The 48,971-nt window shown below is 48.4% G+C and carries 37 protein-coding genes, 1 pseudogene and 1 riboswitch (1 of these 39 running past the window's edge); of the genes and pseudogenes, 13 read left to right on the top strand and 25 right to left on the bottom strand.

The window, feature by feature from the left end:
- Both LOZ80_RS34295 and LOZ80_RS34290 read right to left on the bottom strand, forming a co-directional pair.
- Positions 1-288, bottom strand: the 5' portion of a protein-coding gene (locus tag LOZ80_RS34295) for an NCS2 family permease (protein WP_238168711.1). It extends 1,116 nt beyond the left edge of the window; only the first 288 of its 1,404 coding nucleotides appear in the window; the start codon lies at positions 286-288; its stop codon lies beyond the left edge, outside the window.
- 138 nt (positions 289-426) lie between these two features.
- A riboswitch (purine riboswitch) is annotated at positions 427-527 on the bottom strand.
- Between the two features lie 89 nt (positions 528-616).
- Positions 617-706 (bottom strand): annotated as a pseudogene (locus tag LOZ80_RS34290) (GMP synthase (glutamine-hydrolyzing)); the annotation flags it as partial.
- A gap of 188 nt (positions 707-894) precedes the next feature.
- Here LOZ80_RS34290 and LOZ80_RS34285 point away from each other — a divergent pair.
- The gene (locus tag LOZ80_RS34285) at positions 895-1,215 is read left to right on the top strand and encodes a hypothetical protein (RefSeq protein ID WP_238168710.1); all 321 of its coding nucleotides are present in this window, start codon (positions 895-897) and stop codon (positions 1,213-1,215) included.
- 679 nt (positions 1,216-1,894) lie between these two features.
- On the opposite strand, the gene guaA is transcribed toward LOZ80_RS34285, so the two are convergent.
- The 5 genes from guaA to LOZ80_RS34260 form a co-directional block, all read right to left on the bottom strand.
- Entirely contained in the window at positions 1,895-3,433 is a 1,539-nt protein-coding gene (guaA, locus tag LOZ80_RS34280) for a glutamine-hydrolyzing GMP synthase (protein ID WP_079410698.1), read from the bottom strand.
- 98 nt (positions 3,434-3,531) lie between these two features.
- Complete coding sequence (locus LOZ80_RS34275) at positions 3,532-5,850, bottom strand: transglutaminase-like domain-containing protein (RefSeq protein ID WP_238168709.1); 2,319 nt, start codon at positions 5,848-5,850, stop codon at positions 3,532-3,534.
- Positions 5,837-7,051: a DUF58 domain-containing protein gene (locus LOZ80_RS34270; protein ID WP_238168708.1), complete on the bottom strand. Its 1,215-nt coding sequence runs from the start codon at positions 7,049-7,051 to the stop codon at positions 5,837-5,839. Before LOZ80_RS34270 ends, LOZ80_RS34275 begins: the two co-directional genes overlap by 14 nt.
- Positions 7,052-7,062: 11 nt before the next feature.
- Positions 7,063-8,040 carry an AAA family ATPase gene (locus LOZ80_RS34265; protein ID WP_238168707.1) on the bottom strand — a complete coding sequence of 326 codons (978 nt, stop codon included), beginning with the start codon at positions 8,038-8,040 and terminating at the stop codon, positions 7,063-7,065.
- A gap of 63 nt (positions 8,041-8,103) precedes the next feature.
- Positions 8,104-9,540 carry a polysaccharide deacetylase family protein gene (locus LOZ80_RS34260; RefSeq protein WP_238168706.1) on the bottom strand — a complete coding sequence of 479 codons (1,437 nt, stop codon included), beginning with the start codon at positions 9,538-9,540 and terminating at the stop codon, positions 8,104-8,106.
- A 174-nt stretch (positions 9,541-9,714) separates the two neighbouring features.
- Between LOZ80_RS34260 and LOZ80_RS34255 the strand changes: the two genes are divergently transcribed.
- The gene (locus LOZ80_RS34255) at positions 9,715-11,229 is read left to right on the top strand and encodes a methyl-accepting chemotaxis protein (protein ID WP_238168705.1); all 1,515 of its coding nucleotides are present in this window, start codon (positions 9,715-9,717) and stop codon (positions 11,227-11,229) included.
- A gap of 80 nt (positions 11,230-11,309) precedes the next feature.
- On the opposite strand, the gene bcp is transcribed toward LOZ80_RS34255, so the two are convergent.
- A complete protein-coding gene (gene bcp / locus LOZ80_RS34250) occupies positions 11,310-11,789 on the bottom strand; it encodes a thioredoxin-dependent thiol peroxidase (protein ID WP_238168704.1) in 480 nt (159 codons plus the stop codon).
- A gap of 33 nt (positions 11,790-11,822) precedes the next feature.
- Entirely contained in the window at positions 11,823-12,029 is a 207-nt protein-coding gene (locus tag LOZ80_RS34245) for a hypothetical protein (protein ID WP_238168703.1), read from the bottom strand.
- Positions 12,030-12,218: 189 nt separating this feature from the next.
- On the opposite strand from LOZ80_RS34245, the gene LOZ80_RS34240 reads away from it, so the two are divergent.
- Positions 12,219-13,469 (top strand): S-layer homology domain-containing protein, encoded by a 1,251-nt coding sequence (locus LOZ80_RS34240; protein ID WP_238168702.1) that lies wholly within the window; start codon positions 12,219-12,221, stop codon positions 13,467-13,469.
- 49 nt (positions 13,470-13,518) lie between these two features.
- Here the strand turns inward: LOZ80_RS34240 and LOZ80_RS34235 are convergent, their stop codons facing one another.
- Complete coding sequence (locus tag LOZ80_RS34235; RefSeq protein WP_238168701.1) at positions 13,519-14,535, bottom strand: YobA family protein; 1,017 nt, start codon at positions 14,533-14,535, stop codon at positions 13,519-13,521.
- 142 nt (positions 14,536-14,677) lie between these two features.
- Between LOZ80_RS34235 and LOZ80_RS34230 the strand changes: the two genes are divergently transcribed.
- From LOZ80_RS34230 to LOZ80_RS34215, 4 genes are all read left to right on the top strand, one after another.
- Complete coding sequence (locus LOZ80_RS34230; RefSeq protein WP_238168700.1) at positions 14,678-15,373, top strand: response regulator transcription factor; 696 nt, start codon at positions 14,678-14,680, stop codon at positions 15,371-15,373.
- Complete coding sequence (locus LOZ80_RS34225) at positions 15,366-16,376, top strand: sensor histidine kinase (protein ID WP_238168699.1); 1,011 nt, start codon at positions 15,366-15,368, stop codon at positions 16,374-16,376. The genes LOZ80_RS34230 and LOZ80_RS34225 overlap by 8 nt, the downstream gene beginning before the upstream one ends.
- 98 nt (positions 16,377-16,474) lie before the next feature.
- On the top strand, positions 16,475-17,236 hold the full coding sequence (locus LOZ80_RS34220) for an ABC transporter ATP-binding protein (protein WP_189015685.1): 762 nt from the start codon (positions 16,475-16,477) through the stop codon (positions 17,234-17,236).
- Positions 17,226-19,175 carry an FtsX-like permease family protein gene (locus tag LOZ80_RS34215; RefSeq protein WP_238168698.1) on the top strand — a complete coding sequence of 650 codons (1,950 nt, stop codon included), beginning with the start codon at positions 17,226-17,228 and terminating at the stop codon, positions 19,173-19,175. Before LOZ80_RS34220 ends, LOZ80_RS34215 begins: the two co-directional genes overlap by 11 nt.
- A 76-nt stretch (positions 19,176-19,251) precedes the next feature.
- Here the strand turns inward: LOZ80_RS34215 and LOZ80_RS34210 are convergent, their stop codons facing one another.
- From LOZ80_RS34210 to LOZ80_RS34200, 3 genes are read right to left on the bottom strand one after another with little or no spacing between them, the layout of a single operon-like run.
- On the bottom strand, positions 19,252-20,037 hold the full coding sequence (locus tag LOZ80_RS34210; RefSeq protein WP_238168697.1) for an ABC transporter permease: 786 nt from the start codon (positions 20,035-20,037) through the stop codon (positions 19,252-19,254).
- 4 nt (positions 20,038-20,041) lie between these two features.
- Entirely contained in the window at positions 20,042-20,836 is a 795-nt protein-coding gene (locus LOZ80_RS34205) for an ABC transporter permease (RefSeq protein WP_238168696.1), read from the bottom strand.
- Positions 20,829-21,884 carry an ABC transporter ATP-binding protein gene (locus tag LOZ80_RS34200; protein ID WP_238168695.1) on the bottom strand — a complete coding sequence of 352 codons (1,056 nt, stop codon included), beginning with the start codon at positions 21,882-21,884 and terminating at the stop codon, positions 20,829-20,831. Before LOZ80_RS34200 ends, LOZ80_RS34205 begins: the two co-directional genes overlap by 8 nt.
- A gap of 206 nt (positions 21,885-22,090) precedes the next feature.
- Between LOZ80_RS34200 and LOZ80_RS34195 the strand changes: the two genes are divergently transcribed.
- The 3 genes from LOZ80_RS34195 to LOZ80_RS34185 all read left to right on the top strand — a co-directional run bounded on the left by LOZ80_RS34195 (position 22,091) and on the right by LOZ80_RS34185 (position 30,239).
- Positions 22,091-23,131, top strand: a complete 1,041-nt coding sequence (locus LOZ80_RS34195; RefSeq protein ID WP_238168694.1) for an LCP family protein — start codon at positions 22,091-22,093, stop codon at positions 23,129-23,131.
- 135 nt (positions 23,132-23,266) lie between these two features.
- On the top strand, positions 23,267-24,613 hold the full coding sequence (locus tag LOZ80_RS34190; protein WP_238168693.1) for a glutamate-1-semialdehyde 2,1-aminomutase: 1,347 nt from the start codon (positions 23,267-23,269) through the stop codon (positions 24,611-24,613).
- A gap of 1,075 nt (positions 24,614-25,688) precedes the next feature.
- The gene (locus tag LOZ80_RS34185) at positions 25,689-30,239 is read left to right on the top strand and encodes a glutamate synthase-related protein (RefSeq protein WP_238168692.1); all 4,551 of its coding nucleotides are present in this window, start codon (positions 25,689-25,691) and stop codon (positions 30,237-30,239) included.
- 800 nt (positions 30,240-31,039) lie between these two features.
- Here the strand turns inward: LOZ80_RS34185 and helD are convergent.
- From helD to LOZ80_RS34140, 9 genes are all read right to left on the bottom strand, one after another.
- Positions 31,040-33,400, bottom strand: a complete 2,361-nt coding sequence (gene helD, locus LOZ80_RS34180) for an RNA polymerase recycling motor HelD (protein ID WP_238168691.1) — start codon at positions 33,398-33,400, stop codon at positions 31,040-31,042.
- A 194-nt stretch (positions 33,401-33,594) separates the two neighbouring features.
- Positions 33,595-34,461 (bottom strand): DinB family protein, encoded by an 867-nt coding sequence (locus LOZ80_RS34175; RefSeq protein WP_238168690.1) that lies wholly within the window; start codon positions 34,459-34,461, stop codon positions 33,595-33,597.
- Positions 34,462-34,504: 43 nt separating this feature from the next.
- On the bottom strand, positions 34,505-35,167 hold the full coding sequence (locus tag LOZ80_RS34170) for a bifunctional 2-keto-4-hydroxyglutarate aldolase/2-keto-3-deoxy-6-phosphogluconate aldolase (protein ID WP_189015703.1): 663 nt from the start codon (positions 35,165-35,167) through the stop codon (positions 34,505-34,507).
- A 36-nt stretch (positions 35,168-35,203) separates the two neighbouring features.
- Entirely contained in the window at positions 35,204-36,181 is a 978-nt protein-coding gene (locus tag LOZ80_RS34165) for a sugar kinase (protein WP_238168689.1), read from the bottom strand.
- A 196-nt stretch (positions 36,182-36,377) separates the two neighbouring features.
- Positions 36,378-37,238, bottom strand: coding sequence for an inositol monophosphatase family protein (locus tag LOZ80_RS34160; protein WP_238168688.1), 861 nt, complete (start codon positions 37,236-37,238; stop codon positions 36,378-36,380).
- A 173-nt stretch (positions 37,239-37,411) separates the two neighbouring features.
- Positions 37,412-38,182, bottom strand: a complete 771-nt coding sequence (fabI, locus tag LOZ80_RS34155; RefSeq protein WP_238168687.1) for an enoyl-ACP reductase FabI — start codon at positions 38,180-38,182, stop codon at positions 37,412-37,414.
- Between the two features lie 98 nt (positions 38,183-38,280).
- On the bottom strand, positions 38,281-39,237 hold the full coding sequence (uvsE, locus tag LOZ80_RS34150; protein ID WP_238168686.1) for a UV DNA damage repair endonuclease UvsE: 957 nt from the start codon (positions 39,235-39,237) through the stop codon (positions 38,281-38,283).
- 98 nt (positions 39,238-39,335) lie between these two features.
- Positions 39,336-39,653 (bottom strand): hypothetical protein, encoded by a 318-nt coding sequence (locus tag LOZ80_RS34145; RefSeq protein ID WP_238168685.1) that lies wholly within the window; start codon positions 39,651-39,653, stop codon positions 39,336-39,338.
- A gap of 94 nt (positions 39,654-39,747) precedes the next feature.
- Positions 39,748-40,329 carry a TetR/AcrR family transcriptional regulator gene (locus tag LOZ80_RS34140; RefSeq protein ID WP_238168684.1) on the bottom strand — a complete coding sequence of 194 codons (582 nt, stop codon included), beginning with the start codon at positions 40,327-40,329 and terminating at the stop codon, positions 39,748-39,750.
- Between the two features lie 173 nt (positions 40,330-40,502).
- Here LOZ80_RS34140 and LOZ80_RS34135 point away from each other — a divergent pair, with 173 nt between their 5' ends.
- Entirely contained in the window at positions 40,503-41,705 is a 1,203-nt protein-coding gene (locus LOZ80_RS34135; protein ID WP_238168683.1) for an MFS transporter, read from the top strand.
- A 59-nt stretch (positions 41,706-41,764) separates the two neighbouring features.
- Here LOZ80_RS34135 and LOZ80_RS34130 read toward each other — a convergent pair whose 3' ends face one another.
- Genes LOZ80_RS34130 through LOZ80_RS34120 form a run of 3 tightly spaced genes read right to left on the bottom strand, consistent with a single transcriptional unit; the run spans position 41,765 to position 44,295 of the window.
- Complete coding sequence (locus tag LOZ80_RS34130; protein ID WP_238168682.1) at positions 41,765-42,082, bottom strand: hypothetical protein; 318 nt, start codon at positions 42,080-42,082, stop codon at positions 41,765-41,767.
- A gap of 6 nt (positions 42,083-42,088) precedes the next feature.
- Complete coding sequence (locus tag LOZ80_RS34125; protein WP_238168681.1) at positions 42,089-43,234, bottom strand: D-alanine--D-alanine ligase; 1,146 nt, start codon at positions 43,232-43,234, stop codon at positions 42,089-42,091.
- 41 nt (positions 43,235-43,275) lie between these two features.
- The gene (locus LOZ80_RS34120) at positions 43,276-44,295 is read right to left on the bottom strand and encodes an amidase domain-containing protein (protein ID WP_238168680.1); all 1,020 of its coding nucleotides are present in this window, start codon (positions 44,293-44,295) and stop codon (positions 43,276-43,278) included.
- A 508-nt stretch (positions 44,296-44,803) separates the two neighbouring features.
- Here LOZ80_RS34120 and acnA point away from each other — a divergent pair.
- Positions 44,804-47,521 (top strand): aconitate hydratase AcnA, encoded by a 2,718-nt coding sequence (gene acnA / locus LOZ80_RS34115; protein WP_238168679.1) that lies wholly within the window; start codon positions 44,804-44,806, stop codon positions 47,519-47,521.
- A gap of 259 nt (positions 47,522-47,780) precedes the next feature.
- Complete coding sequence (gene sleB, locus LOZ80_RS34110) at positions 47,781-48,440, top strand: spore cortex-lytic enzyme (protein WP_238168678.1); 660 nt, start codon at positions 47,781-47,783, stop codon at positions 48,438-48,440.
- The last annotated feature ends 531 nt before the right edge of the window (positions 48,441-48,971 follow it).

Genomic DNA, 48,971 nt, shown 5'->3' with positions numbered 1-48,971 from the left:
CGAAGTTAAAATAATCGTTGCGAAATAAGCATTGAGGCCCATTCCCGGAGCTAACGCTACAGGAAAATTAACGAACAATCCCATCGCAATGGTCATTACACCCGCCGCAATCGCTGTAGCCAAGAAAATCGAAGTCCAGTCACCGCCGGTAGCCCCCGATTTAAAAGCACTAAGCACGTCCGGGTTTACTGCTAGGATGTAAGCCATCGTCATGAACGTAGTAATCCCCGCCATGATTTCTGTTCTTACGGTCGTACCGTTTTGTTTCAGTTTAAAAAAGCGATCCATCTTCCTACTCCTCCTAAACGTATGGTGGGGAACAGCAAAAAACCCGGAATCGTAATGCTGATTCCGGGTACGAAAAAGGAGCTTCTATATGAGAGCTGCCTTCGATGCTAGGTGCAAAGTGTAGTAGTAACTCATACAGATACCGTTCCTTTTTTTCGTAGCCAGATCATTTGCGGTGATCTCGTAGAAACTCTCGGGCCAATCCCCAAGATTATACGAAAAACTGTTATCCATTTCACATTTTAGTAGGGAACTAAGCTGCTGTCAATAAAAAAGACGAACATTCCAAGGGTATTTTTTCCCATAACGTTCGTCTTTTCTGACTATCCTATTCCCACTCAATCGTAGCAGACGGCTTCGACGTAATGTCGTACACAATACGGTTTACATTCTCAACTTCGTTCACGATACGAACGGAGAACGTCTAAATGAATTCAAACAAATTTCTACATGTTTTAGGTTTATTATTTGAAACGCAAGAGGTATCATTGTTAATTAGTGAAATTATTTCATAAATTTGTATAAATCAAATATGTTCATCTCACTAAGGTAACTGAGAACCTTACTGGTGCTTTATTGGGATCCACAAATTAAGGAGTTGCATTAATGATCTATTTTGAAGATATGGATAGCAGTCTTCTAAAACAAAAAACTAAAACTGAGTATTTTCAATATGTAGATACTCACTTTTCAGCTGTTCCACCCACAAATGAAATTGAAGATAAATTATCCCCATTACCAGAATATTATATCGCTCCATATATATTTAAAACAACGGAAATCTGTATCATCATAACACTGACAGATTATATAAATCTAAATGAAGAAAAGATCAGAAAACTACTTTGTCATTTTCTAAATGTGCGTATCGTAACATCGAAGAGTATCACGGAGTATCTATTTCATCCGGTAATATTAGGTATGTAAAATTAAGCCGCAAATTTGAGGCGCCTATTTATGAAGATTTGGTAACCCAAAATCATATTCAGGAATTCGGTGAAATATGGAATCATATAAAAGGAATGTATTCTGATAAGAAATATGTGCAACTTTATCCTAATTGGTTATTCTCTAACCAATTACTAAATTCAAACGTCTTGAAGTATTTCTCCAAAGCCTGCAATGAAGTTTATTTGTGTGTAGATAATACAACTTTACGCGTTAATGAGTTAATCCTTTCTAAGGATGAAAAATAACTGTTTTCTTTTCCACGATCAGTTCTTTGATTTTGGTCATAAGAAATATGGCTTCGCCGCTCTGCTCGATCAGCCTCTTCTTAGCGGCAAAACCTAGTAAGGGAACTAGGGGACGCTAATTAGGCAAAAAGTAGGGATGCGAGGGGTATAGCGGAACTACAGGGTCTTATTTCCACAAAAAGAGTAAAAATCCCCACAAAACAACAAAATAACGTACTGTAGTTCCCTCAACTTCCCGATACTGACACTTTTGGCTAGAATAGCGGACCGTAGTTCCCTTACGTCCTCACGAGGCAGCTGGAGGAACTCCGCGTTCACTCCAAAACATATAAACTCTTATATAAAAACTCCCTTCTATTTGCTAAACAACGCAAATAAAAGGGAGTATTTTGGCATTCTATTGTTGCAGCCTATTCCCACTCAATCGTAGCAGGCGGCTTCGACGTAATGTCGTACACAATACGGTTTACATTCTCAACTTCGTTCACGATACGAACCGAGATTTTCTCCAGCACATCCCACGGAATACGCGCCCAGTCGGCTGTCATTCCGTCGATGGAAGTTACGGCGCGAATGCCTACGGTGTAGGAGTATGTTCTGGCATCGCCCATAACGCCGACGCTTTTCATGCCAGGAAGGGCTGTGAAGTACTGCCAGATCTCACGGTCCAAGCCAGCTTTGGCGATTTCATCGCGCAGGATGGCATCGGATTCGCGGACGATTTTCAGCTTGTCCTCGGTTACTTCGCCAAGCACACGAATCGCTAGACCCGGACCTGGGAAAGGTTGTCTCCAGACGATCGCGGAAGGAAGACCGCACTCTTCGCCGACTTTGCGCACTTCGTCTTTGAACAAAGTTTTGAGCGGCTCGATCAGCTTGAACTTCATATCTTTCGGCAGGCCGCCGACATTATGATGGGATTTGATCGTTTGAGCCGTCGCTGTACCGCTCTCTACGATATCCGTGTAAAGCGTGCCTTGCGCCAAGAACGTGAAGTCGTCGAATTGAGCGGACTCTTCTTCGAATACACGGATGAACTCCGTGCCGATGATTTTACGCTTTTGTTCCGGATCGTCCACACCGGCAAGCTTGCCGAGGAAACGGTCACGCGCATCGATTTTAACCACTTTCATATCGAATTTACCGACAAATGTGTCCATAACGCTCTCTGCCTCGCCTTGACGCAGCAAGCCATGATCAATGAACATACACGTCAGTTGGGCACCAATAGCTTTATGCAGCAAAATAGCTACAACGGATGAATCTACGCCGCCGCTAAGTGCGCATAGCACTTTCTTGTCGCCAACCTCTTGACGAAGCTCTTTGATCATATCTTCCACGAAAGAGGACATCGTCCAGTCGCCTTCGCAACCGCAAACGCCATAGATGAAGTTATGGATCATTTCGTTCCCTTGCAGGGAGTGACGAACTTCCGGGTGGAATTGAACTGCGTGAATGTTGCGCTCACGGTTGCTCATAGCCGCAATCGGCAGGGAATCCGTGCTCGCTTCGATCACGAAGCCATCCGGAAGAACGGAAACGTGGTCACCGTGACTCATCCAGACCGTTTGCTTCGCATCCAGACCTTTAACCAGCGGGCTTTCGTTCGAAAAGGAAAGATCTGCTTTGCCGTATTCACGCGTATGCGCGCGTTCTACTTTACCGTTCAGTTGGTGAGCAATCAGCTGCATGCCGTAGCAAATCCCCAAAATCGGAATGCCCAAATCGAAAATGGCTGAATCTACAGCTGGAGCTCCTTCTCCGTATACACTTGCCGGACCGCCTGAGAACACAATCCCCTTAGGCTGAAGCTCACGAATTTTGTCAACCGTGGTATTATGCGGCAGCAATTCGCTGTATACGCCCAAATCACGAATCCGTCTGGCAATCAGTTGGTTATATTGGCCTCCAAAATCTAAAACGACGATCATTTCACTCGGTTTACTCATTATCCGTTCCTCCTAATTTCATAGCGAGTGGGCTTGTCCCTTAATCGCTATTTATAGGTACTAATTTTAAACATTAGGTACCTAGGATGTAAAGGGGTTTAATGTGTCTTTTGAATGGCTTTCCAAATTGCCGTGATTTCCCGCTTCGAATAGGGCAGCGAATGAGCGGAATCATAACGCACGCTTTCGTAGATCTGGGCAAACGACAATAAGGCTTGCTGCTGGGCAGGACGAAGGGATTTCAAGGCTCCGATATACTCACGGATCGTTTGATCTTTGGATTTCAGGCCATACTTGCGAAACAATTGCATCCATAATCGATCCATATAAGGGATCAAGGGATGGGAATCAGATGGCCTGTTTATGTAAAAGGGAACATGGAGCCGTCCAGCATACAGATAACCTTTTCGCCTGAGCAGTAGAACAAGACCCGCAAATAAGAAGCAGCAGCCGATGAGGATCATGAATACTTGCTGATACCTATTGGCGATATGAATAAGTGTCTCCTTCGTTGTTTGAAGCCATTCACGCGGATTTGCTGTAAATCGGTTCGGTTTCGTGATGTTGGCCAGAGAGGCTGTCATTTCAGATCGAGCCATGGCCTCCGTCGTCAAAATCTCTTGTGGATTATCCGAAGACATCCCTGAGAAACCCGGCGTAGGTTCAAAAGGCACCCACCCAGCGGAGGGAAAGTACACCTCTACCCACGAGTGCGCATCCTGATTGCCGACCGCCACTTCCTTGAGCTGTTCATCCTCGCTTCCCTTCAGCAGCGTACCGGGCGCAAATCCTTTGACCCAACGGGCCGAAACACCTACGGAACGAAGCATGACGACCATTGAAGTTGAAAAATGATCACAATACCCCGTTTGATCAACGAATAGGAAGTGGCTGACGAAATCCTCATTGCGGCTGGGATGCGTCGATTTTCCCAAACTATAGGGATAGGTGTGGCTCAAATACTGTTCAATCGCTACGGCTTTGGCAAATGGCGTCGGACTGCTCGCTGTCACCTGCTCAGCCAAACTGCGTACGGTCCGCGGCAAGGAAGCCGGAAGTTGTAGATACTCACTTGCAAGTCCAGCCGGATAGCTGGTTGTATCTGTACTTAGCAGAATCGGATCAACTTGCACGGGTTGGACGGTGACTTTGTAATACGATAAGGAATCCATGATCTCCGGAAGAGATATTTTGCCTGAAGCGGCGGACACCAGCAAGAAATCCGGTGACAGCGGTTTTCCTTTCTCGGTTAAGAGCATGTCGATGCCCTGCAGTTTCCCACCAAGGAATAGTTGTTTACTCGGCGATTTGTCGCTCCATAATACTTCCTGTGTAATCACCCGGTTCGTACCCGCTGCCTCATTCGATCTGAGCGGTTCCGGTGTAACACTGGTTTGGGTCCAACCTTTGCCGTCGTAAACGTTTTTGGATTCTCCCCGCCAGTACGTTAATTCGGAGGTTTTGGCTGTAAATACGGTTGTCGTGTCCACCTGGAGTGGACCTCCGAGGGAGGAATCGTCCTGCCCGTACCCAGATTTGGCTATTGCCGTGCTAGCTGCCATATCACCATTGTATAACTCGAACATACGATCATATAGATAACCCCAACTAACTGGTTTCATTAAATGAGTTGGCTCCGCCTGTTTCGCGGAGAACCAACCCGCACCAGCAAGTGCAGCAACAAAGACGAAACTCACAGCAAGCCATTGAAAGAAGCTGCCTGGGCGTACAGATGCAAACCCATAGGTTTGTTCAATTCGCGAGAGGTTGAGCAGGGCCAGAAGAAATAAGCCATAGCCGATGGTGCGCATAATCCCCGGTACCGTATCCGCACCTAACATTAATTGCAGCAGCACCAAATAGATAAGGGTTGTCCCGACAAACCACAGGCTGTGTTGCCTTTGCAGCATAAGCGCCTGCACTACGGAAATCAACAGCGACCAGCCGAGCAGAAACAACAACGTGCGCAACTGACCGCTGATGAGGTCAAAATGAGCTCGCGCAAGGTGTCCGATATCCTGAGAAAGCATGCTCACCAAATCGATGACCCATGCTCCGCTCAGAAACCCGTTGCGATCAAACATAAATCCTATGAAAAGCACGATGACCACGACTTTGGACATCCATGCCCAGACCAGTGGAACTTTGCAGCAATCTATCGCGATGCAAATCCCGAACACGACTAGAATCGGGCCGGTCTGGATGTCAGCGTCTGCCATCCAAGCCAATGGGCGAAGCCATTCCGAGATGAGCAGAAAAAGCAGCAGTGAGATAAGGCAGTCGCGGAAGAACGTGCTTGGTGTGGTTAGAGATGCTTGCGGAATCGCGCTTGCCCGGAAGATTGGACGTGATGGGATGGCGGCGGGGCGGGAAGCGTGTGAAGGAGCGCCTGCGCGGCGCGGTTCAAGCGGTTGCATCCGCAACACCCCCTTGCTTGGGCCACTGGCTCAGCGGATGCGGCACTTCCGTGAAGCTGCAGCCTGCGGCCTGCAGCTGAGAAGCCCCTTCTCTCTCGGCGACCGAGAGAGAGGGCCGCGCGTGCACGTAGATCACGTGCACGGACCGGCGCTTGGTGCCGCTATCTGCGATCGCGCGCACCAGCGCCAAATCCAGCGTCGATGTGATGCACAGCATCGACGTATCCAGCGGCAAGGCCGCCGCTTCTTTCCTGACGAGGTCAGGAAAGCTCAGGGCGGGCTTGCCGCCCACGCTCGCGAGTACTTCGTACGCGAGCGGCAGATCAGGGCGAATCGTCGGAGCGATTCGCCGGCTGTTCGAGCTGCTGGCGAAGCCGCAGCTCTCGCGCCCGCCCGCCGCGGCTTCGAAGAAGCCCGCCGCAAGGGCAACGCCCTTCTCCAGCAGCGGCTGCGCCGCCTCCGCTGGACCCGCCGCAGGCGCGGCATCGAGCAGCAGCATCCGCTTCGCGGATGAGGCTTGCTCGGGGTCTTTGACCATCAGCCGGCTTAGCCGGGCTGTGGACTTCCAGTGGATGCGGTGATAGGGATCACCGCTGACATACTCACGCACGCCGCTGACCAGCGGCGTCTCGGATTTGGGGCCGCGGGCAGCAGGCACCTCGCCATCCTCGGCCTGGAACATCATGACCGATCGGTCCAAGCTAGCGGGCCGCGGATAAACCAAACACCGATGCAGATCATCGCGATGAACTTTGCGAATAGCAAAACCAAACAAATCACCGGATACGGCCTCAAAACCCGCGAAACGATACACGCCGCGCATCAGACCGGTTATTTTGTAATGCAGCACTAATTCAGATTGAAACCACGGGAACAGCAGCTTGCTGTAACTCAATTTCGCTCCGCTTCCTTCATGGACCCAATTCTCCCGCATGACAATCCAAGGCAAGGGCATGCGCGCCCGATACTTGACGCCTAATCGAACCTTTACTTCCTCCCCCGAAAGGAGTACTTCACTGGACAGGTGTCTGCTGACCGTCAATCCTTGCAGCGCAAACACGTAAAATAGGCCAGCTTGCAGCCAAATCAGCAGCAAACAAATTCCCAAATACCAAGCGGCGAATCCGCCCTGCCAATAGGCCAAACAAACAGCGAGCACACACCCAACCATGAGCAGCAATGATTTACCCCAGCTTTTCATAGACAGGCCCCCTACTTCGAAGAAACATAACGAAGAACAGGAGTTTGCAACGCTGCAATCAAACCGGACAAAATCGTATCAGCCGATTTGCCGGTCATACGAGCTTCTGAGGTCAGTAGAAGTCGATGCGCCCAGACAGGAAGCACTAGATTTTTAATATCGTCGGGCACTACAAAACTTCTGCCCTTCATGTAAGCGGATGTTTGGGAAGCGCGCATCAGCGCATAGGAAGCTCTTGGACTTGCGCCCAAGTACAAATCAGCATGAGCTCTCGTCGCTACGGCAAGACGGACAATGAATTCTTTTAACGTGTTATCGACATGAACCGTTGCGGCTTCTTTTTGCAGCTGAACGAACTCATCCTGTACGATTACCGGCTTCAGATGATCCAAGGGCTGGCGATCCTGAAACCGATCCAGCATCAGAATTTCCTGCTCCGCAGTTGGATAGCCAAGCGTCAGCCTCATCATGAAACGATCCATCTGCGCTTCCGGCAGCGCGTAAGTCCCTTCGTAATCGACCGGATTTTGCGTTGCCAGCAGAACGAAGGGTTTGGGCAACTCATAACTAATCCCGTCAATCGTTACCCGCTTCTCCTCCATCGCCTCCAAGAAAGCCGATTGCGTCTTAGGAGAGGTGCGGTTGCATTCATCTGCCAATACAATTGGCGTCATTAAAGGACCAGGACGAAATTCAAAATCCCCTGATTTCGCATTAAACACGGACACCCCTGTCACATCCGAAGGCAATAAATCCGGGGTACACTGAATTCTCTTAAACTCGCAACCAATCGTCTTAGCCAAAGCGCGCACGAGCATCGTTTTGCCCACACCCGGCACGTCCTCCAGCAAGAGGTGGCCGCCGCTCAGCATGGCAATGAAAGCCTGTTCAATCGTTTCTCTTTTGCCAACAATAACTTTCTCTACGTTCATGATCATCCGTTCCACAAGAGGCTGTGGCTGATCGAATATCCGGGTTTCTGACGCCATAGACAAGAAGCCTCCTTTATAAGGTATGCTTCTAGTTTTTCCATCCCTCTACTATTTTAGACATTATCCCCCCATGGCAAAGAGAGAGTTTTTTACAAGACTGCTAGTCTCTTTGAATAAATAGAACTGGCGGAAAGTCATTGACACTTCGCGTCTGCTTGGTTCAATGACAGAATCTGTAATTCGACCGCCTAACAAATCTATCGTTTTGCGCAACGGCACAATAATTTTCCCTTCCAGCAGTTCCATGTCCGCCAAAGAATAGGAAGCAGAAAGCGTCCCCAACGTATATAGCCTGATGCTTCGAGCCGATAAATCATATTCCAGATCATAGACCCCATAATGCGCGTTAGCCGTCTTCGTCTCTGCCTGCCACTGGACATCCCCCCCTATTTTCTCAATGAGAAAACGCAGCGGCAATTCAATCCGATTCGCGCACAACTGATACTCTGTCGGCTCCAAAGTGAAGCTGCTGCCTCCCGAGATATGGACCTCCAGAGGTATAGCCGATTGTGCGGATAAGATTCGCGCCGTTTCTTCCCTCGCCACCTTGGTCTGTTGGATAAGCTGCTGCTCCGCTTCTAGCTGGCTTGAATCGGGCTGAGGCAGATGAGCTACAGCATACTGCTGCGTTTCCTTCAGGAGCGCTTGAAAGTGCGACAGGCTCATGTTCCTTGACCACTTCGGTTTCCCGAGTGAGAATTGCTTAGGCTTCACTTGCGTCGTAAGCGGAGCGAAGGCGTAGCCTAACTTTTTATAATAAGCGATGACTTGCGGCAATACCTCTACTGTCGATTCATGCCCGGTGCCATCATGGAATAAAACGGTGATCTCATGCTCAAGCGGCGAATTTTTCACGGTTTGCCAAATTTCATTAACGGGGACATGCGCTCTTTTGGAATCGCCGCTATCTACATTCCAATCCACGGTTGTGTAACCTGCTTGTTCCAGGAAGTAGTAGTAATAGGCATCGAAATTCGTATAGGTCCCCCCTGGAGCACGAACCAGTTGCGGCCGCACATCCGCGATATCTGCGAATACCTCTTCGCTGCGCTGCACTTGATCCCAAAACGTTTGAAAATCGCTATAGAGCTCTTTATATACATGATTATAGGAATGATTGCCTAGGGTATGTCCTTCTTTCACAATTCTTTTGACCAAATCCGGATGCGCTTTCGCCTGTTCGCCAAGTGCGAAAAACGTAGCTTTCACATCCTCTTTCTCCAAAATATCCAATACTTGCGAGGTCAGCTTGCTCGGACCATCATCAAACGTCAAATATACGGTTGGCTGCTCCGGTGTTTCATACGTCTTCTCATTCTTCTCATCCGCAAGTCGCTTGCCTGTTTGCAGTTTGTGATAAAGATCTTGCCCCTCATTCGCATCGTCGGCAGCTTGCACTGGGATCACATAGGAAAAGAGAGAGACTAGTAATAGAACTACTAACGTAATTTGAATTCGTTTCTGCCAAATGGCTGCACGTTGTACCTGAAAGCGCATCCGATGATCCCTCCGCTTATTCTATCATTTTGCTTTGCTGATAGAGTATATGGAAGAATGGCCCAGAGTATGTCACTTCCATGGAACGAAATGAAGAGGAATTCCGGCGGGCTGCGCAGAATGAACTTAACATAGATGAAGACGACAATTTTCGACAGAAAGCAGGGGGTTGCGGTGAGTTTTTCGACAAGCCTATTCGGGCAAAATCAAACTAACAATTCACAGGTATCACTGAGAGACAAGGATGTAATTCGAAGAAATTTTGTTGTGTTTTTAGCGATTGCTGCCACTACATTGATGATTTACATGAGCATTTTCACTTTAGGCGCAAGCACAATGGACATGAAAATGAAATTTACCATTATCTTTGAAACTGCGATTTTAGTGATTTATGGTTATTTGCATTTCAGCAGAAAACTCATCCACTATTTATGTTATTTCGCCATTGTCGCTAGCGGTGTCAGCACGACGGTTCAGCTCATGGCCAATGCCGATATCACCAATATATTCTCCATTTACTATCTGATGATTATGGCGCTTATTTTCATGCGAATGATTCCGTGGCTGATCAGCGCTGCCTGGGGACTTTTCCTTATTTGTTATATGTTTGTAGCCCAAAAAGATGCCCTTCACTTGGATCCCAAGGTTGCCCCGACCTATATCATTTATTTCATCTTAATTAGCGTCTTAATGTTCGCTGCTCTGAAAGTGTCCGGCTATATGAACAAGAGCATGTTCGAGGCTAGGTCACAAGCGGAGCAATTCCTTGCCCTGCAGCAAGAACAGCGGGAGAAGGCATTGAAGCAAGTCACCTTGGTTACTGAGCATTTGCAATCCATTACCAAGTCCGGTGAAGAAGACGGGTCCTCTTTTGATGAAATGAATAATGCTTTCCAAGATATCGCGACAGGCGCAGGCGACCAAGTGGATTCGACCATTTCAATTAATGATTCCGTAAACCACATGAACGGTCTTATCAAAGAGATGTCCAACTCGATTCATACGCTGCTTGGCAAAACAAGTGAAGCCGCCTCCCTATCTGATCAAGGAAGAGGCCGGATGGAGCTGCTTTCTGATACTTTCGCGATCTTTACTAAGGACATTGAAGCTGTCTCGCAAGATACGGTGTCCCTCATTGAACGCTTAGACGAAACCAGTCAATTTAGTGAAACGATCCAAGATATCGCGAATCAAACGAATTTGCTTTCCCTCAATGCCAGCATTGAGGCAGCCAGAGCCGGTGAGCATGGGAAAGGGTTCGCTGTCGTAGCGAATGAAATTAGAAAGCTAGCCGATATGACGGCTAAATCCGCGATTCGCATCTCGGAGCAGCTGCAGGAGTTCACCTCATTGTCCAATCAAACCCGCTCCCGTATGGACCAAGTTTCCCAACGCATGCATCAAAGCAATGAGATCACGGGCCAAACGAAGCAAGCCTTCGAATCGATCACGGATTCCGTTACGATGCTGAAAGAGCTCTCGACGAGCTACGGTGATTTAATGGACCGCATCAGCAACTCATCGGTTACGATTAGCGATTCCACGAACAATCTTGCTGCTATTAGCCAAGAAGCTTCAGCAACACTCGAGGAGTTGTCAGCCACGCTGCAATCCTTGTTGATTAATAATCGTAAGAACCTGGATCGGATTAAAGAAGCTGAGATGGGCTTGCGGTTGGTTACAGAGTAAGAGAAAAGGAGTTAAGCGGCAGGTTCGCTTAACTCCTTTTTTTGGTGTCGAAGTCTTGGCAGTAACTGCCCTACTTCCCCTCAGTCCCCCAGAACCGCGTCCAGAACAGACTGCACGTGATTCTTAATCCTCACCTTCGTCCATTCCTTCACCATGTATCCCTCTTCATCAATGAGAAACGTGGAACGAACAATCCCCATGTATTCGCGTCCATATAACTTTTTGAGCGCCCATACGCCGAATTGCTCGGCCACCTGATGCTCAGGGTCTGAGAGCAGCAAGAAAGGCAATTCAAACTTGGCGATGAATTTATGATGGGCAATCAGCTCATCAGGGCTGATCCCAATTACCTCTACTCCAAGTTCTGCAAACTTGCCATTATAGTCCCGGAAATCACAGGACTGCTGTGTACAGGTAGGGGTATTGTCTTGGGGGTAGAAATAGATAACCAACTTCTTCCCTCTATAGTCCCGCAAGGATACGTTGTTTCCATTCGATGCAGGAAGTGTAAAATCAGGAGCAAGACGTCGGATGGTCTCACTTTCTTTTTTCTTAGCCATCAATAGGTTCTCTCCTCTATCTCTAGTCGTTGCTTATTCTGTTATTTTCTTCAAATCACTTATTTGCAGCGAAGCCTCACGATTCGTATCATGAAAGACAACCCTAACTTCTAACTCGTAATCAGGATTCAAATCAAACGAAAGTATGGTGCATAATCTACCACGATTCTTCGTTTTCCTAGGATTATCCGGAGCAACAACATAGGAGCCCCCAATGGCAAGATTAACGGTTTCATTCACTGTATCTGCAACCCTCTCATGTTGTATTTTGGCAACACTTAGTTACTTTACTATAATCGTTCTATCATCTTACTTCCAAAAGACCTTTCTAGCAATTAACTAGCCCTATTTGTCAAAACTAGCTTTACATAAGAAATATATGGTAATTTAAATAGAGTTCTATCACATTTGAAGGAGAGAAATGTCGCCATGATACCTATCAAACGCACGTCCTTACTCGCCATCCTGGGATTAACGCTAGCCGTCCCTTCCCTAACTGTCTCTGCCGCAACACCTGCGGACAGCTCGATGATGACACGCGGACAATTTATTAAACAAATTGCCGACGAGCTCAAGCTGGCACCTGCGAGCAACCAAACCTTGCTCCCGTCTGATGTAGGAGCACAGTCGCCTTATGCCGATGTTGCCCGCGTAATGCGCGAACGCCAAATCCTGCAAGGCTATTCGGACGGAACGTTCCGACTCGATCAAGCCGTAAGCAAAGAGGAAGCCGCATTTATCCTGGGTCGCTTCCTTGGCCTGTCAGACAGCAAAGCTGCCGCCAAATTAAAGAGCGATCTCGCTGTCGATTTCGGCTCTAACGCTGGAATTAACCAAGAGATTGGCGGAGCCGCAATTAAGAAAGCCTTGGCTACGGATTCAACTGTCGCTACCTGGTTAGCAGCAGATCCCAGCTCCCCCACAGAACTAAAAACCTTCCGAGCTCATATGGACATGGCCATGGACATTTTCTTCAAGCCAAGTGCTGAGTTCCCGGGAGACAGCCTTCAAACTGAGGCTAATTCGGAATTGGTATTCAGCGCTAATCAAGGTATTCATCAAACTATAACAACTACTGCTCCTGGTCCTGACATGAAGCCTAGAACGGTTAAGATGGAGCAATATACGGTTAGCCAAGGCACCTATATGAATATGCCAAATGCAACGAACGACGGCTTTGAATGGTATGATTTATCCAAGCAAATGCCTTTTACGTTCGACCAGTTGATGGAGTTGCAAAAGAAAAGTCTTGAAATGAACAAAACCTTAGTCACTCCTTATTTCTTCTACAAGGACCTCGGCACTACAGAGAAGGATGGGAAGAAACAGCGCAAGGTTTCAATTCAAGGCAAATTGACGAATTCAGCCGATATCTTGAAAACATTGAGCGGCCTTGGCGGGGGTCAAGATGCGTTCAAGGATATACTGAACTCCCCCGCTATTACTGGAATGAGTGTAGCCTTATCCGCAGTAATGACCGTAGATGAGCAAACCAAGCTGCCAGTCAGCATGGATGCCGACTATGTCATCATTTATGGCGAAGATCCTAATATTCCGATTGATCACATGGACATGACCATGTCGATGACCTATCACGATGTGAATCAGCCGCAAGATATCAAATTACCGGCAGAAGCTAAAGCTGCCAAACCTTTTCCAACACCCGTCATGACACCTTAACAGGAAAAAGAGCTGCCACAAGTCGCAAGACTTCGTGTGCAGCTTTTTCTCATTGGATGCCAGGCAGAAGGTTAGGCATGCTGGTTCTGGCTTTTGCAATGAGATCGTCATTGAACTCTTTCGTTTGCAAATTTTGCTTATATCGTAGTCCATTAAAATCTAAAGAGCTGCCATATTTAAACTTCTCATCTCCGATACTGATCTCCATCATATACAGAAAGCCATAGTAAGTTCTCTGATCTCTGGATGGCACAAGCTCAATCTTTTGCAACTTAGCTGAAATGTCAGCAAGCCACTCGCTGTCCGTGATCTCAAGCTTCTTGCCATCGCCAAAACGGATATCGATTTTATCCATTTGTTTCAGGTCTGTTTTCATTAGCGTTGTCAGCGCAATCGGTGTTTCATCCAGTGGCTCGGCAATCTCCACCTCCAGCGCGACCATTCGACCAGGATAGCTTAGTTCGGCTGCCCCTGTTGTCCATACATGGAGCCAATCCCCGACCTTCAGATCCTCAAACTTCAATGGTCCACTCCCGCTTCTAATAACCGTATCCTCTTCAAACTTCATATAGTATGCCTCCGGTTCGAACTGACAAGGACCTTCCACACAGCCCTCACGATTGATGATGAGCACTGTGCGCTCCGTCTCATTGATTTCAGTAACGGCACCAACCGCCTCGGCCTCCAATGGGATCACTTTCGTTGTGATTTCAAGAGAAAACCGCTTGCCGATAACTTTGTAGATAGCCTCTTTGATCGAGGTATTTTCCTGCATAGTCAATCCTTCACGCGGTTTACCGAGCTTACGGAGCTGCAGATTTACTGTTTCTCGCGGTTGTCCTTTCAAAGAAATATCCATACTCAATGGCTTCACTGAAAATTGTTTGTACACCGCATCCAATTTATAACTTTGCGTCTGAAGCTCATCGGACAATGCATTTGGGCTATTGAGCGTGGGCAGTTCATATACCGCTTCTTCCCGCTGTGCGGCATGCAATAACTCATACGGCACTCCCGAATCGGTCATACCTAACGCAACTAACAGGAACAATAAGATTGAATTCATGCGCGCGTTCTCCTTTTCGCAAATTGGGTTATATTAATATAGACGCCTATTTTTCCCAAATGTTTCAAACCGAACATTCGCACATACTGCAATTATCCATTACAATGAAGGGGAGAAATTTAGCTCAAGCAGGTGATTCCTATTGTTTAAAATCTTACTCATTGAAGATGATGTTACCCTTTTCACGGAAGTGAAGGAGCGATTGGACCAATGGTCGTACGATGTCCACGGTATAGCCGATTTTAGCAAGGTGTTTGAAGAGTTTGTCACGCTGAAACCGGACCTCGTCCTGATTGATATCCAGCTGCCCAAATTCGATGGGTTCCATTGGTGCCGTATGCTGCGAACGCATTCCAATGTCCCGATCGTCTTCCTGTCTTCGCGCGACCACCCGACGGATATGGTGATGTCGATGCAGCTTGGCGCCGACGATTTTATTCAGAAGCCCTTTCATTTCGACGTGCTCATCGCCAAGATTCACGCGATTCTTAGACGCGTTTATAATTACAATACAGAGCCCATCAAGCTCAAAACCTGGTGCGGAGCAACCATAGACTATGAGAAAAATACGGTCACGCATCCAGTCGGAACCATAGAGTTAACGAAGAATGAAATTTACATTCTCAAGCTGCTTATTGAACATAAAAACAATATCGTGAGTCGCGAACATATCATCAGCAGCTTGTGGGATGACGAGCGATTTGTCAGCGACAATACCTTGACGGTGAATGTCAATCGCCTGCGAAAAAGGTTGGACGAGCTTGATCTGGGCCGCTTTATTGAAACCAAAGTTGGTCAGGGCTACATAGCGCTAGAAGAGGCACATTACCATGATTAAAAGATATTTGGCAGAGCGATTCAGCTGGATTCTCCTTTTTTTAAGCGGGCAAGCCCTCCTGCTGTTGGTTGCTTCTTTGGATTATGCGATTCCGTTCTGGCCTATTCTCTATATTGTTTTCCTGACTACAACCCTATTCGTTATCTTCCTGATCATCCGTTACAACAAAGAAACGAGATTCTACAAGCATCTGGAAGAAAGAGACAGCCAACTCGATCTCTCGGGCATTTCGGCTGCGGACAGCCCCTTCGAGTACATCGTTGAGAACAGCATGACGAATCTGACAGAACGGCTAAGCCACACGGCTTCTCGGCATCAAATCGCTCTGGAGCAAGAGAAGGATGAGTTATTATCTTGGATTCATGAAGTGAAAACACCGCTTACGGCGATGCGCTTGATGATTGACCGGATGGGCGATGAGACAATGAAAGCCGCGCTCACCTATGAATGGCTGCGCATCCATCTCCTGCTTGACCAACAACTGCATCAGAAACGGCTGCCCTCCATGGAAAACGATCTGTATATTGAACAGATCAATGTAGAATCATTAACTTATACAGAAATTAAAACACTGAAATCTTGGTGCATACAAAAAGGAATTGGCTTTGAGCTCATCTTCGAGATCACGGAAGTGTTAAGCGATGCCAAATGGCTGGCTTTCATCCTGCGTCAGCTCCTGACGAATGCTGTGAAATACAGCGGAAGCCATGCCCCGGATATCGCCATTAGGTGCTTTCAGAAGCAGGAGCACACGGTGCTGGAGGTGACCGATCATGGTCGCGGCATAGATCCCAGAGATTTGCCGCGCATCTTTGACAGAGGCTTCACCTCCACGACTTGGCATCAAGACAGCGCCTCAACGGGGATGGGACTGTATCTGGCCAAGAAAGCCGCGGAATCCTTGCATATCCTTCTCACTGTAGATTCAGAAGTTAATGCGGGGAGCACATTCACACTCACCTTCCCGCTGCCGAATGAAGCGGTCCAAATGACGGGCATGTGACAACTTTGTCACATGCCTCTCTTCTTTGTTCGTTGAATCGAAGGAAAAACGAAGCGCAGCTTTCTATAATGAAGCTAACGAATAAAGGAGTGTGTATGATGACCATTTTGGAAGCAAACAAAATTCATAAAAGCTATGGCAACAAGTTCAACAAGCAAGAAGTGCTTAAGGGCCTGGACCTCAGCATTGCAAAAGGGGAATTCGTCAGCATCATGGGCGCATCAGGCTCAGGCAAGACCACTTTGCTGAATGTCCTTTCTTCGATTGATCGCGTGAGCCAAGGCTCCATTCAAATTGAAGGCAAGGAAATTACCAACCTGAAAGAGAAGCAGTTGGCTGAGTTCCGGAAGCATCATCTGGGCTTTATTTTTCAAGATTACAATCTGCTCGATACGTTGACGGTGAAGGAAAACATCCTCCTTCCACTATCCATCACCAAAGCCTCACGGCAAGAGGCTGATCAGAAATTCCAGGCGGTCGCCACCGAACTCGGGATTTACGAGCTCAAGGATAAATATCCGAATGAAATTTCCGGCGGTCAGAAACAGCGGACCTCAGCAGCCAGAGCTTTCGTCCATGAGCCAGGCATTATTTTCGCTGACGAGCCGACAGGCGCGCTCGACTCGAAGTCCGCTTCCGACTTGCTTCACAAGTTAAGCGATATGAATCAGAAACGAACAGCGACCATCGTCATGGTCACTCATGATTCTGTCGCCGCGAGCTATGGAAGCCGCGTTATTTTCATCAAAGACGGTCAGATCTATACACAGCTCTACAAGGGGCAAGAAACCAGGCAAGCTTTCTTTCAAGATATTATGAAGACGCAAGGTGTGCTGGGCGGGGTGCAGCATGAGCATTAATCAACTGATTTTGCAAAACTTGAAGTCAAATATCAAACATTACTACTTATATGTGTTTGCCTTAATGTTCAGCGTTGCGCTTTACTTTGCTTTCGTCACTCTGCAGTATGATCCCGCCCTGGACCAAGCCAAAGGCTCGATTAAAGGCGCAGCGGCGATTCGTGCCGCCTCTATTTTACTAGTCGCTATCGTAGCCATCTTCAACTTATATGCGAATAACATTTTTGTAAAAAGACGCAGCAAAGAAATTGGCTTGCTGCAATTAATCGGCATGACCAAATCCGCCATTTTCCGGATTCTCAGCACGGAGAACTTCATTCTATACTTCGGTTCCTTGCTTGTCGGATCATTGATCGGATTCTCGGTGTCGAAGCTCATCCTAATGATTTTATTCCGGATAACGGGTGTAGAAGCCGTAGCTACGCTGCATTTTTCTACTAAAGCATTCATTCAGACTTTTATCGTATTTGGCGCGATCTACGTATTTATTATGCTAGTCAACTATGTATTCATTAAAAGACAGACGATCCTTTCACTGTTCAGGGTCTCCTCATCTACGGAAATCAAGGTAAAAAAAATGTCCCTCACGGAAGCGATTCTAGGCATATTGGGACTCATACTCATCCTACTCGGCTACTATGTGTCCTCGAAGCTGTTCAGCGGAGATTTCACGACGATGTTCGAGCTTTTCGCAGCGATGATCTTCATTCTGGCCGCTGTCATTATCGGGACCTACCTCTTCTACAAAGGGTCTGTCCAGTTAATCCTGAACAGCATCCGCCAGAGGAAGAACGGCTATTTGAACGTACGCGAAGTCCTTTCACTCTCCTCGATCATGTTTCGCATGAAATCCAATGCCTTGCTCTTAACCGTGATCACGACGGTGTCCGCTCTTGCGATCGGCTTGCTGTCTTTGAGTTACATTTCTTACTACTCTGCGGAAAAATCGGCGAAAAATAACGTGCCAGCCCATTTCACCATGACCCGTATCGCCGAAGCCGACAAGTTTAAAGCCGCGTTAGATGCTCGCCAAATCAAACACACGGATACAAGCATTGAGATCGTTCAGGTAAAAGCTAATTTGGAAGATATTTTTAAATCCAAAATGAAGGGAATTGTTCCTGATCGGAGCGATTTAATCATCCCAGTGATCAGTGAAAAGGATGCCAAAATCGTTGATCTAAGCCCTGATGAAGCGATTTTTACGGGCATGGACGATCTATTGCAGAAATTCCTGGGTCTCAAAAATTCCGGCCAAATCGAGCTTAAAGGGCAGCAGACGGAGATTAAGCAAAAGTATTTAGGTTCCAAAAAGCAGTCCGTGATATCTTGGTATTTTGCCAGCGGCGGCCTGCCGGTTGTTGTTGTAGATGAAACGGTGTTCAGCCGCTTGAAGCAAGATAAGGATCCTTCTATTCAAAAGGAATCCTCGCTTTATTTGGGGATAGATATCGCGAATGACAAAGAAATTCAAACAGCCAATCAGATCTTCCAAGAGCTTGGCTTAGACAGCAATTCATCTCACAACGATTCCCGCCTCATCATGGCGAACGAACAGAAGAATAAGATGGGGCTCATCATGTTCATCGTCGGATTCTTGGGTCTCACTTTCCTGATCACATCCGGCTGTATTCTCTATTTCAAACAGATGGATGAGAGCGAAGATGAGCGACCGACCTATACCATTCTAAGAAAGCTTGGCTACACGCAAGAAGACCTGCTGAAAGGCATTCAGCTCAAACAGTTATTTAACTTCGGAATCCCTTTGATCGTCGGACTTTTCCACAGCTACTTCGCCGTGCAGTCCGGTTGGTTCCTCTTCGGCGCAGAGCTATGGACACCCATGATGATCGTCATGGTGCTGTATACGGCTTTGTATTCGATCTTCGGAATCTTATCCGTGCAGCATTATAAGAAAGTCATCCGCAGGGCGCTTTGATTCTACAAATAAAAAGGGACTGCTCCTCAGACCATTTCTGGCCTGTGGAGTCAGTCCCTTTTTTAAATAACATTCCTTAAGATCCCGCACCGCGGTAACGTCGAACGCCGATATTCCAAATGCTGATGCCAATAATACTGAAGACAATACCCATGACAGGCGTCAACAGCGCAAACCACTTCCAGTTATCCGGGTCAATGAAATACGCGGCTGGATAGAAGCCAACGAACGCAAACGGCAAGATCCACGTTAAAATACTGCGAAGCAGCTTGTTATATATCGTTGCCGGATACCGGCCATAGTTTTGAATATTCCAAATCAGCGGCAGGATCCCGGTCGGCGCATCAGAGAAGAAGGCCAGCGCTGTCAGCGAAATGTATACTCCTGCATAAATAAGAATGGACCCAATGACCATCAAGATGAAAATCAACGGATCATGCCAATGGAACGGAATGCCCAGCTTAATCCACGAGTAAATCATCACGACTATACCAGCTACGGCGCTAAACAGAGAAGCCGGATCCATATTTTCGAGCATCAGCTGCCACAGATTGTAAGCAGGACGCGTCAGAATGCGGTCCATTTCCCCTTTGACAATATAGCGCTCACTAAAGCCCCATAGATTAAAAAAGGAAATAAATATGCCATACGGTATCATAAAATAACCATAGATGAACAAAATCTGTTCTTGATTCCAGCCACCCAGTGATTGCGTTTGGAGAAATACGACAAGAATGAAGAATAAATTCAGTCCATTGAACAACAAATCGGAAACAACTTCAATCCAGAAATCCGATCGGTAGGTGAGACGCGTTTTCATGTAATTTTTGAGATAGTCGGCTACAAGGGAGATATAGAACATCGCGTTACCCTCCCTGAACGAACAGACGTGTTTTGGATTTTACCCAGAGGGCGTAAATCGGAATAATCAGCAGCAAGAACCACAAAGCCTGTATACCAAGGCTCGAAACAATCTCAGTTCCTGAAATTTTCCCGGTAAACGTTGCGCTTGGCAAATAAGTAATCGCTTGAAATGGCAGCCACTTCAGCATGGATCCGAACCAGCCTGGGAAAAAAGTAACTGGAATAATCAATCCGGAGAACAGGTCGACAGCAATGCGTTTCATGCGCATCAAACCTTCATTATTTTCCAAAAAGAAGGCAAACAGGCCGGTAATGATATTTAATTGGGTATTAATAAGAAAGCTGAAAAATAACATGACGAAATAAATCGCCCATAAACCTGGGTCCGTCGGAAATTCAATCGGCAAAAGCAGCCAAATGAAGATCATGCCAGGCGTCGTGAAGAGCAGTAATCGAAATACGCCTTCACCGAGTCCCTGCATCATTTTCACGAATACATAATTATAAGGACGAATGAACTGAATCGCTACACTGCCGTCGCGAATCTCACTGGCGATCTCACGGTCCAAGTTGTTGAAGTAAAAGGCGCGGCCCATCCAAGAAACGGCGACATACGTCGTCATCTGCCCCAGCGTTAAGCCGCCCAGCATCTCTTGCCCGCCATAAATCGCTTTGTAGACGAAGTAATAAGAACCAATATTAAGCGCGTAAATCAAAATGCCGCTGTAGTAGTTCACACGGTAGGCCAGCATCATGAGAAACCGCATGCGGACAACTTCTAGATAAGCACTAAGCATGGGAAATGGCTCCCTCTGGCTGTTCCGTTTCATCGGGACGTTTCACATCGGCTGAGCCGGATTTGTAAATTTCACGGACGATATCATCGGTATTCGTTTCATTGATTTTAATATCTTGAATTTGCAAAACGCCGACGACACGGCTGAGAACTTCGGAAACATTGGCGCGTTCATGCGGTATGAACACTTTTGCTGACAGTTCATTTTCGAGCTGCCAGGCTACGTCTAAGCCAAGAGTAAGCTCCTGGAGACGGCCCAGTGTAACTGGATTCTCAAACTGGAGCACGACTTCCTTGCCTTTCCCCCACTTCACTTTAAGTTCTTCGAGTCCGCCATCATAAATAATACGGCCATCATCGAGCATAATAACGCGGGAGCAAAGCGCTTCAATATCTTGCAAATCGTGCGTAGTCAGCAAAATCGTCGTTTCATACCGCTGATTCAGCGATTTGAGGAACTCACGAATTTCAGTTTTGACAACGATATCCAAACCAATCGTAGGCTCATCCAAGAACAGGATAGCAGGATTGTGAAGGAGAGAGGCCGCTAATTCACAGCGCATCCGCTGCCCCAAGCTTAGCTTGCGAACAGGTCGTGACAACAAATCGGATAGCTGTAAGCGATCGACGAGTTCATCCAGACGCTTTTTGTAGTCGGCCTCTGACACGCGATACACTTTCTTCAATAATTGAAAGGATTCAACAACGCCAATGTCCCACCATAGCTGACTGCGTTGACCGAACACAACACCGATGCCGGCAACGAACTTCTCACGCTCCTTGAATGGAACGAAACCGTTCACTTTGATATGTCCGGAGGTTGGGGCAAGAATCCCCGTAAGCATTTTGATCGTCGTGGACTTGCCGGCGCCATTTTCACCGATATATCCACATATTTCGCCCTTTGGTATTTGAAAGCTGATATCTTTCACAGCGGTGATCTGCTTGTATTCTCGATGAAATAAATCTTGAAAGGCACCCTTTAAGCCACCACGGCTTTGCTGAACCTGAAATTCCTTGCGAAGTAAATCTACATCTATGGCTAACATGAACTTCCCCCTGTCTGTATAGACTCGGCTACATATTGTGGCAAAAATCGCCGTAACTTGCTATCGAAGTTTCGTAGCATCTATAATATGGATCATAACGATGATTTGTACAACAAGTTCTACAAACTCACCAAACTCATGATACATTAAATCTGTAAGAAAAAAAAGTACAGATAATCTCTACCTATGAAAGGAGCGCACATAATTTGAGAATTTTAAAACGAACCTTGCTCCTGATAGCCTTGCTGCTTATCGTCGCAGCCGGTTATTACACCTATTCCTTCTACCAGTTCGCTAATAATATTTCCCACAAAGCGGAGACTCCCAGAGGCGGAGGCACAACCATTGCCCAGAGCATTAAAGATAAAGGGGACAAATACACCCCGCCCAAATGGGAAGGCAAACAACGCGTGAATATTCTGCTTCTGGGTGGAGATTCCCGCGGTATGAAGAAGAATGAACTCCCTCGTTCTGACAGTATTATGCTTGCCTCCATTGACCCAGTAACGAAGAAAGCGCACCTGTTCTCCATTCTGCGCGACACTTACGTGAAAATCCCGGGCGAAGGCGAAGATCGCATTAATACAGCTATCACATCCGGTGGCCCGAACCTCGCTATGAAAACGGTCAGTGATTTGCTGGGGATTCCGGTGCAATACTATGTTTATACTGATTTCAAAGGATTTATTGCTCTCATTGATGCCGTTGGCGGCATCGATATTGATGTCGAGAAGGATATGAAATATACAGACTCCGAAGACGATCATGTGTACGATATTAATTTAAAAAAGGGACAACAGCATTTGGATGGCAAAACGGCGTTGCAATATGTGCGATTCCGACATGATGCCTTATCCGACTTCACGCGTACAGAGCGGCAACGCAAATTCCTGACCGCCGTTGTTCAGAAGATGCAAACAACCTCTTCCCTCATTAAAATGCCAAAAATTCTAAATGCGATGGATCCTTACATCGATACTAATCTCAGTGTCAATGACATGGTCAAGCTAGCTACACTCGGCTACGAGTCCAAAGCAGAAGGCATTATCAGTTCCCAATTGCCGCCAACCGAATTGCTGATTGAGAAGAACGTTCGCGGTGCCGACGTCATCACAGCGAACAAAGATAAGCTCCAGCAATATGTGAAGGATCTATTCGCTGGGAAAGCTGATGCAGATTCCGGTCCTACGAAGCCATCACCGTCTCCTACGCCTAAGTCTTCTGTGAAGACGACTACGGCGAAATAACGACTTAACCAACCTGCCAGAGATCATAGCCTCTACTTGTATTGGGCTTAGCGCCCGACAGGATAGAGGCTTTTTAGTAAGATAAGTACAAGCCAAGAACAGTTACATCATTTTAGTAGAGGAATGGTTACTTACATGGAACGCAAACAATCCGAGCTGTTATATCAAGAAGCCCTTCAACATATTGTAGGCGGGGTCAACTCTCCTTCCCGCTCATTCAAAGCCGTCGGCGGCGGCGCCCCCGTCTTCATGAAGCGTGCGCAAGGCGCACACTTCTGGGATGTAGACGGAAATCGCTTCATTGACTACCTCGCCGCCTACGGCCCTATCATTACAGGTCACGCGCATCCGCATGTGACCGAAGCGATTTGCCGCGCCGCACAGAATGGCACGCTGTACGGCACCCCAACCGAACTCGAGATCGAGTTCGCCAAGATGCTCAAGTCGGCGATTCCTTCGCTCGACAAAGTGCGCTTCGTCAACTCCGGCACCGAGGCCGTGATGACGACGATCCGCGTGGCGCGCGCTTTCACGAAGCGCACCAAGCTCATTAAGTTTGCCGGCTGCTACCACGGCCACTCCGATCTAGTGCTGGTGGCGGCTGGTTCCGGGCCGTCCACGCTGGGTACGCCAGACAGCGCTGGCGTACCGGCGAGCATCGCGCAAGAGGTCATCACCGTGCCGTTCAATGACATTCCGGCACTGGAGGCCGCGCTTGCGCGTTGGGGTGAAGAGATCGCCGCGGTGATGGTGGAACCCATCGTCGGCAACTTCGGCATGGTCATGCCCCATGCTGGCTACCTCGAGCAGCTCTGCGCAGCTGCTCGCAAGCATGGCGCCCTCGTCATCTACGACGAGGTCATCACAGCCTTCCGCTTCCACTATGGAGCGGCGCAAACCTATGCCGGCCTCCCGCTCGTGGAGGGCGGCACGGCTGAGGCGGCGGCGCGCTTCGCCGCCGTCGAGCCGGACCTTACGGCCCTCGGCAAAGTGATAGGCGGCGGACTGCCGATCGGTGCCTACGGGGGCCGCAAGGCTGTGATGGAGCAGGTCGCTCCGCTCGGACCTGCTTATCAAGCCGGCACGATGGCGGGGAATCCCGCCTCCATCTCGGCCGGCATCGCCTGCCTGGAAGTACTCCAGCAGGCTGGTGTCTACGCCAAGATGGAGCAGCTTGGCGCAACCCTCGCTGGCGGTATCGCGGAATCCGCCGCCCGCCACGGCATTGCCTTGACGCTGAATCGCATCGGCGGCGCCTTCTCCACCCATTTCTGCGACCATCCTGTCACGAACTTTGACGAAGCGCAGGACACGGACGGCGAACGCTTCGCAGATTTCTTCCGGCTCATGCTGGAGCAAGGCATCAACCTTGCCCCTTCCAAATATGAAGCATGGTTTATGACGCTTGCCCATACCGATGACGATATCGCCCAGACACTCGAAGCCGTTGATCATGCCTTCAAAACGATGAAGGCGCGTTAATTAGCCTCACTGCACCCATACTCTGTCTAAGAGTTTTGAAGTGGATTTTAGAGATTCTCCCTTTTGTTGACGTCCGCCGTTGACCTCTTTGCTTTGGAGGTTCTCGGTCTTGAGTGGCATCTAATGAACTGTGGGATGCTTATCGACGAGAAAATGGCTGCTTTGGAGATGTAATGAACTGAACTAGCGTTACCCGGCACTTTATTCGCCGAATTGTTATGAATTTCTTGAAATAGCTCATCTGGCATTCATTAGATTTTCAGAATGAGCGATTTTGGCCGAATAAAGGGTATTGAGTTCGCAAGGAGGCTTGCGAAGGTGCAAGGACTTGAAGATCTAGCCACTGGCTAGGTCTTTTTACTTCCAATTTCACTCGCTAACCTTAGATCATTCACCAGCTTCGCCCTTACCACTCATCGTCTGAATAGGGGGAAAACTTTAAATATTTCGACGAAACTTATGGATATTCACCTTCCATGAAAACGTAAGAATCCGACCATTCCCCAGGGGATCGGACGCATTTCGATATATATTTAGACATTGGTCAATTCCCCAACATGTCCCAGAAACGAACTATGATCCTATGTGCGACAGAGTTCGTTCGTATTTTCAGAGCACTCCATGCTAGGAATAATTTGGTTTTATTCACGAATATACAAAAAAGGCAGCGCTTACATTTGTGTTTTCGTTCTGCAACTATTGTCGGATGAAGTTTTTCATGCTATTCTAAGATTACTTTTACCCTTTTCACGAAATGTCGTGTTTTCACAGTATTTCCCTAGAAAGTTAGGGCATGATTTACAAATTCGCCCTTGATTTTTGTGTGTGATGCCTTACTTTAAGGCGGGTCGATTAAAGTCTTATTTTAAGGGAGTAACCCCTTTGAAATTGACATGCTATTCAGTTAGATTGCATTTTTATTCATAATCATGCATCTTTCGTTTTTAACCGATTTGTGGTTAATCCGCGAAAATGCTGAGAGTTGCGGGCTCTATAGTGCCAGAATGCAAGAAATGTAGTGCCAGAGGAGTTTAAATATGTATGGGAGGTGACGGTCAGGCGACTGACCAGAGCAATGAATGAAATTATGCGTAATGAAGGCCGTTTTCAAGATTTACTAGGAACTGAACACGACAGCTGCGGTATTATTTGTATTATTGAAAAGAACGGTCACCCTTCCCGTGATAACATCCAAAAAACGATTGATTCCCTTGTCAAAATGGAACATCGCTCGGGTTTTATCAATGGTGAAGGCGACGGTTGCGGTATTTTAACGGATATTCCACGCGCTCTTTGGGAAAAGAAATTAACCGATGCGGGTCAAGACGGCAAACTTGCCTACGATAACCGTTTTTCTGTTGGACATATCTTTGTTCCACGCAAGCTGGACCTGACTGTTACCGAGATCCAAAATGGCATTCGCGAGCTCTTCGCTTCCCATGATGTATCGATTATCCTCGAGCAAGAGAACCAAGTAGACAGCAGCGTTCTTGGACCTAACGGTTTGAATGACGAGCCTACTTTCTGGCAAATTGCAGGGATTAGTAACCAAACAGAAGGCCAAGTGGCTGATCACCTTTATGAGTTGCACATCGCAATTGAAGACAAATACAATGTTCACGTAGCAACGCTAAGCAATGTAACTTCTGCTTACAAAGTGCTTGGAGCGGCAAGTATCCTTCCTAAATATTTCAACGACACGCGCGATGCTTTGTTTGCATCCCAAGTTACCATCGGTCACAACCGTTACTCCACAAACACATTATCCAGCTTCTTCCGCGTTCAACCGTTCTCCCTGCTAGGGCACAATGGTGAAATCAACACAGTTAAGAAACTTCGCATCGAGGCCGACATGGTTGGCGTTCCGCTCGTTAGCGGCGGTTCTGACTCCCAGGACATGAACAGAACGATCGAAACGTTCATCCACCGCTTTGGTCTGTCTCTTTTTGAAGCGATGGAAATGGTATTCCCTCCTATTATTAATGAAATGAAACAGTTCCGTCCGGAACTTCAAGATTTATATGTGTACTACCGTCAAGTTTGGGGCCACTTTGCCCAAGGTCCTGCGGGGATCGTTTCCCGTTATGGCAACGAGTGTATTTTCAGCGTAGATGCTCTTGGTCTTCGTCCGGTCTGGATGGTTGAGAGCGATACTTCCCTCTACTTCTCCTCCGAGCAAGGCGTCATTACGGTTGGTGAAATGGTCGCTGACCCGAAACCAATCGCACCAGGTGAGAAAGTGGGCGTTGTCCTGACACCAGGTGAACACGTTCAAGTTATCCCTTACCACGAAGTTCAAAGCTTAGTATATGACCGCGCAAGCAAACGTCTGAATATTGGCGGCCTTCGGAGATTCCTGAATCCTGTCAAAACGGATACACAAGCTGATCTCAATGACAACATTGTGGCAACAGATCAGTTGTACAGTGCATTCGGTTGGGATCGTGACGGTATTCAACATATCGAAACCATGTCAGAAACAGGCGCTGAGCCTATCCGTTCCCTAGGTCACGATTCTCCTCATGCTGCACTAGCTTGGGAACGCCAGAACGTGCCTGACTTCATTAAAGAAAGCGTAGCGGTTGTTACCAATCCAGCGATTGACCGCGACCGTGAAATGGAGCATTTCTCCACTCGTATCATTGCGGGTACACGTACACCTGTTTATGGGCAAGTAGATGAGAACTTGCGTCTTGAGCTGCTGGCTCCACTCGTGCTTGAAGGTACGAACGGTGTCGACAGTGAAGAACATTTGTCCCAGCCATCGTATGAGCAATTGCTTGCCTTGTTCCGTGCGCAAGGGGATAACAAAGTTGCCGTTCTTTCCGCTACTTTCGCAAGAGGAACTTCGCTCAGCGAAGGATTGGATAAATTGGCTGCTGACGCTATCTCCGCTGCTCGCAATGGCGCAGCGCTTCTCGTTCTAGACGATGCTGACGCACACCAAAATGATCGCTTGTGGTTGGAGCCGCACTTGGCTGTTTCCAAAATCGATATCGCACTTCGTGCTGAGAAACTAGGCTTCGGCGATAACTTGCGTCGACATGTCACATTGATCTTGCGTTCCGCTGCTATTCGCAGCTTGCATGATATCGCTGTTGCTTGCGGACTTGGAGCCGATGTTATCTCACCTTATCTGTTGTTCTCGACGGCTTCTGACAAAGAAGGCAACGCAGCAGCAGCTCGCAAAGTATACGCTGCTCTATCCAAAGGTTTGGAGAAAGTCATCTCCACTATCGGTACGCACGAGCTTCGCGGTTACACACGTTTCTTCTCCTCCATCGGCTTCCACCCGGAAGTTGCTGAGGTGCTGGATATCGTGAACTACCTAGGTAGCGAAAAAGCAGGAACAAGCTTCGCTGTGCTTGAAGCAGATGCGGAAGCGCGTTACAACGATTTCACGAATCCGAAAGCGAAAGCGGCGAAAAACTTCCGTTTCTTCCAACGTATGTGGAAAGCTTTGGGCGATGCTGCATCCGGAGCTGCTCCTTACAGCGACTACCGCGACAAACTGCGCGAAGAAGAGAAGAAGAACCCGATTTCCATTCGTCATATTGCTGGATTTAATGTAGCCAAAGCTTTGAGCGATGGCCGCAAAGCGCTCGACCCGTCTCAAGTTGATATCTCCATTGGCGGTCATTCCTTGCCGATGTTGATCTCTTCCATGTCCTTCGGTTCACAGAACGAAACAGCTTTCCGTGCCTACGCTGAAGCCGGCGATCGCCTGAACATGGTTACCATGAACGGCGAGGGCGGAGAGATTAAAGATATGCTTGGCCGTTACAAAACAACACGTGGTGCGCAAGTCGCATCCGGTCGTTTCGGTGTTAACGTTGAATTAGCTAACGCTGTAGCATTCCTTGAGATCAAAATCGGTCAAGGGGCAAAACCGGGCGAAGGCGGTCACTTGCCAGGTTCCAAAGTAACAGCCAAAATCGCTGCGGCTCGTAACGCAACGATCGGTTCAGACTTAATCTCGCCATCCAACAACCACGATATTTATTCCATCGAGGATTTGGCGCAAATCATTTCTGAACTTAAAGAAGGCAGCGGTCGTAAAGCCAAAATCATCGTCAAGATCCCAGTTGTTCCTGGTATCGGCACGATTGCAGTTGGTGTCGCGAAAGCAGGCGCTGACGTCATTACCCTTTCCGGCTTCGACGGCGGTACAGGGGCGGCTCGTATTCACTCCTTGACACACGTTGGTCTTCCAACAGAGATTGGAACGAAATTGGCACACGTTGCTTTGATTGAAGCCGGTCTTCGTCACCGCGTAGAGCTGTGGTCCGATGGCGGTCTGAAATCAGGTTCTGACGTTGTTAAAATGGTTATGCTCGGTGCAAACCGCGCAGGTTTCGGCAGTATCGCTATGCAATCCATCGGCTGTACGACTTGCCGTGGCTGTCACTTGGATACTTGTCACGTTGGTATCGCAACACAAATCGATTCCATGGAAGAAGCCGAAGAAAAAGGCCTTCGTCGTTTCGTACCTCGTCAATTCGATGTTGCTGTTGACAGCTTGGTTCGTTTGTTCGGCGGTATCGGTGAAGAAGTTCGTGAAGTCGTTGCTTCCCTTGGTTTCAAAAGCTTGCAAGAACTCGTTGGCCGTTCCGATCTATTGGAACAAATCAGCCACGTTGACCGCATTGATTTGTCCGACATTCTTCGTCCTGCTCCATTGCAGTTCATCTCTGCTGCAGAAAGAGCCATGGAAGAAGCCGCTGTATCGTCCGATATCCGTATCGCGGCTGGCGCTGAAGGTCAAGAATTCTTCCCGGATTCCTTGGCTCTGGACGCTCCAATCGTACGCAACTGGTCCAAAGTGGATGCTGAGTCCCGTATTCTCGGAGCTCGTTACTCCAGCCATCGCGTAAGAGATCGCTTCGACGGCAGCTACGATGACCTACCGAAAGTATCCTTGAACCTGATCGACGGTTCTGTACCTGGTAACGGTCTGGCTGCGTTCAATGCTCGCGGCGTAGACATTACCGTTCACGGTGGAGCAGAAGACGGTCTTGGTAAAATGGCCTTCGGCGGTAAAGTCGCCATCGTCAAAGCACTGGGCAAAAACAACACCTTCATCAATGGTAGCGTTGGTAAATCCTTCGGTTACGGCGCACAAAAAGGTTTGTTCTTGATCCAAGGCAGCGCAGATACGCGTGCATGTATCCGGTTCTCCGGTGCTGACGTTGTATTCGGCGGCGAGATCACGACACCACTTCAAGACGAACTCGGCGGACTTGCCGCTCGTGCCAACCTCAAAGGCTTCGCGTTTGAGTACATGACAAACGGCCGTGCCGTTGTTATGGGCGATCCAGGTCCTTGGATCTGTGCAGGGATGACTGGTGGCGTAATCTACCAACGTCTCGTACCAGAAATGGGTCTTGATCAAGCTGCAATCGAACGTCGTATCGCCAAAGGCGCTAAGGTTAAACTTGAAACTGTTGGCGTACAAAGCAAAAAAGATCTGACAGAATTGCTCACAGCCTACCACGCTGAGCTTGCTAACTCCGGTCAAGCCGAAGCAGCAGCTAAAGTTGAAGGTTTGCTAAGCAACCTGGAAGCTAACTTCATCCGGATTTCCCCGGTCAACATGCAAGCTGACCAATCCGTTGCTACTGAATAGATAACTAAAAGCTCCACAAGACCCTCGTTGGTCTTGTGGAGCTTTTTGCATGTTGTGCGTGCCGCTGCCTATAAGCCACTCAAAACATCGCTTGGAAGCTGCTTGGGAAAACGAAAAAAACCTTGCTTCCACACGGTAAGAGATGACGGAGCTGGACACGAGCAACCACTATCCCCTTCCCTCAGGTTAAGTCTCAGATTCCTCCGGCCTGAGCGGTGGGGATAGCGGCTATAGTTCGGCCTGCTTCCACTATCCCCTTACCTCAAGGAGTATCTCAATTCCTTCTGCCTGAGCGGTGGGGATAGCGGCTATCGTTCGCCTGCTTCCACTATCCCCTTACCTCAGGGAGTATCTCAATTCCTTCTGCCTGAGCGGTGGGGATAGCGGCTATAGTTCGCCTGCTCCACTATCCCATTCCCTCAGGCTAGGTCTCACATTCCTCCGGCCTGAGCGGTGGGGATAGCGGCTTTAGCTCACCTGCTTCCACTATCCCCTTACCTCAGGTTAGGTCTCACATTCCTCTTGTCTGAGCGGTGGGGATAGCGTTTATAGCTCGCTTGCTTCCACTATCCCCTCAACTCAGGTTAGATCTCACATTCCTCCTGTCTGAGCGGTGGGGATAGCGGCTATAGTTCGCCCGCTTCCACTATCCCCTCAACTCAGGTTAGATCTCACATTCCTCCGACCTGAGCGATGGGGATAGCGACTTTAGCTGCTCTGCTTCCACTATCCCTTCCCCTCAGGAATGAATCTTCGACAACGCCTCCCTGAGCCAAAGGGATAGCGATTATAGTACTAGTTCACTCAACAAATTCCTCCCCCACCACGAATTCATAAGTGTCGGGGGATTGATCTGTGATCCACCGACACGGTTCGCCGAGCGAGAAGATGCGCAGTTCGTGCATAGCTCTGGTGCAAGCGGTGTAGAACAGCTTGCGGTCGTTCTCGCGGCCGTACTGATGATGGGAACCATCATAGACCAGGACGGCATCGAACTCAACTCCCTTCGCCAAATACGAAGGGATGACGAGGACGCCCGACTCGAAGGTCGGGCTATGTTTGGTGACGAGCACCAGCGGCGCAGCCACCATGGGCTCAAGGGCTTCATGCGCGAGCCGCCCCTCGCTCGCGGTCTTGGTTATGATCGCGACGGAGGCATAGCCTTCACCGCGCAGCCGCTCCACCTCGGCTGCCAGCAGGCTATGCAGCGATCCGCGATCGCTGGCTTGGATGACCCGCGGCTTAGCGCCGCCGCGTGTGAAGGGCTCTATGGCATCGCCGCCGGGCACGATGCCGCGGGTGAACTCCACGATCTCGCGCGTGGAGCGGTAGCTCCGGAACAAACGGATGACCTCCGTTTGTTCCGGTCCATACAGGCTGGCGATCGGCTCCATATCGCTGTACGCGGAAGCGTGCGCATAGATCGCCTGGCCCAGATCTCCGAGCGCTGTCATGCGACAGCGCGGGAAGAGCCGTTTCAGGTAAGCCAGCTGAAACGGAGAATAGTCCTGCGCCTCATCAATGATAACGTGGCGCACAGCACCGTTCGTCTGGAAACCGCAGACCGCTTCCATGAGGTACAAGAGCGGCGTAGCGTCCTCATAGGGCAACCTGCCATTGGACAGTTCCTCATGTGTCCGCTCATGAACAGCAGACCAGTGCGCCTGCTCTTCGGCAATCAACCCATCATGCAGCTGCACGTACAAGCCCGTCAGATCAATAAATTTCAACCTCTTCACCGCATCGCGCACTGGCTTCAATTGCTCCTTGATGACCATCCGAGCCAACAGCACGCGTTCCTGCTCATAATCATCAAATGTGACACCATCGCCTCTCTCCATCTTGCGCAGCCGCTCAAATGCGCGATGATAGTCCTCACTGCTCAGGAGCTCAATCTCATCTTCGACCCAAGCAGCCTCACGTTCCTGCTCAGCAAACCGCTCCAACTGCTCCAGCAGCCACCCCTGCATAAGCTCCAAACGGTTCGGGATTCGAATCACGCTATCATAGCTATAAAATCTCTTCACTAACTTATCGGCACTCACGATCTCTCGATCACGAAACACGATGGGGTTAAACAGCATCCCCTCCTGCTGCAAACCCAGTTGGTATGCCTGAACGATTGCCAGGAACGCGGAAGATGATTTAAAGCGAATCCCACTTAACCGAGCTTGATAAGCGGCTGCGCCTCCTGCATCTTGTTCCTGCAATACATATTCCAACTGCGTAAAAGAGTCCTCAATCTCAAATCTATCCCCCAACCGATGCTCCAAATAGGCCTGATAAGTCGTCTGCTGCATATTTTCTTCACCCAGTTCTGGCAATACCGTTGAAACATAATGATTGAACAACGGATTGGGCGAAAACAACACCATTTGATCTGAGCTCAGTTGATCCCGATGCTTATACAGCAAATAGGCGACTCTTTGCAAAGCGGCCGATGTCTTTCCACTGCCTGCAACCCCCTGCACGATAAGCATTCTTGCTTGATCATTGCGAATAATGCGGTTCTGCTCCTTTTGAATAGTTGCAACAATCGTTTTCATCTGTGCATCGGAGCTTCGACTAAGCACTTGTTTCAGCAGTTCATCACCAATCGTCAGACCTGTATCGAACATGAGATGAATCTTCCGATCGCGAATGACAAATTGGCGTTTGAGCAGCATTTCCCCTTCTACTGCACCATTCGGTGTACTAAAGGTGACTTCCCCTGGCGCAAAATCATAATACAAGCTTGAAATAGGCGCTCGCCAATCGTATACCAAATAATCATCCTTCTCTTCATCTAAGAAGCCCGCAATTCCCAAATAAATAGTATCTCCGCCGCGCTCATCTCTTTCCCTGAAATCAATTCGGCCAAAATACGGTGATTGCACCAGCTTCCTCATCTTCCCTAAAGCAGCGAAGGCCTGTCGATGCGTACGCTCCCGTTCAGACAATACTTCTGCTTGTTGCCTAATGCTGGCGATCGATTCAACGGCATCTTCCGTCGTGCTCATATCCATCGTGACGTCATCCCAGTAATGCTTGCGGATTTCAACCACGTCGGACTGCACCTGGCTTACCTGCTCCTCCAACACCTGTATTTTTGTCTGAATCTTCCCAGTGACTTCTTCTACTCTTTGCTTTTCTGCTGCCCAATCCTGCTCGGATAAATGCATAAACAACGCCTCTTTCTGCACTTTGATCTGTGATTTGACACGAAGGCTGTTTTAGTGCTATAATTATATTAGGATAATAATGTTATTTATCCCATATATTATAAATCACTCTTTATCATATCAATTTCATCCGCGAAAATCAACAATAAACCCAAATCCTCTCTCGGAGGACTTGGGTTTTTATATGTTTATTTCTACTCACTGCTTCGAATGCGCCATATCGCGCGGATATGGTGCGACGCGTGGCCTGCCATCATTTTGAGCAGCTTCGCCACGGTTTCTTCACGATCTACGGACGTTACTACGGTTCGCCCCAACGCATCCGGCAGGCAGGCGCACAGATTCAAAATATGCTGACGCAAAGCCCGGAACATATGGACTTCATCGCAAATAGGCCGACTGGCATAGCGGAGCCCAACACTCCAATCATCCTGCGAAAAGGAATTGCCCATATACGAGCGTCCTGGTTCAGCTAGCGCGAATTTCACTTTATGAATGGTCACCAGTTCCAGATCAATCACATGCAGCACTTGTTCACGTATTGACCACTTGCCTGGTGCTTCTTGGAGATCAAGTTGCTCCTCCGATAAGTGCGCTACGGCTTCTTCCAGTTCAGCAATTCCACCATGATACATGGCTAGAATCTCTTCGTTCGATGCAAATAACTCTTCCCAATACACCAACAAGTATCCATCAGGGGTAGGCACAAACAGTTTCCGAATGTGGCCTGGGTCTTCCTCTTTCCTGAGATTTGGGACACCCCGCTCCAACAGAAATTGATGCACCTCGTTTACGGAGGCAACACCAATGTAGACGAGATCACCTGGTTTGGGGCAGGATGGCTTAGGCTGAAGCCAGTTCGATGAGCAGCCATGCGCGGTTACAACAACACGGTAGTCCTTCACGATTTGCAGCAAAACAGCCGCTTGTACCGCATCAGCTCGCTCAACTAAACGCCAACCTAGTTGATCCGTATAAAAGCCGATGGATGCCTCCAACTGCTCTACTTTCAGCAGCAGCTTTGCTTGGCTAACCTTCATCATTCGCTTCCTTTCTCTCATCAAAAAACGCTCCGTCTATATTTCGACGGAGCGTACGTTTTTCCTACTTCTTGGCTGCTTTGTAGGCCTCAATATATTGGGCAGCCTTGTCGGCGACAAGACTGTAGTTGCCGGTTTTGACCGCTTCGCTGGTCAAATCGGAACCGATGCCGACGGCAACTGCGCCGGCTTGGATCCATTCGGCGAGGTTGCTCAGCGACACCCCGCCGGTTGGCATAATGTTCGCCTGCGGCAGCGGACCTTTGATGGCCTTGATCATTCCCGGCGAGTAGAGATTGCCTGGGAACAGCTTTACGATATCGACGCCGAGCTCAAGCGCCGTCTGAATTTCTTGAATCGTCATGCATCCTGGCATGACGGGCACGCGGTAACGGTTGCACAGCGCAACCGTGTGCGGGTTCAACGCGGGGCCGACAACGAATTCGGCCCCGCTGAGGATCGCGGCACGCGCTGTCTCCGGGTCTAGGGCGGTGCCCACCCCGATAATCGCGTACTTGGACGCGTCCTGCGCGGTGCTCGAGTAGCGCTTCGCCAGCGTCTCGATAGCGCGCAGCGCGAAAGGCACGGTCATCGTCACTTCGATGACCTTAATACCGCCCGCAATGGCTTGATCCGCCATTTCGACAACTTCTTCCGGCGTTTCGCCACGCAGTACGGCAACAACGCCCTCATTTGATATTTGCTGAACCAATTTAATTTTCTTCACTGGAATCTTCCCTTCTCTTTGAAATGACTCTGTAAGTTAACGTTCGATATGCTTAACATCATTGAGAACGGCATCCACTTGTTCCCAAGTTGGAGCGCCCTCCCAATCGCCTTCTGTCTGAACGATCAAGGAGCCCACCAAATTGCCGATACGCACGGCTTCCGCATACTCAAACCCTTTGGTCAAGCCAACCAAGAAGCCAGCACAAAACCCGTCTCCTGCGCCAACTGTATCAACCACCTGCTCCGCCTTGAAATAAGGCACAGCTGTAATGGCATCTGGGGTAACAACATAAGTCTCGTTCTCCCCGCCTTTGACGATCGAGATCGCCGACAATTCACGAAGTTTGCTGACGATAACATCCCAATCCTCTGTTTGATAAAGCAGCTTCAACTCATCCAGACCAGGCAAGAAAATATCCGATAGCTGAGCCAGCTCGAGCAGCACAGGACGTGCTTCTTCGATGCTCCACAGTTTTAGGCGCAAATTAGGATCGAAGCTAACCTTCACACCATGTTTGCGGGCCAGACGAACAGATTCGAACACTGCTTCTTTGCAGGATTCGCTCAGAGCAGGCGTAATACCGGTCATGTGCAGAATTTTCGCTCCAGCAATATAGGCTTCATCCAAATGTTTCACACCCGTCTGACTGGCCGCCGAATTCTTGCGGTAATAATAGACCGATGTTTTGCCCATAAGCACTTCGCGCATCATTAGACCGGTCGGTGCATCTGCCGTCAATTCAGCTCTTGAAACATCGATGCCTTCGCCACGGAGTTTCTTGAAAATCATCCGGCCGAGAGGGTCTTTCCCTAACCGCCCGAACCAACCCACCTTGCCTCCTAGACGCGAGATGCCGATCGCCAAGTTGCTTTCCGCACCGCCAAACAAGCTATGAAGCTCAGAAGAATATTCCAACCCCTTCCCGCCGGAAGGCATAAGCAGCGCCATCGTTTCACCAAAAGTGACAATGTCAGGGCTGTTTCCTGCTTGTACAAGTGTATTGGTCGTCATAGAAGCTCTCCCATTCATTTCCCGAATATGCATAGGCATAGTCCGTTAATTGAAACGTTTAAATATAACTGATATCTCATATTATAGTGCATATGAACCGTTTACACCAGACTCTAACTTGCCGAATCTATGAACCAAAATCTCCCTTATCTACGCAAAAAGAGCCACATCAGTGACTCTTTCAAGTATTGGTACCTTAGAAACCAGTGGCTTCTGCAGCAGCAAGCTCCTGCCCCAGCTCAGCATGAATCTTTCCATTGGTTGCCATTACGTTCCGAACAGCCAGATTGTAAGGCTTGCCTTCCGTATCCGTCACTTGACCGCCTGACTCCTGAATTAACAGCGCGCCTGCTGCAATATCCCAGGAGTTCAAACCGATCTCCCAGAAGCCGCTGAGACGTCCTGCAGCCACGTAAGCCAAGTGCAGAGCAGCAGATCCGGCAACACGAAGGTTGCGCACTTTAGGAGAAAGGGCTTGCACCCCTTTGAGATTTGTAACCAGAGCTCCTTGGCGATCAGCTGGAAATCCGGTAGCAACCAAGCTCAGAGACAATTGGTCCTCAAGTGATACTTCCGTTTTCTTCCCATGTCTATAGGCGCCCTTGCCCTTCTCTGCGACGAATAATTCGTCTCGCGTAGGATCATAAACGACACCTACAATGACCTCACCTCTGTGGGCTAACGCGATGGAAACCGAGTAGAAAGGAAAACCGTGAACGAAGTTCGTTGTGCCGTCGATGGGATCTACGATCCAGAGGTATTCCTCGTCGGACATCGCCTGCAGCGCCTTAGCGGAAGCCTCAGGACCTGGTGCTACGCCTTCTTCGCCCAGAATAGAGTGGTCTGGGAAATGCGTCAAGATCAAGTTGCGGATCAGTTTCTCAGACCCTTTGTCGACTTCTGTAACCAAATCCTGTGACGAGAATTTCGTGTCGACTCGGTTGATATCCCCTAATTTGGTTTTAATCCATTGCCCTGCCTTCGCTGCTGTATTAATCGCCACCGCCGTAAAGCTTTTGCTCCCTACTACGAACGGTTCCGCCTCGCCATTAACCATTTATATCAACTCTTTCTTTTCATTAGTTTCAAAGTACTTTAAGTATAGTAAATTATACGTTTTAAATACTAGTGCGTTTCATCCCAATTTATTCGTACATTTTTACATTTTTTAAGCCAAAGACAAAAAATCCGCATCGCCGTTAGGCAATGCGGATGCTTTCCGCTATTTTTTTAGATTCCGACGATGTGGTATCCGCCATCCACATAAATCACTTCGCCCGTGATTCCACGTGAAAGGTTGCTCATAAGGAACATCGCTGTATCCCCAACTTCCGCTGTATCGGTCGTTTTGCGCAGCGGCGCTTTCTCTTCCACTTGACGCAGAATGGAGTTGAAGTCCTTGATGCCTTTGGCAGCCAAGGTACGGATTGGTCCTGCGGAGATCCCGTTGACGCGGATTCCGAATTGGCCCAAATCAGCAGCCAGATAGCGTACGCTGGCTTCCAGCGCGGCTTTGGCTACGCCCATGACGTTGTAATTCTTCATCGCGCGTTCAGCGCCGAGGTAGGTCATCGTCATGATGCTGCCACCTTCTGTCATCAGCGGATAGATACGCTTAGCCACAGCTACTAGCGAGTAAGCGCTGATATCATGAGCCAAAGCGAAGCCATCACGCGAAGTATCAACAAACAGCCCGTCCAGTTCTTCTGTTTTGGCAAAAGCAATACTATGTACGAGACCGTGAACCACGCCGAACTTCTCTTTGAGCGTAAAAGCTAGCGTTTCAATCTCAGCATCCACAGTTACGTTACAAGGCATCAGTGTTGAGCCCGGAATCGTGTCAGCCAATTTGCGAACGCGTTCTTCAACACGCTCATTTTCAAACGTAAATACAAGGTTAGCTCCTTGCGCTGCTAATGATTGAGCAATTGCCCATGCGATACTGCGATCGTTGGCAACCCCCATAACAAGTATATTTTTCCCGGTTAACAGTTGACTCATGGTAGTAAAACCCCTCTCAACATTGGATTATGCGGCATTAATTCCCATTCTCCAAAGTACCCCATTTTGTCCAACAATTCAAGGATTAAATATACAGTTTACAGCTGAATCGACGCTTGATTAAGAACTGTAACGCCTTCCTGCTGCTTGAAGTCCTCCATAAGCTGAAATAAGGCTTCATCCTTCTTCTTCGCTTCGATCATAATATCAAGCTTAGGCGTTGTGGGCGCTATCGCTTGAAGGAAAGCCAACAAAGGTCCTATTTCCACGTAATCAGCGTGACTTCTCGGATCGCTCTCGCCCCTTGGGCTGGAAGCGTGAATTTTGGGAGGCAGCCCGCTCGGCCATGTCGCTTGAATACGCGGCCATAGCTCTGCGGCATCTTCGCCTTCGTTATTTACTGCATGATGATGGATGTCCAGCACCATGGGAGCGCCCACCTTTTCGGCGATTTCCAGCGTCTCTCGCGCATTGAATGTTTTGTCGTCATTCTCGAGGGTGACTCGCTGTTGGATCCCGGGAGGCAGCGAGGTGAAATTATGAATAAAACGTTTAGCCGCCTTTTCTTTATCTCCATAAGCACCGCCAACATGAATATTGCACATGGCTTCTGCGCCAAACCCCATCGCATTCAGCATAGCGGAATGCCGTTCCAGATCCTGGATGGACTTCTGCAGTACGTCCGCCTTGGCTGTGCTCAGCACGGTAAAATGGTCGGGATGAAAGCTGATGCGCATGCCTGACTGCTTGGCATAGCTGCCCAGCTCGGCGAATTCCGCTGCGAGTGTAGGAATCGGATCCCAATCGCCCAGCATCTCATGACCAATGAGGGGAATCAGCCTGGAGGATAAGCGGAAAACCACAATATCATGGGCACGATTATGCCTGAGCAAACGAAGTGTATTATGCAGATTCTCAGCGCCGAGTCGTTCCAGCTTCCGAATAGCGGCATCACGGTCCAGCAGCTTGCTGAAATTGGTGGCTGTCATGGTTTTGGACGGCGAAGCATTCTTGACCACAGTCGACATGGCCACATAGCCAAGGCGAATAATCATGCACGTATAACCTCCATTATGAGGATATAAAAAATCCTTTTATAGAGTACCCTCCCAGGCACCGGTGCATACACGTTCTGTTTAAGCGGCAGCCCTGATTACGATGAGATTACTGCCATGATTTTAAAACTGATATATGCAGAAATCGTCAATGGCAGCACACTGAGCACTAGCATGCCCAACCTTGTCCCGCGGTCTTCTTTGCGCAAAACAATCGAATTGCCAATGAACCACACCAGTACATAAACACAGAAAGCAGCTATCGCCATGTAACGTTCTTGATTGGTCGGCCGCGCCATGAAGCCATAAAAGCCGAAAATCATATAAATGACCGCATAGGGAGTTGGAATACCCAACAGCAGATTGAAAAGCCAATAGGCTTGGAATTTTCGTTTGGTGAAAATCGTTTGATTCATTTCGGCACGCTCCTTTGACCGGAAATCTACTAGAAATATTGTAGCTTTTCCGGCTAAGAAGAATAAGTACTAAGTTTTTATAGTACTGTTTATCCTAAGATGGTGTTTTAATGCCTTCAAAGGCCATTGTCACCAGATTTTCCACATAAGCATCGTCCAGCTTGTCCCCGGTTAATAGCATTCTATAAAAAATGGGACCATAAATGAGATCAATGCATGTTTCCATATCGATATTTGCTTTCAATTCCCCGCTCTGAGCCCCTTGCTCCAATAAAAGTCGGGCCTCGCGCCGACGGGGCTGGAAGTATCTAGTTCGATAAGCTTCAGCCAGCCCTGCATCAAACTGTCCTTCCCCGATTAGTTCGGTAATGATTTTACCTTCCCGACTTGTCAAAAAGCGGGCTACATTCGTGGCATGAATGAGTACATTATTGAACACTGAGCCGGTGTCAGGCACTGGCAGTCTTGCTGTAGCCGCGGACATGTAACCATCCATAACAACAGCTGCCTTATTGGGCCACCATTTATAAATGGTCGCTTTGCTAACTTGGGCACGCTCAGCGATTTTCTCAACAGTAACGACTCCAAAGCCATGCTCCAGCAACAAATCATACGAAGCAGCAAGGATAGACTGCTGCGTTTCAAGATTACGCGGACGCCCTCTTTTGGCCTTCACACGAATCCCTCCTTTTTATAGAAACTATACGTTTATTATACAAATAATTGAGAAAAGAAAAAAATAACTATTTACAAAACGCTACGTTCAGTATATTGTTTAATTACTAATTAGTAAACTATACGTTCAGTATTTAATTTAAGCGGTTCAAAGAACGACCGAGGAGGATTATTATGGAAACGATACAAAGAACGGAAGGTAAACATATTTCAAGTTGGATGATTTTTTTGCTAGCCGCATCTTGCGGGCTTATCGTTGCTAATCTTTATTATGCGCAAACTCTGATAGGACCGATAAGTGCCGATACAGGTCTGTCTGCCGCTGCGGCGGGTTTAATTGTTACTTTGACCCAAATCGGCTATGTGTTAGGACTACTGTTCATCGTACCTCTCAGTGACATTATTGAAAACCGGCGTCTCGCCGTGATATCACTCATTGTGGTAGTAGCTGCGTTGATTGGTGCCATATTCGCCCCTAACGCGCCTCTGTTTCTGATTGCGTCCCTATTCATTGGTTTAGGATCTGTGGTTGCCCAGATATTGGTGCCCTATGCGACTTATTTAGCATCTGAAGAACAGCGTGGCCGCGTGGTGGGGAATGTGATGAGTGGATTATTGCTGGGCATCATGTTTGCTCGGCCAGTGGCAAGCTTTATTGCCAGCTTCTGGGGATGGAAGACGGTATTCCTTCTGTCTGCGATTGTCATTGCACTCTTAACGGTGTTGTTGTCGCGTGTTCTTCCTGAGCGGAAGCCTTCACCTGCCATCAACTACAGTAAATTGCTCCTCTCGTTAATCACTCTTTTGCGACAAACGCCTCTATTGCGCCGCCGCGCCATCTATCAAGCTTGTTTGTTTGCGGCATTCAGCCTTTTTTGGACTACGGTCCCTTTGCGACTGATAGATGAATTTGGAATGTCTCAGCAAGGCATCGCCTTGTTTGCCTTAGCAGGTGTAGGAGGAGCCGTCGCGGCACCGATCGCTGGGAGACTTGCGGATAAAGGCTTGACGCGACTTTTGACCGGATTGGCCATGCTGATTGCTGCCTTATCCTTTGGGTTGGCCTATTTATTTCAAAACAATTCAACTACAGCTCTCGCTCTTCTGGTTGTTGTCGCTATTCTGCTGGATATGGCTGTATCGGGAAACCTAGTGCTGGGACAGCGTGCGATTTATTCATTGGGGAGTGAAACAAGAGGTCGTTTGAACGGGTTATTCATGTCCATCTTTTTCATTGGTGGCGCAATCGGCTCCTCGTTAGGCGGTTGGTCTTATGTCCATGGCGGCTGGAGTTTCACAACTCTGCTTGGAATTGCTCTGCCGCTTGTGGCATTACTTTACTACTTTACGGAAAAAAGAGCTTTGGCAAGGACATAATCATGCGAAAAGGCGCCTTCCCTTGCGGGACGGCGCCTTTTTCCATCTGATTGACCAAATTACGCTTGCTCACCGAAAAACATCTCGAAAGCCAGCGCCGTTTGAATCTTCGCTTCTTCTTCGTTCAACCGGCGAATAAGCTCCATTTCCACTTGCGTCACTTCTTCTCCTTGGAAATTAATTTCCGCGATGGAGGCGACGATGCGAACAATGGCAATTGCCTGATTATCCGGCGTGTACGCGATAACCTTCTGGCCTGTAGGGAAGACGCGGAAACCGCTCTTCACCATTTTGCCGCGGCCATATTCCAGCAGCTCGAACAGCTCCTGCGCGGACTTGAATTTGCATACTGAATTAAATTCGGTTTGAAATCCCATTTGCATCTACTCCACATCAAAAGAATATTGGATACTTTGCTTCGTCGCATGCCGTTCGATCGCTAATCGAATCAAATCATCGAGCAGTTCTGCGTAGGGCTTACCGGTTTCTTGCCACAGCAGCGGGTACATGCTGAACGGGGTGAAACCCGGCATCGTGTTGATTTCATTGATATAGATTTTGTTATCGGCTTTGCCTAGGAAGAAATCCATACGTGACAATCCGCTGCCATCCACAGCCAAGTAGGCTTGAATTGCCAGCTGTCTAATTTGTTCAGCTGTTTCCGCGGGAATGTCGGCAGGAATGACCATAGCTGATTTGCCATCGAGATATTTCGCTTTGTAATCGTAGAATTCGTTGGACGAAACAATTTCACCCGCTACGGAAGCGATAGGCTCATCATTACCCAGAATAGCGACTTCAATCTCACGCGCATCGATATTTTCTTCAATGATGACTTTGCGGTCGTATTGGAAGGCAAAATTGACAGCTTCGATTAATTCTTCTTGATTTCTTGCTTTGGAAATACCAACACTGGAACCTAGATTAGCCGGCTTCACGAAGCAAGGATAACCGATCGCTGTTTCGAGCTCGACCAAGTGATACGCCCGATTCTTTTCCCACTCCGTACGCGTGAAATGACGGAAAATGCATTGCGGCAGTCCCTCTTGCGCAAAAATTTTCTTCATCATGACTTTATCCATACCCACTGCAGACGCGAGCACGCCTGCCCCTACGTATGGAATATTGGCCATTTCGAGCAAACCTTGGATCGTTCCATCTTCCCCGAACGTACCGTGCAGCAGCGGAAAAATGACATCCATCCCGGTGCTCTTCGTTGCTGAGGCGCCTGCTGCGGCAACACTCACGTCGCCTTTGGCTTGAATTGCTCCGAATATAGGAGCGAATGCGTTAGAAGCAGGCGTATTTGCGGCATCTCCCGTGCTGAAAGTGAGAGCCTCTTTGGATTCTGCCGGACCAAGCAGCGGTGCACCGCTTCTCCACTCCCCTTTTTTGGATATATAAAACGGTGTTACCTCATATTTCGTGAAGTCTACGGCTTTCATAACAGCCAGTGCCGTTTGCAAGGACACGTCATGCTCTCCGGATTTCCCTCCATAAATGAGTCCAATTCTGATTTTGCCGCTCATTCCGTACCTCCGTCTAGTCGTTCTATTTCCGTTCTTACCTATTACATTTCATCAGCAACCCGAACGAAAACGTATTTGGTCCGCTCCGTCCAAGCGGGTGAATCTTTATAAGCCCAATATCGATTTCGGCTATTATACGTGTGGGCATTCACAAGGGGCATATCGTTGGCATCTTTGCCAATGACGATGACGTTGTGCTGGAACCGGCCGTCGCCGTCCCAATCATAGCTAATTGTGTCTCCCTGCTGCAGTTCACGCGGATCATCCACGGCATGACCATGAAGCCCCTTGCGGCTGTGCGAGAGAAATGTTTGCAAGCTGTTGGCTACCGCCCAGCTGAAGCTCCACAGCTCTTGATGGCCTCTTCTGCCAGCGTACCACCAGCCTAAATCCCTTTTTCCAGTATAGTCCATTGGAGCCCCGCCTGCAAAGAGGCATTGCGAGACAAAGTTGGTGCAATCGACTTCGAATTCTTCGTATTTGGGGTTCGGGGTTTTCCACCAAGTTTCGGCGTACTCTGCAGCTTTGGGGCGGTTATAAATGATTTTTCGCGGAGCGAATTCCTGGGCCCCGCTGTTGAGAATACTATGGTTGATGTAAGGAAGAGAGGGGGCTCTTCGCAGCCCTGCCACGAAATCTTCAGGCTCAGGCATACCAAAGCCTCGCGACTTGCCAGGAAGCGATTTCTCAGCTTGCAATGCTTCAGCATGCCTTACTTGCCAGCGGTTCGCTGCATGATCTATGGTGACGCGTTCCGTTTCAATCCGCTCCTCCAAATGCTGAGTTGATCCGATCTGATAATGCAGGAGACGGTGCATTCTGATTTCCGCAATCGTCTCCTGGGCGGATTCTCTGACTCCTGTGAGGCGCAGCTTGGTCTCTCCCCGCAGCAGCTTGGCGTCGCGATCTCGGTAACAGTTCAGCAGCCTGCGAAAACAGACATCCTGTTTGCGCAGATAAGCGCTGTCGGCGATAAAGGCTTCAAGCGGTGCTGCAGAGCCTTCGAGCTCTGCTTGATTTTTGGCGTGAACGTAGTTGTAGAGCGCTGTTTGCCAGGACATCTTGGATAACCTCCTAAAAATTTTTATGCAGGCAACTGGTCTCATAAAGGGGAATGGTTCTTCCGTCGTCCCACCCGCCCGGTAAGAGACTCCAAAGACTGCTATTTATTGAAAAGCACGTGTGTGAGGCATACTAAGAGTCTTTAGAAGCTTCTATTTCCCTTAAATTGACGCAAATCAGACGAATCCCAGTAATTAGAAGTCTTTAGAGACTTCTAATCGGCATCTTTATTCCCATATTCCATGAATAGAAGTCCCAAAAGACTCTTATCCAAACATGCTTTAGCGACTTCTAGAGCCGCTTACAAGTGATTTTCACTCATTTTCTGAAGGACGAGCCCGATTTGCTTTGAATTGATTCAATATATGACATTTATCCAGTAAAAATGATTGAAATAAATCTTTACTGATACACAGTGAGGCGGTATACTTGAGGTAGGGGATAAATGAAATTGAGTTTCACTAGTTGAAACTCGGTGGATGAAGATATTTTAAGGAGGAATTACCCATGTCCAACAAGGACTCTTTTTCCGTGCGTAAACAGTTAACTGTCGGCACGAAATCGTTCCAGTACTACAGCCTTCCTGACTTTGAAAGCCAAGGTCACGGCACCATCAATAATCTGCCTGTTTCCATCCGCGTTTTGCTTGAAGCTGCTATTCGTCAATTCGACGGTCGCGCGATTACAAGTGAACACGTGAAACAAATCGCTGGCTGGGCTGAAGGCCGCGATGAAAACAAAGAAATTCCTTTCATTCCTGCTCGTATCGTTCTTCAGGATTTCACCGGAGTTCCAGTCGTCGTTGACCTTGCGGCAATGCGTGCGACTATGGCTCGTGAAGGTGGAGATCCAAAACGGATCAATCCGCTTGTTCCTGTAGACCTTGTTATTGACCACTCTGTCATGGTTGATGCTTTCGGATCCCCGGATGCACTCGAAATGAACATTAACTTAGAATTCGAAAGAAACGAAGAGCGTTACCGCTTCTTGCGTTGGGCACAAACAGCATTTGATAATTTCCGTGCTGTTCCTCCTTCAACAGGTATCGTTCACCAAGTTAACTTGGAGTACCTGGCTTCCGTAGCAGCTACGAAAACAATCGACGGTGAAACTGTTGTTTACCCAGATTCCTTGGTTGGTACTGACTCCCATACAACAATGATCAATGGTCTTGGTGTTGTAGGTTGGGGCGTCGGCGGTATCGAAGCTGAAGCTGGAATGCTTGGACAACCACTTTACTTCGTAGCTCCAGACGTTGTTGGTTTCAAATTGACAGGCCACTTGGCAGAAGGCGCTACAGCGACTGACTTGGCTTTGACTGTTACACAAATTTTGCGTAAAAAAGGCGTTGTTGGTAAATTCGTTGAGTTCTTCGGTCCTGGTCTGAGCAACATTTCCTTGGCTGACCGTGCAACTGTAGCTAACATGGCTCCTGAGTACGGCGCAACCATCGGTTTCTTCCCAGTTGACAACGAAACATTGAACTACCTGAGAGCTACAGGCCGTGAAGATGATCAAATCGCACTTGTCGAAGCTTACTACAAAGCACAAGGCATGTTCCGTACAGACAGCACTCCAGATCCTGTGTTCACAGATGTCGTTGAACTTGATCTCGGTTCCGTAGTACCAAGCTTAGCTGGTCCTAAACGTCCTCAAGACCGTGTTGAGCTTACGAACATGAAAGAGTCTTTCAACTCCATCATCCGTACGCCGATCGACAAAGGTGGATACGGCCTGACAGACGAGAAAATCAACGAAGTTGTAGAAGTCGTTTACCCAAGCGGCGAAACAGCGAAAATGGGCACAGGTGCTGTCGTTATTGCAGCGATCACTTCCTGTACCAACACTTCCAACCCAAGCGTTATGCTAGGTGCCGGACTTGTAGCGAAAAAAGCGGTAGCTCGCGGTTTGAGAAAACCGGCTTTCGTAAAAAGCTCCCTGACACCAGGCTCCCTGGTTGTTACCGAGTACCTGATCAAAGCAGGCTTGCTTGAACCTCTAGAAGCGCTTGGCTTCCACGTTGCAGGTTATGGCTGTGCAACTTGTATCGGTAACTCCGGTCCGCTTCCAGACGAAGTCAGCAAAGCGATCATCGATAACGATATGACAGTGGCTGCCGTTATTTCCGGTAACCGTAACTTTGAAGGCCGCGTACATGCGCAAGTTAAAGCCAACTATCTGGGGTCACCTCCACTTGTTGTTGCTTATGCTCTTGCTGGAACAGTTAACATTGATTTGGCTAACGATCCAATCGGCTATGACCAAAACAACCAACCTGTCTACCTCAAAGACATCTGGCCAACAAACCAAGAGATCCAAGAAGCTCTGGGTATTGCAATGAGCGCTGATATGTTCCGCGACAAATACAGCAATGTATTCCGTGCGAACGAGCGTTTCAACGAAATCGCAATTCCAGAAGGCGATCTGTACGAATTCGACAACAAATCCACTTACATTCAAGAGCCTCCGTTCTTCACCGATCTGGGTACGGTTCTGGATGATATCGCCGATATTCGCAACGCCAAAACATTGGCACTGCTTAGCGATTCCGTAACAACGGATCACATCTCGCCTGCAGGTAACATCAAAGTTGACAGCCCAGGGGGCCAATACTTGATCAACCACGGCGTCAAAAAAGAAGATTTCAACTCTTACGGTTCCCGTCGTGGTAACCACGAAGTGATGATGCGCGGAACGTTCGCCAACATTCGTATTCGTAACCAAGTGGCACCTGGCACAGAAGGCGGCGTAACAACTTACCTGCCAACTGGCGAAGTTGAGTCCATCTACGATGCTTCCATGAAGTATCAAGCTGAAGGCCAAAACCTTGTCGTTATCGCTGGTAAAGAGTACGGAACTGGAAGCTCCCGTGACTGGGCTGCAAAAGGTACATTCCTGCTCGGCGTTAAAGCCGTTATCGCAGAAAGCTTCGAGCGTATTCACCGCAGCAACCTTGTGGGCATGGGCGTTCTTCCCCTTCAATTCCTTGATGGAACTGGCTGGAAAACACTCGGCATCACAGGCCGCGAAACATTCGATATCACAGGTTTGAGCAACGATGTTCAACCAGGTTCGACAGTTAAAGTTACAGCAACTCGTGAAGACGGAACAAGCTTCGAATTCAACGCTCTTGTGCGTTTGGATAGCTTGGTTGACGTGGATTACTACCGTAATGGCGGTATCCTGCAAACCGTTCTTCGCTCCATCCTTGCTGAGAATAAATAATTCAGTTTACAACACGCAAAACACACACACATGTATGCACACCAAATCCGGGAATGCCTTATGGCATTTCCGGATTTTTTATTTTGGATATGACGCGCCTGCTTACAGGCTCATCTGGTTGTGAAAGCGTTTTTTTCAAACTTATGTCATACGCTGAACCCTTAGAGCCCCAAGTGATTTACTTACATTTCCAAATACTGCGGGTTGAGCCTGCCCTTGTCCCCTACTATACTGGGTAGAGCGAAAGGGGAGATGAACGATGAACACATTGAAAAAGCTCGTCTTAGTCATGCTGTTCGCGTCGATCGGGTTAGGGTATACTACAAGCCAGTTCAGCCAACCGACTTACGCGGCAGAGGCTACCTTACAGTTAGGTACTCAAAACGGAGACGTATGGGACGCACAGTTTCGTCTAAAAATGTTAGGCTATTATACACAGCCGGTGGATGGCAAGTACGGTCCTGTAACTGCCGCGGCTGTTCGTAATTTTCAATATAATTATGGCTTAACCGTTGATGGTCTTGTTGGAGCGAATACGTGGCAGAGTTTGCGTAAATACTCCGTGAATCAAGAAGATCTGGACGTTTTGGCTAGAGTGGTCTACAGCGAAGCACGCGGTGAATCCTACGAAGGACAAGTCGCTGTCGCAGCTGTGGTCATGAATCGCTTGAAGTCGAGTCAGTATGCCAACACGATTGAGGGCATTGTATTTGCCCCAGGAGCGTTCACAGCAGTAAGTGACGGCCAATACTGGCTAACGCCGGACAGCACCGCCTACAAGGCTGCACAGGACGCCGTACGCGGCTGGGACCCAACCAAAGGAGCGACCTACTACTTTAATCCAGAAACAGCGACTAGCGCCTGGATCTGGTCACGTCCGCAAACCGTGCGGATTGGTCATCACATCTTTGCGAAGTAATATGTGGTATACAGAAAACCGTCAGAGGGATAAGTAGTCCCCTGACGGTTTTTTTTGCCTTTCAGTCTTAGCTACTCCCTTGCGCCCCTCTCTTCGCCAGTTCGCATGCTCATAACGCTGTTTTTCAGCGTTAAAAATTAGTTCTCACCTGCTACCCTAGCTGTAACGCTGTATTTCATTCTTAACTGCACCTGTTTGTTCCTTTCCACATGAGATCTTTTGGTTTAACGCTGTTTTTCAGCGTTAAAAGCCAGTTTTCACCTGCTACCCTAGCTGTAACGCTGTATTTCATTCTTAACTGCTCCCACGTGTTCCTTTCCACGTGAGCTCTGTTGGTTTAACGCTGTTTTTCAGCGTTAAAAGCTAGTTCTCACCTACTACCCTAGCTGTAACGCTGTATTTCATTCTTAACCGCTCCCACGTGTTCCCTTTTACGGGTTCGGGTAGATGGACGCTTATTCAAATGTTGGAAAATGACTCTGATCCCGAGTTTGCGCTGTTGGCCCTCACCGTGACATACGTTAATTTTCC

Source organism: Paenibacillus sp. HWE-109, from assembly GCF_022163125.1.
Taxonomy (GTDB): Bacteria; Bacillota; Bacilli; order Paenibacillales; family NBRC-103111; genus Paenibacillus_E.
Note: the sequence above shows the minus strand (reverse complement) of the source record. Positions and strands in the feature narration are given on the sequence as shown.

What these genes read in the sequence shown, in the direction of transcription:
- LOZ80_RS34285 (WP_238168710.1), top strand. Translation starts at nt 895, where the DNA reads ATGATCTATTTTGAAGATATGGATAGCAGTCTTCTAAAACAAAAAACT.
- guaA (WP_079410698.1), bottom strand. Translation starts at nt 3,433, where the DNA reads ATGAGTAAACCGAGTGAAATGATCGTCGTTTTAGATTTTGGAGGCCAA.
- LOZ80_RS34275 (WP_238168709.1), bottom strand. Translation starts at nt 5,850, where the DNA reads ATGCAACCGCTTGAACCGCGCCGCGCAGGCGCTCCTTCACACGCTTCC.
- LOZ80_RS34270 (WP_238168708.1), bottom strand. Translation starts at nt 7,051, where the DNA reads ATGAAAAGCTGGGGTAAATCATTGCTGCTCATGGTTGGGTGTGTGCTC.
- LOZ80_RS34265 (WP_238168707.1), bottom strand. Translation starts at nt 8,040, where the DNA reads ATGGCGTCAGAAACCCGGATATTCGATCAGCCACAGCCTCTTGTGGAA.
- LOZ80_RS34260 (WP_238168706.1), bottom strand. Translation starts at nt 9,540, where the DNA reads ATGCGCTTTCAGGTACAACGTGCAGCCATTTGGCAGAAACGAATTCAA.
- bcp (WP_238168704.1), bottom strand. Translation starts at nt 11,789, where the DNA reads ATGGCTAAGAAAAAAGAAAGTGAGACCATCCGACGTCTTGCTCCTGAT.
- LOZ80_RS34240 (WP_238168702.1), top strand. Translation starts at nt 12,219, where the DNA reads ATGATACCTATCAAACGCACGTCCTTACTCGCCATCCTGGGATTAACG.
- LOZ80_RS34235 (WP_238168701.1), bottom strand. Translation starts at nt 14,535, where the DNA reads ATGAATTCAATCTTATTGTTCCTGTTAGTTGCGTTAGGTATGACCGAT.
- LOZ80_RS34225 (WP_238168699.1), top strand. Translation starts at nt 15,366, where the DNA reads ATGATTAAAAGATATTTGGCAGAGCGATTCAGCTGGATTCTCCTTTTT.
- LOZ80_RS34220 (WP_189015685.1), top strand. Translation starts at nt 16,475, where the DNA reads ATGACCATTTTGGAAGCAAACAAAATTCATAAAAGCTATGGCAACAAG.
- LOZ80_RS34215 (WP_238168698.1), top strand. Translation starts at nt 17,226, where the DNA reads ATGAGCATTAATCAACTGATTTTGCAAAACTTGAAGTCAAATATCAAA.
- LOZ80_RS34210 (WP_238168697.1), bottom strand. Translation starts at nt 20,037, where the DNA reads ATGTTCTATATCTCCCTTGTAGCCGACTATCTCAAAAATTACATGAAA.
- LOZ80_RS34205 (WP_238168696.1), bottom strand. Translation starts at nt 20,836, where the DNA reads ATGCTTAGTGCTTATCTAGAAGTTGTCCGCATGCGGTTTCTCATGATG.
- LOZ80_RS34200 (WP_238168695.1), bottom strand. Translation starts at nt 21,884, where the DNA reads ATGTTAGCCATAGATGTAGATTTACTTCGCAAGGAATTTCAGGTTCAG.
- LOZ80_RS34190 (WP_238168693.1), top strand. Translation starts at nt 23,267, where the DNA reads ATGGAACGCAAACAATCCGAGCTGTTATATCAAGAAGCCCTTCAACAT.
- LOZ80_RS34185 (WP_238168692.1), top strand. Translation starts at nt 25,689, where the DNA reads ATGAATGAAATTATGCGTAATGAAGGCCGTTTTCAAGATTTACTAGGA.
- helD (WP_238168691.1), bottom strand. Translation starts at nt 33,400, where the DNA reads ATGCATTTATCCGAGCAGGATTGGGCAGCAGAAAAGCAAAGAGTAGAA.
- LOZ80_RS34175 (WP_238168690.1), bottom strand. Translation starts at nt 34,461, where the DNA reads ATGAGAGAAAGGAAGCGAATGATGAAGGTTAGCCAAGCAAAGCTGCTG.
- LOZ80_RS34165 (WP_238168689.1), bottom strand. Translation starts at nt 36,181, where the DNA reads ATGACGACCAATACACTTGTACAAGCAGGAAACAGCCCTGACATTGTC.
- LOZ80_RS34160 (WP_238168688.1), bottom strand. Translation starts at nt 37,238, where the DNA reads ATGGTTAATGGCGAGGCGGAACCGTTCGTAGTAGGGAGCAAAAGCTTT.
- fabI (WP_238168687.1), bottom strand. Translation starts at nt 38,182, where the DNA reads ATGAGTCAACTGTTAACCGGGAAAAATATACTTGTTATGGGGGTTGCC.
- uvsE (WP_238168686.1), bottom strand. Translation starts at nt 39,237, where the DNA reads ATGATTATTCGCCTTGGCTATGTGGCCATGTCGACTGTGGTCAAGAAT.
- LOZ80_RS34145 (WP_238168685.1), bottom strand. Translation starts at nt 39,653, where the DNA reads ATGAATCAAACGATTTTCACCAAACGAAAATTCCAAGCCTATTGGCTT.
- LOZ80_RS34135 (WP_238168683.1), top strand. Translation starts at nt 40,503, where the DNA reads ATGGAAACGATACAAAGAACGGAAGGTAAACATATTTCAAGTTGGATG.
- LOZ80_RS34130 (WP_238168682.1), bottom strand. Translation starts at nt 42,082, where the DNA reads ATGGGATTTCAAACCGAATTTAATTCAGTATGCAAATTCAAGTCCGCG.
- LOZ80_RS34125 (WP_238168681.1), bottom strand. Translation starts at nt 43,234, where the DNA reads ATGAGCGGCAAAATCAGAATTGGACTCATTTATGGAGGGAAATCCGGA.
- LOZ80_RS34120 (WP_238168680.1), bottom strand. Translation starts at nt 44,295, where the DNA reads ATGTCCTGGCAAACAGCGCTCTACAACTACGTTCACGCCAAAAATCAA.
- acnA (WP_238168679.1), top strand. Translation starts at nt 44,804, where the DNA reads ATGTCCAACAAGGACTCTTTTTCCGTGCGTAAACAGTTAACTGTCGGC.
- sleB (WP_238168678.1), top strand. Translation starts at nt 47,781, where the DNA reads ATGAACACATTGAAAAAGCTCGTCTTAGTCATGCTGTTCGCGTCGATC.